This window comes from Polaromonas sp. 39-63-25 (assembly GCF_002278925.1).
GTDB lineage: Bacteria > Pseudomonadota > Gammaproteobacteria > Burkholderiales > Burkholderiaceae_C > Polaromonas.
Genome location: NZ_NCJH01000001.1, coordinates 56,387 through 112,155, shown reverse-complemented (window position 1 = coordinate 112,155; position 55,769 = coordinate 56,387). Strand labels below are relative to the sequence as shown.

At 62.0% G+C, this 55,769-nt stretch carries 53 protein-coding genes and 4 pseudogenes (2 of these 57 running past the window's edge); 34 read left to right on the top strand and 23 right to left on the bottom strand.

What is annotated here, in order from left to right; all coding sequences use genetic code 11:
* The 5 genes from B7X65_RS00575 to B7X65_RS00555 all read right to left on the bottom strand — a co-directional run.
* Positions 1–1,361, bottom strand: the 5' portion of a protein-coding gene (locus B7X65_RS00575; protein WP_293592051.1) for a monovalent cation:proton antiporter-2 (CPA2) family protein. Its footprint begins 511 nt before the window's first position; the window shows 1,361 of its 1,872 coding nt (coding positions 1–1,361); the start codon lies at positions 1,359–1,361; the stop codon falls past the left edge of the window.
* A gap of 114 nt (positions 1,362–1,475) precedes the next feature.
* Positions 1,476–2,594: a hypothetical protein gene (locus B7X65_RS00570; protein ID WP_293592050.1), complete on the bottom strand. Its 1,119-nt coding sequence runs from the start codon at positions 2,592–2,594 to the stop codon at positions 1,476–1,478.
* A gap of 19 nt (positions 2,595–2,613) precedes the next feature.
* Positions 2,614–4,326, bottom strand: a complete 1,713-nt coding sequence (locus tag B7X65_RS00565) for a DUF4384 domain-containing protein (RefSeq protein WP_293592049.1) — start codon at positions 4,324–4,326, stop codon at positions 2,614–2,616.
* A gap of 83 nt (positions 4,327–4,409) precedes the next feature.
* On the bottom strand, positions 4,410–4,838 hold the full coding sequence (locus B7X65_RS00560; protein ID WP_293592048.1) for a hypothetical protein: 429 nt from the start codon (positions 4,836–4,838) through the stop codon (positions 4,410–4,412).
* A 161-nt stretch (positions 4,839–4,999) separates the two neighbouring features.
* Entirely contained in the window at positions 5,000–5,470 is a 471-nt protein-coding gene (locus B7X65_RS00555; protein ID WP_293592047.1) for a hypothetical protein, read from the bottom strand.
* Between the two features lie 640 nt (positions 5,471–6,110).
* Here B7X65_RS00555 and B7X65_RS00550 point away from each other — a divergent pair.
* From B7X65_RS00550 to B7X65_RS00525, 6 genes are all read left to right on the top strand, one after another.
* Complete coding sequence (locus B7X65_RS00550; RefSeq protein WP_293592046.1) at positions 6,111–6,764, top strand: response regulator transcription factor; 654 nt, start codon at positions 6,111–6,113, stop codon at positions 6,762–6,764.
* Positions 6,765–6,773: 9 nt separating this feature from the next.
* Positions 6,774–8,099: an ATP-binding protein gene (locus B7X65_RS00545; RefSeq protein ID WP_293592045.1), complete on the top strand. Its 1,326-nt coding sequence runs from the start codon at positions 6,774–6,776 to the stop codon at positions 8,097–8,099.
* A gap of 138 nt (positions 8,100–8,237) precedes the next feature.
* Complete coding sequence (locus B7X65_RS00540; protein WP_293592044.1) at positions 8,238–10,613, top strand: Tex family protein; 2,376 nt, start codon at positions 8,238–8,240, stop codon at positions 10,611–10,613.
* Positions 10,614–10,725: 112 nt separating this feature from the next.
* Positions 10,726–11,853, top strand: a complete 1,128-nt coding sequence (locus B7X65_RS00535) for a patatin-like phospholipase family protein (RefSeq protein WP_293592043.1) — start codon at positions 10,726–10,728, stop codon at positions 11,851–11,853.
* An 83-nt stretch (positions 11,854–11,936) separates the two neighbouring features.
* Complete coding sequence (locus B7X65_RS00530; protein ID WP_293592042.1) at positions 11,937–12,203, top strand: hypothetical protein; 267 nt, start codon at positions 11,937–11,939, stop codon at positions 12,201–12,203.
* A 10-nt stretch (positions 12,204–12,213) separates the two neighbouring features.
* Positions 12,214–13,197, top strand: coding sequence for a DUF4238 domain-containing protein (locus tag B7X65_RS00525; RefSeq protein WP_293592041.1), 984 nt, complete (start codon positions 12,214–12,216; stop codon positions 13,195–13,197).
* A gap of 258 nt (positions 13,198–13,455) precedes the next feature.
* Here B7X65_RS00525 and B7X65_RS00520 read toward each other — a convergent pair whose 3' ends face one another.
* Entirely contained in the window at positions 13,456–14,592 is a 1,137-nt protein-coding gene (locus tag B7X65_RS00520) for an iron-containing alcohol dehydrogenase (protein ID WP_293592040.1), read from the bottom strand.
* Between the two features lie 169 nt (positions 14,593–14,761).
* Between B7X65_RS00520 and B7X65_RS00515 the strand changes: the two genes are divergently transcribed.
* Both B7X65_RS00515 and B7X65_RS00510 read left to right on the top strand, forming a co-directional pair.
* A complete protein-coding gene (locus B7X65_RS00515) occupies positions 14,762–15,727 on the top strand; it encodes an alpha/beta hydrolase (RefSeq protein WP_293592039.1) in 966 nt (321 codons plus the stop codon).
* Positions 15,724–16,581 (top strand): YbgC/FadM family acyl-CoA thioesterase, encoded by an 858-nt coding sequence (locus B7X65_RS00510; protein WP_293592038.1) that lies wholly within the window; start codon positions 15,724–15,726, stop codon positions 16,579–16,581. The genes B7X65_RS00515 and B7X65_RS00510 overlap by 4 nt, the downstream gene beginning before the upstream one ends.
* Before the next feature lie 18 nt (positions 16,582–16,599).
* On the opposite strand, the gene B7X65_RS00505 is transcribed toward B7X65_RS00510, so the two are convergent.
* Together B7X65_RS00505 and B7X65_RS00500 are read right to left on the bottom strand one after the other, a co-directional pair.
* Complete coding sequence (locus B7X65_RS00505; protein ID WP_293592037.1) at positions 16,600–17,460, bottom strand: NRDE family protein; 861 nt, start codon at positions 17,458–17,460, stop codon at positions 16,600–16,602.
* A 151-nt stretch (positions 17,461–17,611) separates the two neighbouring features.
* Entirely contained in the window at positions 17,612–18,580 is a 969-nt protein-coding gene (locus tag B7X65_RS00500; RefSeq protein ID WP_293592036.1) for a folate-binding protein, read from the bottom strand.
* A 46-nt stretch (positions 18,581–18,626) separates the two neighbouring features.
* Here B7X65_RS00500 and mltG point away from each other — a divergent pair, with 46 nt between their 5' ends.
* From mltG to B7X65_RS00470, 6 genes are all read left to right on the top strand, one after another.
* Positions 18,627–19,634: an endolytic transglycosylase MltG gene (mltG, locus tag B7X65_RS00495; protein WP_293592035.1), complete on the top strand. Its 1,008-nt coding sequence runs from the start codon at positions 18,627–18,629 to the stop codon at positions 19,632–19,634.
* Positions 19,635–19,855: 221 nt separating this feature from the next.
* Positions 19,856–20,515, top strand: coding sequence for a dTMP kinase (gene tmk / locus B7X65_RS00490; protein ID WP_293592434.1), 660 nt, complete (start codon positions 19,856–19,858; stop codon positions 20,513–20,515).
* On the top strand, positions 20,515–21,606 hold the full coding sequence (locus B7X65_RS00485) for a DNA polymerase III subunit delta' (RefSeq protein WP_293592034.1): 1,092 nt from the start codon (positions 20,515–20,517) through the stop codon (positions 21,604–21,606). Before tmk ends, B7X65_RS00485 begins: the two co-directional genes overlap by 1 nt.
* 49 nt (positions 21,607–21,655) lie before the next feature.
* On the top strand, positions 21,656–22,060 hold the full coding sequence (locus tag B7X65_RS00480; protein ID WP_293592033.1) for a PilZ domain-containing protein: 405 nt from the start codon (positions 21,656–21,658) through the stop codon (positions 22,058–22,060).
* 101 nt (positions 22,061–22,161) lie between these two features.
* Complete coding sequence (locus B7X65_RS00475) at positions 22,162–22,959, top strand: TatD family hydrolase (protein ID WP_293592032.1); 798 nt, start codon at positions 22,162–22,164, stop codon at positions 22,957–22,959.
* Positions 22,956–23,627, top strand: a complete 672-nt coding sequence (locus B7X65_RS00470) for an ankyrin repeat domain-containing protein (protein ID WP_293592031.1) — start codon at positions 22,956–22,958, stop codon at positions 23,625–23,627. Before B7X65_RS00475 ends, B7X65_RS00470 begins: the two co-directional genes overlap by 4 nt.
* A gap of 209 nt (positions 23,628–23,836) precedes the next feature.
* Here the strand turns inward: B7X65_RS00470 and B7X65_RS00465 are convergent, their stop codons facing one another.
* A complete protein-coding gene (locus tag B7X65_RS00465; protein ID WP_293592030.1) occupies positions 23,837–24,001 on the bottom strand; it encodes a hypothetical protein in 165 nt (54 codons plus the stop codon).
* 628 nt (positions 24,002–24,629) lie between these two features.
* On the opposite strand from B7X65_RS00465, the gene B7X65_RS00460 reads away from it, so the two are divergent.
* From B7X65_RS00460 to B7X65_RS00405, 12 genes and pseudogenes are all read left to right on the top strand, one after another.
* Entirely contained in the window at positions 24,630–25,409 is a 780-nt protein-coding gene (locus B7X65_RS00460; RefSeq protein ID WP_293592029.1) for a glucose 1-dehydrogenase, read from the top strand.
* Between the two features lie 26 nt (positions 25,410–25,435).
* Complete coding sequence (locus B7X65_RS00455; RefSeq protein WP_293592028.1) at positions 25,436–27,637, top strand: thiamine pyrophosphate-dependent enzyme; 2,202 nt, start codon at positions 25,436–25,438, stop codon at positions 27,635–27,637.
* Positions 27,630–28,355 carry an SDR family NAD(P)-dependent oxidoreductase gene (locus B7X65_RS00450; RefSeq protein ID WP_293592027.1) on the top strand — a complete coding sequence of 242 codons (726 nt, stop codon included), beginning with the start codon at positions 27,630–27,632 and terminating at the stop codon, positions 28,353–28,355. Before B7X65_RS00455 ends, B7X65_RS00450 begins: the two co-directional genes overlap by 8 nt.
* Positions 28,352–29,062 carry a GntR family transcriptional regulator gene (locus B7X65_RS00445; protein WP_293592026.1) on the top strand — a complete coding sequence of 237 codons (711 nt, stop codon included), beginning with the start codon at positions 28,352–28,354 and terminating at the stop codon, positions 29,060–29,062. The genes B7X65_RS00450 and B7X65_RS00445 overlap by 4 nt, the downstream gene beginning before the upstream one ends.
* A gap of 8 nt (positions 29,063–29,070) precedes the next feature.
* Positions 29,071–30,369, top strand: coding sequence for a dihydrolipoamide acetyltransferase family protein (locus B7X65_RS00440; RefSeq protein WP_293592025.1), 1,299 nt, complete (start codon positions 29,071–29,073; stop codon positions 30,367–30,369).
* 61 nt (positions 30,370–30,430) lie between these two features.
* A complete protein-coding gene (locus B7X65_RS00435; RefSeq protein ID WP_293592024.1) occupies positions 30,431–31,627 on the top strand; it encodes an ABC transporter substrate-binding protein in 1,197 nt (398 codons plus the stop codon).
* A 169-nt stretch (positions 31,628–31,796) separates the two neighbouring features.
* Positions 31,797–32,711 (top strand): branched-chain amino acid ABC transporter permease, encoded by a 915-nt coding sequence (locus B7X65_RS00430; RefSeq protein WP_293592023.1) that lies wholly within the window; start codon positions 31,797–31,799, stop codon positions 32,709–32,711.
* Positions 32,708–34,495 carry a branched-chain amino acid ABC transporter ATP-binding protein/permease gene (locus B7X65_RS00425; protein WP_293592022.1) on the top strand — a complete coding sequence of 596 codons (1,788 nt, stop codon included), beginning with the start codon at positions 32,708–32,710 and terminating at the stop codon, positions 34,493–34,495. The genes B7X65_RS00430 and B7X65_RS00425 overlap by 4 nt, the downstream gene beginning before the upstream one ends.
* Entirely contained in the window at positions 34,492–35,217 is a 726-nt protein-coding gene (locus tag B7X65_RS00420) for an ABC transporter ATP-binding protein (protein ID WP_293592021.1), read from the top strand. The genes B7X65_RS00425 and B7X65_RS00420 overlap by 4 nt, the downstream gene beginning before the upstream one ends.
* A 189-nt stretch (positions 35,218–35,406) precedes the next feature.
* A complete protein-coding gene (gene lpdA, locus B7X65_RS00415) occupies positions 35,407–36,909 on the top strand; it encodes a dihydrolipoyl dehydrogenase (RefSeq protein ID WP_293592020.1) in 1,503 nt (500 codons plus the stop codon).
* 148 nt (positions 36,910–37,057) lie between these two features.
* Positions 37,058–37,336 (top strand): annotated as a pseudogene (locus tag B7X65_RS00410) (ABC transporter ATP-binding protein); the annotation flags it as partial.
* Position 37,337: 1 nt separating this feature from the next.
* Entirely contained in the window at positions 37,338–38,993 is a 1,656-nt protein-coding gene (locus B7X65_RS00405) for a GMC family oxidoreductase N-terminal domain-containing protein (RefSeq protein ID WP_293592019.1), read from the top strand.
* Between the two features lie 91 nt (positions 38,994–39,084).
* Here the strand turns inward: B7X65_RS00405 and B7X65_RS00400 are convergent.
* Positions 39,085–39,204 (bottom strand): annotated as a pseudogene (locus B7X65_RS00400) (IS6 family transposase); the annotation flags it as partial.
* Positions 39,205–39,585: 381 nt separating this feature from the next.
* Here B7X65_RS00400 and B7X65_RS00395 point away from each other — a divergent pair.
* Entirely contained in the window at positions 39,586–39,804 is a 219-nt protein-coding gene (locus B7X65_RS00395; protein ID WP_293592018.1) for a hypothetical protein, read from the top strand.
* Positions 39,805–40,088: 284 nt separating this feature from the next.
* Here the strand turns inward: B7X65_RS00395 and B7X65_RS00390 are convergent, their stop codons facing one another.
* Together B7X65_RS00390 and B7X65_RS00385 are read right to left on the bottom strand one after the other, a co-directional pair.
* Positions 40,089–40,484, bottom strand: a complete 396-nt coding sequence (locus B7X65_RS00390) for a PIN domain-containing protein (RefSeq protein ID WP_293592017.1) — start codon at positions 40,482–40,484, stop codon at positions 40,089–40,091.
* Positions 40,481–40,723 (bottom strand): AbrB/MazE/SpoVT family DNA-binding domain-containing protein, encoded by a 243-nt coding sequence (locus B7X65_RS00385; protein WP_293592016.1) that lies wholly within the window; start codon positions 40,721–40,723, stop codon positions 40,481–40,483. Before B7X65_RS00385 ends, B7X65_RS00390 begins: the two co-directional genes overlap by 4 nt.
* Before the next feature lie 110 nt (positions 40,724–40,833).
* On the opposite strand from B7X65_RS00385, the gene B7X65_RS00380 reads away from it, so the two are divergent.
* From B7X65_RS00380 to B7X65_RS00370, 3 genes and pseudogenes are all read left to right on the top strand, one after another.
* On the top strand, positions 40,834–41,046 hold the full coding sequence (locus tag B7X65_RS00380) for a transposase (protein WP_366928900.1): 213 nt from the start codon (positions 40,834–40,836) through the stop codon (positions 41,044–41,046).
* Positions 41,001–41,138: pseudogene (locus B7X65_RS00375) on the top strand (transposase); the annotation flags it as partial. The gene B7X65_RS00380 and the pseudogene B7X65_RS00375, both read left to right, overlap by 46 nt.
* Positions 41,139–41,284: 146 nt before the next feature.
* Positions 41,285–41,521, top strand: a complete 237-nt coding sequence (locus B7X65_RS00370) for a hypothetical protein (RefSeq protein ID WP_293592455.1) — start codon at positions 41,285–41,287, stop codon at positions 41,519–41,521.
* Positions 41,522–41,531: 10 nt separating this feature from the next.
* Here B7X65_RS00370 and B7X65_RS00365 read toward each other — a convergent pair whose 3' ends face one another.
* From B7X65_RS00365 to B7X65_RS00320, 10 genes and pseudogenes are all read right to left on the bottom strand, one after another.
* Complete coding sequence (locus tag B7X65_RS00365) at positions 41,532–42,653, bottom strand: MFS transporter (RefSeq protein WP_293592015.1); 1,122 nt, start codon at positions 42,651–42,653, stop codon at positions 41,532–41,534.
* Positions 42,654–42,784: 131 nt separating this feature from the next.
* Complete coding sequence (locus B7X65_RS00360; RefSeq protein ID WP_293592014.1) at positions 42,785–44,071, bottom strand: TRAP transporter large permease; 1,287 nt, start codon at positions 44,069–44,071, stop codon at positions 42,785–42,787.
* Between the two features lie 10 nt (positions 44,072–44,081).
* The gene (locus tag B7X65_RS00355; protein WP_293592013.1) at positions 44,082–44,654 is read right to left on the bottom strand and encodes a TRAP transporter small permease; all 573 of its coding nucleotides are present in this window, start codon (positions 44,652–44,654) and stop codon (positions 44,082–44,084) included.
* A 65-nt stretch (positions 44,655–44,719) separates the two neighbouring features.
* Positions 44,720–45,733, bottom strand: a complete 1,014-nt coding sequence (locus B7X65_RS00350) for a TRAP transporter substrate-binding protein (protein ID WP_293592012.1) — start codon at positions 45,731–45,733, stop codon at positions 44,720–44,722.
* A gap of 324 nt (positions 45,734–46,057) precedes the next feature.
* Positions 46,058–46,630: pseudogene (locus tag B7X65_RS00345) on the bottom strand (transposase); the annotation flags it as partial.
* A 768-nt stretch (positions 46,631–47,398) separates the two neighbouring features.
* Complete coding sequence (locus tag B7X65_RS00340; protein ID WP_293592011.1) at positions 47,399–47,791, bottom strand: carboxymuconolactone decarboxylase family protein; 393 nt, start codon at positions 47,789–47,791, stop codon at positions 47,399–47,401.
* Positions 47,792–47,803: 12 nt separating this feature from the next.
* The gene (locus B7X65_RS00335) at positions 47,804–49,429 is read right to left on the bottom strand and encodes a GMC family oxidoreductase N-terminal domain-containing protein (protein WP_293592010.1); all 1,626 of its coding nucleotides are present in this window, start codon (positions 49,427–49,429) and stop codon (positions 47,804–47,806) included.
* A 4-nt stretch (positions 49,430–49,433) separates the two neighbouring features.
* Positions 49,434–51,131, bottom strand: coding sequence for a thiamine pyrophosphate-binding protein (locus tag B7X65_RS00330; RefSeq protein WP_293592009.1), 1,698 nt, complete (start codon positions 51,129–51,131; stop codon positions 49,434–49,436).
* Positions 51,132–51,257: 126 nt separating this feature from the next.
* Positions 51,258–51,962 carry a GntR family transcriptional regulator gene (locus B7X65_RS00325; protein WP_293592008.1) on the bottom strand — a complete coding sequence of 235 codons (705 nt, stop codon included), beginning with the start codon at positions 51,960–51,962 and terminating at the stop codon, positions 51,258–51,260.
* A gap of 15 nt (positions 51,963–51,977) precedes the next feature.
* The gene (locus B7X65_RS00320; RefSeq protein ID WP_293592007.1) at positions 51,978–52,955 is read right to left on the bottom strand and encodes a tripartite tricarboxylate transporter substrate binding protein; all 978 of its coding nucleotides are present in this window, start codon (positions 52,953–52,955) and stop codon (positions 51,978–51,980) included.
* Positions 52,956–53,141: 186 nt separating this feature from the next.
* Here B7X65_RS00320 and B7X65_RS00315 point away from each other — a divergent pair, with 186 nt between their 5' ends.
* The 3 genes from B7X65_RS00315 (at position 53,142) to B7X65_RS00305 (ending at position 54,283) form a co-directional block, all read left to right on the top strand.
* On the top strand, positions 53,142–53,273 hold the full coding sequence (locus B7X65_RS00315; protein ID WP_293592006.1) for a hypothetical protein: 132 nt from the start codon (positions 53,142–53,144) through the stop codon (positions 53,271–53,273).
* A 97-nt stretch (positions 53,274–53,370) separates the two neighbouring features.
* The gene (locus B7X65_RS00310; protein WP_293592005.1) at positions 53,371–53,538 is read left to right on the top strand and encodes a hypothetical protein; all 168 of its coding nucleotides are present in this window, start codon (positions 53,371–53,373) and stop codon (positions 53,536–53,538) included.
* A 13-nt stretch (positions 53,539–53,551) separates the two neighbouring features.
* Complete coding sequence (locus tag B7X65_RS00305) at positions 53,552–54,283, top strand: N-acyl homoserine lactonase family protein (protein WP_293592004.1); 732 nt, start codon at positions 53,552–53,554, stop codon at positions 54,281–54,283.
* A 65-nt stretch (positions 54,284–54,348) separates the two neighbouring features.
* Here B7X65_RS00305 and B7X65_RS00300 read toward each other — a convergent pair whose 3' ends face one another.
* Positions 54,349–54,696, bottom strand: a complete 348-nt coding sequence (locus B7X65_RS00300) for a hypothetical protein (RefSeq protein ID WP_293592003.1) — start codon at positions 54,694–54,696, stop codon at positions 54,349–54,351.
* A gap of 342 nt (positions 54,697–55,038) precedes the next feature.
* Here B7X65_RS00300 and B7X65_RS00295 point away from each other — a divergent pair, with 342 nt between their 5' ends.
* Positions 55,039–55,769: the 5' portion of a GntR family transcriptional regulator gene (locus B7X65_RS00295; RefSeq protein WP_293592002.1), read on the top strand. 106 nt of this gene lie beyond the right edge of the window; only the first 731 of its 837 coding nucleotides appear in the window; the start codon lies at positions 55,039–55,041; its stop codon lies off the right edge, out of view.

Sequence of the window (55,769 nt, the reverse complement as noted above, 5' to 3'; positions counted from 1 at the left end):
CCGTCGCCGTAATACACCTTGAAGCCGAACTGGGCCGCCGCGCGGATCATGTCGGTGTCGTTTTCGATGATGGCAATGTCGATGCCGCGCGCCAGCAGCGACTGGCTGGCAATCTGCCCGAAACGGCCGAAACCGATGATGAGCACGCTGCCCCGCAGGTCCTGGGCAACGTCAACACCGTCCATGTCCTGCTCCGGCTTGGCGGGCAGGAGCCAGCGAAGCGACATGACCGCCAGCGGGGTCAGCGCCATCGAGATGATGATGGCGGCCGTCAGCACGGCGTTGACACTGGCCTCCACGATGCCTGCCGCAGCCGCCGCCGAATACAACACAAAGGCAAACTCGCCGCCCTGGGCCATCATGGCGGTACGTTGCAGGGCGTCGCCATGGTTCGATTTGGTGACGCGGGCCACGGCGTAAATGCCCATGCCCTTGAACGCCATGTAGGCCAGCACACCGCCAAGAATCAGCGGCCAGTCAGCCAGCACCAGCTTGAGGTCCAGCGACATGCCCACACCCATGAAAAACAGGCCCAGCAAAATGCCGCGAAAGGGCTCGATGTCGGCTTCCAGCTGGTGGCGGAAGGTGGATTCGGACAGCATCACGCCGGCGGCAAAGGCGCCAAGCGCCATCGACAGGCCACCCCACTGCATGGCCAGGGCCGCGCCCAGCACCACCAGCAGGGCTGCGGCCGTCATGACTTCTCGTGCCTTGGCCCGCGCCAGTACGCGAAACAGTGGATTGAGCAGCCAGCGGCTGACCGCCACCAGGCCGATGATGGCCGCCAGCGCCACGCCGATGCTGACCCAGCGCGACACACCCGCGCCGTCGTTCGCAGCCGGCGCCAGAAAAGCCACGATCGCCAGCAAGGGCACGATGGCGAGGTCTTCCAGCAGCAGGATGGACACCATGCGCTGGCCGCGCGGGGTGGAGGTGTCGCCGCGTTCTTCGAGCAGCTGCATCACGATGGCGGTGGACGACAGCACAAAACCCATGGCCGCGATGAACGCCACCACCGGTTTCAACCCGGCGCCCATGCCCAGCGCCGTGAGCAGGGCGCCGCAAACCACCACCTGCGCCAAGCCCAGGCCGAAGATCTGGCGCCGCAGCGTCCAGAGCCGGGTCGGTTGCATCTCCAGCCCGATGACAAACAGGAACATCACGACGCCGAGTTCAGCCAGGTGCAAAATCGTGCCTGCTTCGCTGAACAAACCCAGGCCGAAGGGGCCGATGGCCAGCCCGGCCGCCAGATAACCGAGCACCGAACCCAGACCCAGCCGTTTGAACAGCGGCACGGCCAGCACGCCGGCAGCCAGCAACACCACCACCTTGACCAGCTCACTGCCTTGTTCGACTGCCATCACATTCCCGTGGACGCGCCCCGCCGGGGCTGATGCCCGAAATGGTAGCGGAGTTTGGCGGCACAAGGCCTGCACGCCATCGGGCCGGCGGGCCTCTTTGCTTTCCCTTCCTGGCTACTTGCGAAGGTAGGCGGGCAGCATGTCAAACAGCGGCGTCGGCTCGCGGCGCAGCGCGCGGCGGACCGTGGTGCTGTCCAGCGCAGGCACGCCGCTGACCAGGTTCAGGTAGGCCAGCTGCTGCATCCAGGCGACATCGACCTGCCCGTCGGGGCCGGGCCGGGAAAAGATCAGCTCCAGCATCCTTCTGGCCGGCTCGCTGCCCTGGCTTTGCGCCAGGCGGTAAAGGCGGATGGCCTCCACGAAATTGGCCGGCTGGCCTTCGCCGCGGTGGTTGCGCTGCGCCCGTGCAAAGGCGTCGGCGGCCGAGGCCGGACTGCGGGCGGGCGGTGTGATGCGCAGCCGTTCCGACAGCAAGGTTGCATTGGCAGAAGCCGCCTGCGACCTGGACGCGACCGCGCGAAAATGCTCCAGCGCTTCCGCGGGCCGGTTGGCAGTGATGCTTTCGAAGCCGAGTTCTATCCGGGCATGCACGTTGCCACCGCGCGCCGCGCTCAGCAGCAGTTGCCGGTCAGGCGCGGGGGGCGCGGAAGCGGGTTCGCCGCGCAAGCCCGGGGTTGCCAGGTGCAGTGGCGACAGCCGCTCGTCGACCAGCCACTGCAGGTACTGGGCACGCGGCAGGTCCACCCGGCGCAGCAGCGTGATCCAGCGCTGCGCCTCTGCAGGGTTGGGCGCCGTGCGGCAGCCATCGATCTCGCACCAGGCCAGGCCAGCGGCGGCCAGCGGCTCACCCAGCGCACGCGCGCGCTCAAACCACACGGCGGCCTCCGCCGGACTGGCTGTCACCCCGATGCCGTGCAGATACAGCAGGCCAAGCAGCCAGGAGGCGCGGGCCTGCTCCCGCGCAACGCGGCCCGGTTGCGGCTCCGCCGACAGCGCCCGTGAGCGCAGGCGCGCGACTTCCGCCTCCAGCGCCGAGGGTCGCTCCCCGGCCTGCAGCGCAGGCGGCGGCAATTCGGTGGCGCTGAGCGTTTCGGGCGTCGGATCCGCCGCGCGCAGCGGTGGCGCAGGCGGCGGTGATCCGTCGAAAGCCGGCTCCGGCGCGATGCTGCCGGCAGCTTGGACCGCTCCCAGCCACAGGCAGCAGCAGGTGACACGGATGATGAACCGCAACATGGCCGGCTTCTGCAGCGGACTAACGCGCGGCTGCAGGTGGCGCGGCGGCGCGCCTGGGCCCGACCTGCCACTGCACACCCGCAAAGGTGTAGCCATCCGGTCCCAGACTGCTGGCGAACGCCTTGTTGATGTCCTCGAGGCTGGTGGCCTGCCGCAACGGTACCAGTGCCGGGGCCTGCAGGAACTGCGGCAGTTTTCCGGCGACGTCGGCATCGGTGGCAAAACAGCCCGCGCGCTCGGTGCCCGCGCTGGTCGCATCCATGATGAAGCCGGGCGTGGGGCTCATCCAGTCGGGAATGCGGATCGCCTGGTTGGCGCTCAACAAGGCATTCGGATTCGTGGCATTGGGCAGCAGGCGCATCACCTTGCCGCCGGCTTCATGCAGGAAGCAGTACAGGTAGGACGCGCGTGACAGGCTCGCCGACAGGAAGATCTGCTCGCCCACCTCGAAAGCGGAGCGTCCCACCAGCACGTTTTCGATCTGCAGGCTGATCTTTCTGGACGGCGCTGCGCTGCCATAGGCCGAGGGGCCGTAGGGGTTCGTGCCGCCCGGGCGCTGGTAGTCAGCCGCGTTGGCCTGCGGCGAGTCGCTGGTCGCGGACCAGCCGATCTGCACGAGTTTGCCGTCCTTGCCGAGCGAGACGAAGTGGCGCAGGGCACGCTCGTAGGTCGGAAAATCCACTCTGCCGGACACCACCATGCCGGCATCGGCCTGGAAGCGTCCCAGCGCTGTCCGGAACTCCGGGCTGTTTTCATCGAGTTGCGTGCCGTTTGGCCCCAGATAGCCATGGCTGATGAGCGAGCGCTGTACCAGCTTGTTGTGCAGCAGCGGCGAGCCCTGGTCGTACCAGTCGCGCAACTGCCGCTGGAAGTCGGGATGGGTCTGTTCCAGGGTCAGGCATTGCCAGTAAGGCACCCGCGCCCATTTGCCGACCAGTTCGATGGTGGCGAGCTCCACCAGCGTACGGATGGCGGCACCGGCCCCCTGCGCATAGTCGCGACCGACATTGAACTGCACGCCGTAGCTGCCGATCCGGCCGGCCAGGTCCAGGCCCTGCCCGCCGGACGCGATGATGACTTCATTGGCGGAGTCGAGTCCAGGGATCAAGGTGCGCGAACGGAAGTCGCCGATGTGCAACTCCAGCCCGATGATGGTGGCGTTGCGGTTCTTGCTGTAGCCGGTGTCCAGCCGCGAGGCAGCGGTGCCCACCTCGAAGCGGTTGTTGATGACGTTCTGGTCGACAAACGCGATCGCGCCGGAGAAATAGAGGGCAGGGCGCTGCAGCTGGATCTGGTTGTTGTTGAGCAGGATGGTGGTCAGGTTCTGCACCGTGTCCTGGCGCGCGATGTCGACTTCGTAGTCGACATAACGGAAGGCATTGCTGAGCCGGGACATCTGCGAGAGCGCCGTGATGATCATGTCTTTCGTCGCAACCGGAACCCGGGTCGAAAAATCGGGGATCTGCTTGCTGGTGATCAGCGTGGTGGAGATCTCCGCCTCACGGAACAGGTAGTCCATGCACATCAGCGAATCGGAAAAACTCGAGACTGATCGCACGGGCCGAACCACCGGCCGGTTGGTGGCGCTGGCATAGGACTGGAATTTGGCATCGTCGCGCGGATCGGCCGGCGTCGCGCAACCCGCCAGCAGGACGGCGCCCGCGAGGCCCAGCACGAGGGCCAGCGAGCTGAGGCGGGACCTGGCAGGCGCAAGCCGGATGGATGGTTTCATGTTGTTCTCCCCGCGACGATTGTGAAAATTTTGAAATGACGGCCTGAAGGCATGCCTGGTCGGCCGCGCGGCAGTGGCGACGGCTACTTGCAGATATTCACGAGATCACCCTTGAGCACCACGATCTGCTGGTTGCTGGAAAGACCGTTTTGCCGGGCACCGGGCGCAGCACTGGCCACCGTCGTGCTGCCAACTTCCTGGATGCAGGTTTTCTTGAATCCGTCGGAACTGGCCGAGCGGGTTGCGTCCTCCTCGGTCGAGATGCCGTTGCTCTGATCGGAATTGGCCTTGGCCTCGTAACGTGCGACCTTGGCCTTCATCCATGCCGGCATGTTGTTCATGGACTCCAGCGGCGAGCTCGGACGTGCGCCGCCGATCGGGGCCATTTGCACCGAGATGCGTTTGGTCAGAATGACCGGATCCTCGCCGGGCGCATTCTGTGCCCACGCGGACCCCATCAGAAACAGGGCGGCCATGGTGGCTGCGCCCACTACCTGCGATGATGTTTTCATGACGGAATCTCCACACGTTAAGGAAAAGGAAAGTGGAAAAGTGCCGGATCAGGCGCCGCCTGACCCGGCACGCCCCACCAGGGCCTTCGCGCCGCGAAACCGTTGCATCAGCCTGGGCTGACAGCGGATTCGACGACCAAAGAGGCCCTGGAACGGCGCTCTCAGTGGCCGTGGCCGTGGCCAGAGCTGGTCGTGGTGCAGGCGAAGCAGGCATTGTTCGAGGCAATGTTCTGCACCGCTGTCGCATCACGGCCGGTCGCGCTGTTGAGCACATAGCTGGCGTCCATCAGCGTGGCCTGCAGCGAGTTGCCGTTGACAGTGACTTCACCGATGTTGGACGACAGGTTCTGCTGGGCCACCGTGTTGGCGTTCGAGGTATTGCCCACATAGCTGCTGCGTGCACCAACGATCTGCAGCGAGTTGCCATTGACCGTCACATCACCGGCATTGCTGGCCAGGTTTTGCTGGGCCAGGGAGTCTTCACCGTTGGCGGTGTTGACGACGCCGGAGCTTGATAGCACAGCGATCTGGGCGGAGTTGCCGTTGATCGTGATTTCGCTGGCAGGTGTCGGGCCGGTGGCCATCGCAGCGGTAGCAACAGCGGACAAGGCGAGGAGTACAAGTTTTTTCATGACAGTTTCCTTAAAAAGTGACTTAAGACCTTCTGGTCGCCAGGGAGTCCGGCGACCAGCCACATTGACTTCGCGGTGGAGAGCAGCTCTTTCAGGTGGAAATTGCAGCTCTTTCGGCGTTGTCGAGGTGGAGTTTGGGTATGACTCAGGGTTACGCCAATAACCAGTCGTGAGTAGTTCAATCGGGGGAGAAAAGCCGTCTCCCCTTTTCAGCAATCGATGTGGCAACGACGGCACTGCAAGGGGACAGCGCTATCAATTTGTGAAATGCCTCGACGAAGGGAAATAGTCAGTAACAAGCTGTATCCAAGGAAACACGCAGAAATAAACATCAATGGGGTCACCCATTTGCGACCTAATTGCTCCATTGCGCAAAAAAATCACGGATGTTCGATGTTTCTGCCTCGCGAACCAGGTGACCTGATGTAACGAATCAGCGAAGGTTTTCAGCAAGATTTTGGGAGTGGGCAAGCAGTCAAGGGCAAGGGTGTTCAGTGAGGCCACGGGGTGGTGCCACCGGCGCCATCCAGGATTTGTTTAATGAGAGTCATAACGCAACAGATTTCCACTCTCCACTCTCCACTCTCCACACTTGCACCGGTTCCGTTGAAGAGTAGGTAAAAAACAGTACAGGGAAGTTATGCAAAACATCATCCAGACCACGGCTGCGTTGCAGCCCACGCCCCGCGATATTCGCGGACTTCAACCAGGCCTGCAGGCAGCACACGAGGGCCCCCCCTCGCTGTGGCCCAACTTCCTCAACGGCCAGCCCGGGCAGCCGGTGCGGGTCCTGCTGATCGATGATGACCCCCACATCCGCAAGGTGATCTCGCAGGAGTTGCTGGGTGACCTGCGCACCGATGTGGTAGGGGAGGCCAGCAAGGTGATCTCCGCTCTGGAAGACGAAGAACATGCCTTGCGCGCCTTCACACTGGGCGCCACAGGCTACTTCGTGAAGAACTCCTGGTTCGGCAACTTTCCCGAAGCCGTGCTGCAGGTGGCCAATGGCGGCGCCTCCATCACGCCCCACCTCGCGCGGCGACTGTTGCACAAGCTGCAAAATGGCCAGGACCCCGGGCATTCTTCCAACGGAACGAGCAACAAGAGGCTGTCGGATCGCGAGAAGGAAGTGCTGAAAATGGTGGCTGCGGGCTACACCAGCAACGAAATTGGCGCGCGGCTTGCCGTCAGTTGCCAGACGATCAACTCCCACATCAAGAACATCTACCGCAAGCTGCATGTGCGCAGCCGGGCTCAGGCGGTCAGTTATGCGGCGCATCGCGGCCTGTTTTAGGGGACCATCATGTCCACGCGCATATTCTCCGATGGTCTGGTCCCCCCGCACGCCCAGCGTGTGCGTCCATCGCCGGCACGGTTTGAATCCCCTCACCCGGGTCCGTTGCAGCGCGGGTTTTCCAGCGCGGCCCTCGCCGGGGCTTTGCGGCTGGCTCTGCTGCTATGGCTGACCCACTTTCTGGTCAGCATGGGGCTGGGCTTCAAGGGAGAGTCGTCACATGTCGCTTACGTCGCCCACCTCGGGTTTCAGTTCCTGCTCCTCAGTGCCGCCTGTTTCCTGTTCACTGTGGTGCATGTGACCAGCGCGAGGATTTACTGGATCCTCGGGGTACAGGTCCTGGCGGGAGCGATTGCGCTGTATTACAACGGCAACGCCAACGGCGCAGAGGTGCCCGCCCCCTGGATGGTGATGAACCTGCTGTCGGCCATGCTGCTGACCATCGCCATGGCGGCCTGCGTCTACCTGCCGCGCAGCTCCCCGGGTTGGTTGGCGCTGGCCGGCGGCATGTTTGGCCTGGGCATTTGCATCCAGCAAGTGACGCTGGCAGATGCCACAGAAGACAGCGCCATCCTTTTCAGGCACTTTTATGTGCTGCTCCTGCTGGTGGTCTGGCAGTTGGTGACCCGGCGCGGGCGCCTCAGACTGCTGGGCACGGGCGACGCCTCCAGGGCCGGCAGCAGCCAGGAAACAGGGGAGACGGCCTCAGCCGTCCGCCACGAGCGTCGCCGCATTGCGCGGGACCTGCACGATGGTGTGGCCTCCCAGATTGTCAGCATCCTGTCGTCACTGGACCACCGCGCGCCCGAACAGCAAGCCCTGGGTCTGGCGCTTGAACAATGTTTGCTGGACATCAAACTGACGGTGGACGGCATCGAGTCGGAGGACCAGAACATTGTCGAAGCGCTGGGCTCCCTGCGCTACAGGGTGCAACGCCCCCTCGACAAGCTGGGCATCCACATGGTCTGGGACGTCGAGATATGCAGTGCCCTGGAAACCGTTCGCGGCGAGGAGGCGCGGCAGGTTCTTCGTATTGCGCAGGAGTGCCTGTCCAATGTGATGCGTCACGCAAAGGCCTCCAAGGTGGTCGTGTCCTGCAGCTACGCCGCGGACATGGGCTGCATGGAGTTTGAGGTGCGGGACAACGGCGCAGGCGTCGCGCATGACATGGTCTCAGAGGCTGCCGGCAAGGGCCTGGACAACATGCGCCAGCGCGCACGGCTGATTGGGGGAGAACTGACCATCTCGAGCAAGTTCGGCAGCGGGACCCGCGTGCAGCTGACCTTGCCGCTGGATCCGGAACTCTGCGCACCGGTGGGGCCTGCCGACGTCTAGGAACCTGGGAAAGCCGTCAGGACCAGGGCTTCCCGCTGTGGGACAATGCCGACCCTTGACGCCGCGGTTTGAGGCCGGCCTCTTGCCCGGCGCCAGCCCGTCCTCCCATTCACAGCCTACGACGAATCACTCCCCTCCATGCAAAAAATCATTCGCCAGATCGCGGCGGAAATCAAGGTTCAGGAACACCAGGTCAAGACCGCCGTCGAGCTGCTCGATGGCGGCGCCACCGTGCCGTTTATCGCGCGTTACCGCAAGGAAGTCACCGGCGGTCTCGACGACATCCAGCTGCGCGAGCTCGAATTCCGCCTCGGTTACCTGCGTGAGCTGCAGGAGCGGCGCGAGTCCGTGCTCAAAAGCATTGAAGAGCAGGGCAAGCTGACGCCCGAACTGGCCGCCGCGATTGCGGCTGCACCGACCAAGCAGGAGCTCGAAGACCTGTACCTGCCCTTCAAGCAGAAACGCCGCACCAAGGGCCAGATCGCACGCGAGGCCGGCATCGAACCACTGGCCGACAAGCTGTTTGCCGATCCGGCGCTGGTGCCGGCGGACGAGGCGGTGGCTTTCGTGAAAGCCGAAAAAAGCGAAAACGGCGACGACTTCACCACCGTGCAGGCCGTGCTCGACGGCGTGCGCGACATCCTGTCCGAGCGCTGGGCTGAAGACGCCGCGCTGCTGCAGTCGCTGCGCCAGTGGCTCTGGAGCGAAGGCCTGCTCTCGTCCAAGCTGGTCACCGGCAAGGATGAAAACAATCTGGAGAACAGCAAGTTCCGCGACTACTTCGACTACGACGAACCGATCGGCCGCGTGCCTTCACACAGGGCGCTGGCGGTGTTCCGCGGCCGCGGTCTCGAAATCCTCGACGCCAAGCTGCTGTTGCCCGAAATTCCCGAGCCCGGCAAACCCAGCATCGCCGAAGGAAAAATTGCCGTGCACCTGGGCTGGAGCCACAAGGGCAGGGCGGCCGATGACCTGTTGCGCAAATGTGTGGCCTGGACCTGGCGCGTCAAGCTCAGCCTGTCCATCGAGCGCGATTTGTTCAGCCGCCTGCGCGAGGAAGCCGAGAAGGTCGCCATCAAGGTGTTTGCCGACAACCTGCGCGACCTGCTGCTGGCCGCGCCGGCCGGCCCACGTGTGGTCATGGGCCTGGACCCCGGCATACGTACCGGCGTCAAGGTCGCGGTGGTCGATGCGACCGGCAAGCTGGTCGAAACCGCCACCGTCTTTCCGCACGAGCCGCGCAAGGACTGGGAGGGCTCGCTGCACACCCTGGCCAAACTCTGCGAGAAACACGACGTGAACCTGATCGCCATCGGCAACGGCACGGCCAGCCGCGAAACCGACAAGCTCGCTGCCGATTTGATCAAGGGTTTGGCCAAGGTCGGGCAGGTGATTGAAAAAGTCGTGGTCAGCGAAGCTGGCGCCTCGGTCTATTCGGCCAGCGAATTTGCCAGCCAGGAGATGCCCGACGTGGATGTCAGCCTGCGCGGTGCCGCCAGCATTGCGCGCCGCCTGCAGGACCCGCTGGCCGAACTCGTGAAGATAGACCCCAAGTCCATCGGCGTGGGCCAGTACCAGCACGACGTGAACCAGAGCGACCTGATGCGCAGCCTGGACACCGTGGTCGAAGACTGCGTGAACAGCGTGGGCGTGGACCTGAACACCGCCAGTGTGCCTCTGCTGGCGCGTGTCTCGGGCCTGTCCCAGACCGTCGCCAAGTCCGTGGTGCGCTGGCGCGACGCCAACGGCGCGTTTGCCAGCCGGGCCGATCTGCTGAAAGTCAGCGGCCTGGGCGCCAAGACCTTCGAACAGAGCGCGGGCTTCTTGCGCCTGCGCGCCAGCAGCAACCCGCTGGACATGACGGGCGTGCACCCCGAAACCTACCCCGTGGTCGAAAAAATCATGGCGCACACCGGCAAACCGGTGGCTGAACTCATGGGCCGCGCCGAAATGCTCAAAACGCTCAAGCCCGAGCTGTTTGCCAACGAGCAGTTCGGCGTGATCACCGTGAAAGACATCATTGCCGAGCTCGAAAAACCAGGCCGCGACCCGCGCCCCGACTTCAAGGTGGCGCGTTTCAACGACGGTGTGGAAGACATCAAGGACCTGAAAGAAGGCATGACGCTGGAAGGCACGGTCAGCAACGTGGCCGCCTTCGGCGCTTTCATCGACATCGGCGTGCACCAGGACGGCCTGGTGCATGTGAGCCAGCTGTCCAACAAGTTCGTGACCGACGCGCGCGAGGTGGTCAAGACCGGCGACATCGTGAAAGTGCGGGTGACCGAGGTCGATGTGGCGCGCAAACGCATCGCCCTGACGATGAAGCTGGACGCCGCCCCGGCGCGTCAGGGCAGGGAAGGAGGCACGCGCGAGAACCGCTTTGAAGGCGCGCGGCCGGGGCAGGGGCAGAACCGCAGTGGCAACTATGGTGGCGGGCAAGGCAGGGCGCCGCAGCCGGCGACATCGACAGCGATGGAATCAGCCTTCAGCAAGCTGGCCGCCCTGAAGAAATAACGTTTGTCGCCCAGACGGCTGCAGGGTGCCGGCTTTTGATGTCAAATCGGCATCTGGCCCAATCAACACGGGCGCAAGCAGCTACCAAAACCATAGCAACCGCGATTCATCCATGCAAGCCCTACGCCTTTACGCCGGCCCCCAGGCCCGGCGCCACATCGAACAACACGGCCTGCGCCCGCAGGACGTGAGCGTGGTGCCGGGCGCGGCGGGCGGGCCCAAGGGCCTGGTGCTGGGGCCGCTGGACCGTTTCATCTTCGGCGACTGGCTCGCGGGCAGCAGTCAGCAGGTGCACCTGGTCGGCGCCTCGATAGGCGCCTGGCGCATGGCGACCGCCTGCCTGGACGAGCCGGTGACGGCCTTCCAGCGCCTGGAAGACGACTACATCCGCCAGCACTTCGATTGGCAGCCTGGCCAGAAGCGGCCCAGCGCGCAGCAGGTCAGCGAGCAGTTCGGACTAAGCCTGCAGGACTTTTACGGCGGCCGCGTGTTGCAGGTGCTGCAACACCCGCGTTACCGCCTGCACATCGTCACCTCGCGCGGGCGCCACCTGCTGGGACGTGAACACCGCCTGCGCACGCCCTTGGGCTACCTCGGCGCTTTCCTGACCAACACCGTGCGCCGCAAGGCCATGGGCGCCTGGCTGGAGCGCGTGGTGTTTTCCAGCCAGGGCGCACCCTTGCCTTTTGCCACCAACGACTACCGCACGCGCCAGCTGGCACTGACCGAGGCCAACTTCAAACCCGCGCTGCAAGCCAGCTGCTCGATTCCCTTCATGCTGCAAGCCGTGCACAACATTCCCGGCGCACCACCCGGCGCCTACTGGGACGGCGGCATCACCGACTACCACCTGCACCTCAACTATGCTTCTGATTTGATAGCTGGTGACGCAGAAGGGACGGGGGCTGAAGGCCAAAATGGCTCAAAAAAACCGGGCCTGGTGCTGTACCCGCATTTCCAGAAAGCCGTGGTGCCCGGCTGGCTCGACAAGGGCCTGAAATGGCGCCACGGCGCCACGCATTTCCTCGACAACATGCTGCTGCTGGCGCCCGACCCGGCCTGGGTCCAGACCCTGCCCAACCGCAAGCTGCCCGACCGCAACGACTTTCTGCGTTATGGCGCCGACCTGCCCGGACGCATCAAGGCCTGGAGCGCAGCGGTGGCAGCGAGCCGGCAGCTGGCCGATGAGTTTCAGGAGTGGCTGGCGAAGCCGGATATGGGGCGGGTGGAGGTGCTTTGATGAGGCGGGAGATTGACTGGAAACATGGCGTTCATTTTTTGAAGATACGATATCCGTGAAGCTGCCGCCATGGAAAACCCACCATGAAAAAGAATGCTTACCCCATTCACCCGATTCGCACTGACGCCGATTACCAGGCTGCGCTGAAGTTGGTGGCGCCATATTTTGAAAACGAACCCGAGCTTGACAGCGAAGCAGGCAAGCATTTTGAGGCGATGGTCGCGCTAATCGAGGCCTATGAGGCCAAGCATTACCCGATAGATCCGCCCGATCACGTTAGCCCGCAGGTCTGTCGTCACTTTTGGAACCGCAAGTACTCCGACCTGTTAACGGGGCCAGGTGATACGTGAAAAGGTCCTGATGTCAACAGAAGCCCGCCACCACCATTTCATCCCGCAGGCGTACCTTCAAGGGTTCGCTACCCAGCGAGGAAAGGGGCAGAAGAAGCAGTGGTTTACGTTCGTAAGCGACTTCCGGGAGAAGCGCTCTTATGACACGAACGTGCGGAACGTCTGCGGCGAGCGCGATTTCATGCGGTTTGAGGTCGGCGGCCATCCGCCAACAAAACTGGAGCACGAGCTCGGCCACTTCGAGGGCAAGGCATGTGCGGCGATCCGCCGCGTGGTCGAAACGGGGAAGTTCGAAGGCGAGGACAAGATCATCGTGCTGAACCTGATGGCGCTGCTAGCGGTCCGTCACCCGGAGCGACGAGAGAACTTCCGCGACTTCGAGGAGCGCGTAGCCAAGAAGGTGATGAGCGCCGCCCTCTCGAAGAAGGAGTATTGGGAAAGCGAGATGGCGCGGCTGAGCGACAAAACAGGGAAGACGTACGACACGTCGTACGAAGAGGTGAAGGCACGTCACGATCGCGGCGGATTCCGCATCGAGGTCCCACGGGAGCGACTCATTGGCACTGAGCTCATGCTGCTCGACACAGTTCTTGAACTACTGTTCAAGCGGAAGTGGACGCTGTATACCACGACAGGCGAGCACGAGCACTTCATTACCACTAACAACCCGGTCGTACTTTCCTTCCTTGAACCAGAAAAGGTGCCGGAGCACATGCGATACAGCCCCGGACACGGGCTACCGAACACTGAGGTGTGCTTCCCGCTCACAAAGCACGGATTCTTGGTCGGGCGCTGGGACCGGGGTGGGCATACGGAAGCTGCAAAGCCGACATTCGTAGCAATCCGGAACCGGCACATGATCTGGCACGCATTCGGCCAAGCGTTCTCGGACAAAAAGAAGGTGCTGTATTACAGCCCGACACTCGACCTGTGCAAGGATGACAAACTGGTCGAAAACTTCATGACGGAGCCGACGCTGGAGAATGAGGATTGAACGATAGCTACTTTTTCGCTGTGCTCTCGGGTCGTTCTCGGGCATCCTCCAGTCCGCCCCGGTTTCTTATGTTCATGCCTGGTGTCGCCGCGCTATCCTCCTTCGCCACATCACTGAAGGATGCGCGGCTAACAGGTCGACACGGGCTCACAACAGCAGGAAGCGGCTTCGCCGCAAGTGTTGGTGGTTCGATCATTTACGCGTTAAGGCTGTATTTTTAGTCCCATCTAACTCGCACGCCTCAGACGCGCACCTTGATTAAAGCGAATCCCCCAACATCTCCGCATACTCCTGCGCCGTCGCAATCCGCGGATTCGTCTTGTGGCAATGGTCGGCCATCGCGCCCACGATGATCTGGTCGAACTGCCCGCGCTGAACGCCCATCTCGGCCAGGCCTTTGGGCAGGCCCAAGCGGGCGTTCATGTCCTTGATGGCCTCGGGGATGTCGCTGCCTGAGGCCAGGCCCATGGCCTGCGCCATGCGGTTCAGGCGGTTTTCTTTTTGAATCGACTCGGCACTCGCGTTGAAACGCACGACCGCCGGCAAAAACATCGCGTTCAGCGTGCCGTGGTGCAGGCGCGGATCGACGCCGCCCAGGCTGTGGCTCAGGCTGTGCACGCAACCCAGGCCTTTCTGGAAGGCCATCGCACCCTGCATGGAGGCGCTCATCATGTTGAGCCGGGCTTCGCGGTCGTTGCCATCCCTGGTGGCGCGTTCGATGTGGGCCCAGCCGCGCTGCAGGCCGTCCAGGCCGATGCCGTCGGCCGGCGGGTTGAAGGCGGGCGCCATGAAGGTTTCCATGCAATGCGCAATCGCGTCCATGCCGGTGGCCGCCGTCAGCTTGGCCGGCAGGCCCAGCGTCAGTTCGGGGTCGCAGATCGCCGCTTTGGGAACGATGTGCCAGGAGTGGAAGCCGACCTTGCGGTGGTCGTCCAGGATGATGATGGCACCGCGCGCCACTTCGCTGCCGGTGCCGCTGGTGGTGGGCACGGCAATCAGCGGCACCGCGCGGTCGGTGATTTTCAGCGAGCCGCCCTCGATGGTGGCGTAGGTCTTGAGCGGGCCTTCGTGGGTGGCGGCAATCGCCACCCCCTTGGCGCAGTCAATCGCCGAGCCGCCGCCGACGGCGATCAGGCCGTCGCAGCCCTGGGCCTTGTACACGGCGACTGCGGCGCGCACGGCGGCCTCGGTCGGGTTCGAGGGCGTCTGGTCGAACACCGCCACCGTCATGCCGGGCAGGGCGTCGAGCGCTTTTTGCAGGACGCCGGCCGCCTTGACGCCGGCATCGGTGATGACCAGCGGCTTGCTGATGCCCACACGTTCACATTCCTGCTTGAGGAGCTTGACCGCGCCGTAGTCGAACTGGATCTGGGTGACGTAGTAAATGAAGGCCATGGTTTGCTGTCTTTCGGCGTTGTACGATGCGGGGCGGTTGGCGTATTCCTGCCCCAACCTGAACACGCTACTTTACCGGCTGGAGACTCTCTTGACTTGCATGCATACCCGGATCATGGTCACTTTGGCGATAGCGGGCGCCCGGCCGATGTTTCTGGTTTCCCGGTAAATGCGGGGACAGGCCGCACACGCCCTGCTGACGCCCGCCATGCGCGACGTGATCAGCCGCATGGGGCGGGCCGGGCGCCCGGCGTTTCACACACTGACGGCCACCCAGGCCCGCGCGGCCTACGAAGCCGGCGCCGGCGTGCTGGAAATTCCCAAACCGGCACTGGCGCGCGTCGAGGACTTCGGCATTCCAGCGCGCGACGGCCATGCCTTGCCGGCCCGGCTGTACGCGCCCTCGACCGACAAGCTGCCTGTGCTGCTGTATTTCCACGGCGGCGGGTTCACCATAGGCAGCATCGCGACGCATGACATTTTGTGCCGCCAGCTCAGCCACCTCGCGGGTTGCGCGGTGGTGTCGGTGGACTATCGCCTCGCCCCCGAGCACAAGTTCCCGACGGCCGCCCATGACGCTGAGGATGCGCTGCAGTGGTTGGCAACCCATGCAAACGGGCTGGGTCTGGACAGTGAGCGGTTGGCTGTGGGCGGGGACAGCGCAGGCGGCACCCTGGCTGCGGTGTGTGCGGTGCTGGCCCGTGATGCCGGCCTGCCGCTGGCCCTGCAACTGCTCTTTTACCCCGGCTGTTCAGCACACCAGGACACCCCCTCACACCGCCAGTTTGCACGCGGCTTTGTGCTCGAGGAGCGCGAGATCAACTGGTTTTTCAGCCGTTATGTGCGCAGCCCGGCCGACCGCGACGACTGGCGTTTCGCGCCCCTGAACACCCCCGATGTGGACGGCGTGGCGCCGGCCTGGGTGGGGCTGGCAGAATGCGACCCGCTGGTCGACGAAGGCGTGATGTACGCCGACAAGCTGAGAGCGGCCGGCGTGGCGGTCGATCTGGAAATCTACCGCGGCGTCACCCACGAATTCATCAAGATGGGCCGCATTATTCCCGAGGCGCGGCAAGCCCATGCCGACGCGGCCGCTGCCTTGCGCCGTGCTTTTTTGAAAGAGACTGACTCATGAAACGACAGGACTTCCGCTTTTTTCACCGCCTGCGCGTGCGCTGGGCCGAAGTGGACATGCAGAAAATTGTCTTCAACGCGCACTACCTGATGTACTTCGACACGGCCGTCACCGACTACTGGCGCGCGCTGGCCCTGCCGTATGAACAGGCCATGCACCAGCTGGGAGGCGAGCTGTATGTCAAGAAAGCGACCGTCGAATTCCATGCTTCGGCGCATTGCGACGACCAGCTCGACGTTGCCATGAGGTGCTCACGCATCGGCACCTCGTCCATGGTGTTCACCGGTGCCATTTTCCGTGGCGAGCAGTTGCTGATCACCGGCGAGTTGATCTACGTGTTTGCCGACCCGGTCACGCAAACTTCCCGGCCGGTGCCCGACGGCTTGCGCCGCATTTTGACCGCCTACGAGGCCGGCGAGCCCATGGTCACGCTCAAGTTGGGCTCCTGGGCCGAACTCGGCACCCATGCGGGTGCCATCCGCTCCGAAGTGTTCATAGAAGAGCAGGGCATTCCGCTCGAGATGGAATGGGACGAAGCCGACCACAGCGCCGTGCATGCCGTGGCCTACAACGGCCTGGGCCAGCCGGTGGCCACAGGCCGGCTGCTGCAACACGTCCCCGGCACCGGAAAAATCGGGCGCATGGCGGTGAGCCGGGTGCTGCGCGGCACCCGCCTGGGACGCGACCTGCTGCACGCCCTGATGGCCCAGGCCCGGCAACGCGGCGACACCGAGGTGCTGCTGCACGCCCAGCGCAGCGCCGAAGGGTTTTACAGCCGGCTGGGTTTCACCGCGCGCGGCGAGCCCTTCGATGAGGTGGACATTGCCCACATCGAGATGGTCAAGCCCCTTTAGAAATACCGCCGCCTGAATTTACGGCGAGGTCCCGCCCTGCTGCCAGATCAGGTGGCAGCGGCTGCCCGCCCCCCGCTGCGCGCCATGCCGAGGGCCGTGTGTGTGGGTGATTTCATCGACCTCGACGGCCCATGTAACTGCAGGAGAAGCACTTTCCTCAGCACGCGCCACCAGCAGCGTGCTGCTACGCGTGCCATAACCGTGCTCGGGGAAATCGACAAACACACTCGACAGCGCGCGCTCCAGGGCCAGCGGCACACCCGTGCGCGGCAGGTGCCCGTCGCTGGGGCGCTTCCTGTCTTGCAGGGCGGACCAGAGTCCTGCCTGCAGGTCCTCTTGCCTGTCGGAATCCAGCGCCTGGTGCAACGCTTTTTTCAGCGCGCGGGTTTTGGGCCAGGGCGTGTCCAGCGCGCCGTTGGACAGGCCGTAAACACCGGGCTTGAGTGCGCACGCCTGCCAGCCCTTGACCGGGCCACCGTCGGGGTCGGACTGGTTGCTGAGCCAGTGCCAGGCGGAGGACTGGAAGTCACCGAGCACCAGGTTGAAGGCGCCATAGACCGCGCTGTCGGTTTGCGCCATGAACTGGCCGGCATCCATTTCGCCTTCGAGCCAGCGCATGACCAGCTCACCGCGGGACCGCTCACCGGCGACCGGGTGCGGCTCGCGCACATTGGTCAGCATCGCCACCCGCCCGCCGGGGCTCAGGCCCAGCCAGGTTCCGCCGGCGCGCAGGTCGCGCCCGGAGATCACTTCCTTGCCCGCATCGGTGGTCCAGCGTGCCAGCGGCGCCGTGGGCCGGTTCAGGAATTCATCGCGATTCGCGGCGATGACCAGCGGCCAGCGCGGTGAAGCACCAATGGCAAAGGCGATCAGGCACACGCCTCAGGCCCCCACGCTTGTCGCTTCGCGTACTGCGCTGCCCCCCGAGGGGGCGCTGCGCCTGCGGCCCGGCAAAGCCGGTTCCGCGGCCCCGGCTGATGAAGAGGAAGGGGAGCGGCTGGTTTTGCTTGGAGCGGCCGCGCGTTGCGCACTAGATATCTTCCAGCAGCGGGTAAGGCAAAGGCAGCAAAACCAGCGCTGGCCCGGCCGCACTGCCTAAAGTCAGCCGCCCGCCTCCGGCATCGGCCGCAGCGGCGGTCTGCAGGGAGACGATCACATCAAAACCCGCCGCCGGGTGCGCTGCGCAGGCCGCGACCAGGCCGCAGGGTTGTTCTGCGTCGGCGGCATGAAACACCTCCTGGCCCACCTGTGCCGTGCCGTCGGTGTGCGCTACGTAGGCGCGGCGCTTGAGCGTGCCGCGAAACTGGCTGCGCGCCACGATTTCCTGGCCGGGGTAACAGCCTTTCTTGAAACTCACGCCGCCGACCGATTCGTAGTTGAGCATCTGCGGCACAAAGGCTTCGAAAATCGGTTGTGTGATCATGGCGATGCCCGACTGCACCTCGAGCCAGTGCCAGTGCGCCAGCGGCAACGCCGCGCCCGCAGGCGCCGGGGTGCCGGCCGGAGCGCACCACAAGGCACGCGGCTGGCCGGCGCCAGGATAAAGAAAGACCAGGTTTGCAGCATCAAAATCAAACTTGGCCCAAACGGGATGTGCGCCGCCAGCTATGGTTTCTATAGCATCACCCGCCAGTCCGCAGAGGGTGTACTCCGCCGTGGCATCGCTCAACCTGGCTTTGGCACGCAGCACAAACATGGACAGGCGCTTGAGGGTGGCGGGCAGGATGTCGCGGCTGCAGACCAGCAGGATCTCGCCCTCGCTGCGTTTGAAAACGATGAAGCTGGCCTGCATGCGCCCCTTGGCATTGCAGAAAGCAGCCAGGCGCGCTTCGGACAGGCCCAGCAGCGCCACGTCCTGCGTGAGCTGGCCCTGAAGGAATTTGGCGGCCTCTTCACCGGCGACACGGATCACACCCAGGTGCGTCAGTTCGGCAACGCCGGACGGCACGGTGGTCAATGGCAGGGAAGTAGCAAGGGAATCGGAAGGGAAGGTCAACATGGCTGAATTATCATAGACCCATCGTTTTCCGGAAGGTAACAGGGTTGTGCGTCGTTTCTTGATGAGTTTGCTCGTGCTGGCGTTTGTCGCCGGTCTGGTGGTGTTTGGTGCCGTCGGCTGGTGGCTGCACGAACCCCTGACCCTGAAACCGCAGCCCGGCAGCCAGGTGCTGGACCTGGAGATCGAGCCCGGCACCCCCGCCCAGCGCGTGGCCGAAGCCGTGGCCGCCAGCGGCGCCGATGTGCCCCCGGTGTTGCTGTATGCCTGGTTTCGCCTCTCGGGCCAGGCGCGGCAGATCAAGGCCGGCAGTTACGAGATCACGCCGGGCACCACGCCGCGCATGCTGCTGAGCATGCTGGTACGCGGCGAGGAAAGCCTCAAAAGCGTGACCCTGGTCGAGGGCTGGAATTTCCGCCAGGTGCGCGCCGCCCTGCAAAAAGCCGAAGCCCTCAAACCCGACACCCAGGGGCTGGGCGCGGAGGCCATCATGGCGCAGCTGGGCAAGCCCGGTGTGCATCCCGAAGGCCGGTTTTTCCCCGACACCTACACCTACGCCAAGGGCTCCAGCGACCTGGCGGTCCTCAAACGCGCGGCCCGCGCCATGGACAAACGCCTGGAAGCGGCCTGGGCCCTGCGCAGCCCGGACACACCCCTGAAAACGCCCGATGAAGCCCTGATCCTGGCCAGCATTGTGGAAAAGGAAACCGGCAAACCATCGGACCGCCCGGAAATCGGTGGGGTTTTCAGCAACCGCCTGCGCATCGGCATGATGCTGCAGACCGACCCGACGGTGATTTACGGGCTGGGCGAACAGTTCGACGGCAACCTGCGCAAGCGCGACCTGCAGGCCGACACACCGTACAACACCTACACCCGCACCGGCCTGCCGCCCACGCCGATTGCCATGCCCGGCAAGGCGGCCCTGCTGGCCGCGGTGCAGCCGGCGCAGAGCAAGGCCCTGTATTTTGTGGCGCGCGGCGACGGCACCAGCCACTTCAGCAGCAGCCTGGACGAGCACAACCGTGCCGTCAACAAGTTTCAACGCGGACAGTAGGTATGGCCCCCACGCTCCGCACTGACGTGTCGTCGCTGCACCTTGCAGGCCGCCGCTCGCCTGAGGCTTCGCTTCTGTCGCCTGTCCAAACCTGCGCGGGCAGGTTTGGAGCCGCAGGCTCCAGCCCCGAGGAGGCGCTGCGCCTGCGGCCCGGCGAAGCCGGTTCCGCGGCCCCGGCTGGTGAAAAGGGCACTCCCCCGCTCGTCGCTCCTGGCCTCTTCATCAGCTTCGAAGGCATAGACGGCGCGGGCAAATCCACGCACATCAGCGCGCTGGCCGAGGCCTTCAAGGCGAAGGGCAGGGCCGTGACCCTGAGCCGCGAACCGGGCGGCACGCCGCTGGCCGAGAAACTGCGCGCCATGATCCTCAACGACGTGATGGACCCGCTGACAGAAGCCTTGCTGATTTTTGCGGCCCGGCGCGATCACCTGACCACCGTGATTGCCCCGGCATTGGCACGCGGCGATGTGGTCCTGTGCGACCGGTTCACCGACGCAACCTTTGCCTACCAGGGCGGCGGGCGCGGCTTCGACCTCGACGTGCTATCAAAACTGGAGCTGTGGGCGCAGGATGCACGGGGGCTGGGGCATGATTTTGTTCATGAACTTGGAAAAAAGGGAGAGGCTGCGGCGATTGTCCAGCCCGACCTGACGGTCTGGTTCGACCTGCCGCCCGAAGAAGCCGCCCAGCGCCTGACCGGCGCCCGCGTGCCGGACAAGTTTGAAGCCCAGCCGGTGGAATTTTTCCGCCGTGTGGCCCAGGGCTACGCCGACCGCTTGGCCGCCGACCCCGGACGTTTTGCCCGCATCGATGCCGGCCAGACACGCGAGGCCGTCTGGCAGTCGGTGCATGGTGTGTTTACCGGCAAGGGCTGGCTCTGATGGGTGGAGATTCCGTCGCACCCAGCCCACCCCTGGCACCCTGGCTGCAGACCCAGCTGCAAACCCTGCTGGCCCAGCGTGGCCATGCCTGGCTGCTCAGCGGCCCGTCCGGCCTGGGCCAGTTCGACCTGGCGCTGGCCCTGGCTCGGGCCTGGCTGTGCGAGCAGGCCACCGAGCAGGGCGCCTGCGGCGTGTGCGGCAGTTGCCATGCGGTCGACGTCCACACCCATGCCGACCTCTGCATGCTGATGCCCGAAACCCTTTCCTTGGGCCTCGGCTGGCCGCTGGACGAAAAAACCCAGGACGACCTGGACAGCAAGAAACGCAAGCCCAGCAAGGAAATCAAGGTCGACGCCGCGCGCGAGGCGGTGACCTTCACCCAGTTCACGCGTTCGCGCGGCAGTACCAAGGTGGTGCTGGTCTACCCGGCCGAACGCATGAACGCGATCACCGCCAACACCCTGCTCAAGACGCTGGAAGAGCCGCCCGGTGCGGTGCAGTTCATCCTCGCCACCGAGGCCGCGCACCAGTTGCTCCCCACCATCCGCAGCCGCTGCCAGGGTCACACCATGCACTGGCCGGATTTTGACCAGGCGCTGGCCTGGCTGGCCGAGCGCGCCGGGCCGGAAGGCAAGGCCGACAAAGCACCTGCCGCTGCCGACCTGCATACCCTGCTGGCGGCCGCCGGTGGCCGTCCCGCCGACGCGCTGGAACGCGCCCAGGCCGGACCGAGCAGCACCATAGCCCAGCACTGGCAGGCCCTGCCCAAAGCCATGGCCCGGGGCGAGGTCGGGGCGCTCAGCGACTTCGGGCCGGCCCAGGCCGTCGATGCGCTGCAAAAGCTCTGCCACGACATGCTGGCCACCCGGGCGGGTGCCGAACCGCGGTTTTTTCGCCACGCCGACTTGCCGGTGCAGGCTGCCGGCAAACCCGGTGCAACTGGCGCGGCCGCCGGCCCCGGCTTTGCCGCGCTGGGCGTCTGGGCCAAGGAGCTGGCCGCCACGGCGCGCACCGTGGAACACCCCTACAACCCCGGCCTGATGCTCGAAGCGCTAGTCAGCCGCGCGCAGCTGGCACTCAATTCAAAATAAGCGCGGTTTCTTGCTGACAGCCCGACGGTCAACCCGATAAACTAGGCTTATGAGTACAACGCCTCCTGCTGGTTCTCCCGGTGCTGCCGGTGCCACCGCCGCCAGTTCCAGCGCCGTCCGGCCCAGCGTCATCCAGCTGGCGATCCGTGAAAAAGCCGCGCTCTACGCCGCCTACATCCCGCTGTTCACCGAAGGCGGCGTTTTCATCCCCTCGGCGCGCGACTACAAGCTGGGCGACGACGTTTATGTGCTGATGACCTTGCCCGAAGACACGCAACGCTACCCGGTGGCGGGCAAGGTGGCCTGGGTTACCCCGGCGCGGGCCTCCGGCAACCGGACCCAGGGTGTGGGCGTGCGTTTTCCCGACGACGAAAAGTCCCGCCTGCTGAAGATCAAGATCGAGGAAATCCTCGGCGCCCACCTGGCCTCCGACCGTCCGACGCAGACGATCTAGGCCGTTGCAGGCCCGGCCTCGGGCTGCTTCCTTTTTGATAGCTGCCTGCGCCCGTCTGGTATGGGCTACAGCCATTTTTGATACCCAATAAAGCCTTGCCGATGTTCACCGATTCCCATTGCCACCTGAGTTTTCCTGAGCTTCAGGCCCAGTTGCCGCAAATACGCGAAGCCATGGCGCAAGCCCTGGTGGATCGCGCGCTGTGCATCTGTACCACGCTTGAGGAGTTCGAGACCGTTCACACGCTGGCCACCAGCTACGACAACTTCTGGTGCAGCGTCGGCGTTCACCCCGACAACGAAGGTGTGACCGAACCCAGCCTGGCCGACCTGGTGCAACGCGCCGCCTTGCCCAGGGTGGTGGCCATCGGTGAAACCGGCCTGGACTATTACCGCCTGGGCGAGCGCAGCATCGCCGACATGCACTGGCAGCGCGAACGCTTTCGCACCCACATCCGCGCCGCGCGCCAGACACAAAAACCGCTGGTGATCCACACCCGCAGCGCATCAAACGACACGCTGGCCATCCTGAAGGAAGAGGGCGAGACAGCAGACGGAGCAGGGCGGGCCGGCGGGGTGTTCCACTGCTTCACGGAGACGGCCGAAGTGGCCCGGGCCGCGCTCGACCTGGGGTTCTACATCTCGTTCTCCGGCATTCTGACCTTCAAGAATGCCGCCGACCTGCGGGAAGTGGCCCGGTTTGTGCCGCTGGACCGCACCCTGATCGAGACCGACAGCCCCTACTTGGCGCCCATGCCTTACCGCGGCAAAACCAACAACCCGTCCTATGTTCCGTACGTGGCCAGGCAGATCGCCGAGATCCGGCAGATGCCGGTGGAAGCCATTGCCGAGGCCACCAGCCGCAACTTCGAGCGGCTATTTTCAGGAGTTCTGGCATGAGAGTAAACCTCATCAATCACTTTAAAAAAATCGCCTATCTATTTGTTATAACTGGATTTATTTCAGTCAATGCCGGTTCTTATGAAGATTTCTTCGTGGCCATCAAGCAGGACAACCCGGGCGCCATCCGGCAACTCCTGACCCGCGGTTTTGATGCCAACACCGTCGACCCCAAAGGCCAGCACGGCCTGTACCTGGCGATCCAGGAACCGTCGCTGAAGGCCGCGCAGGCCCTGCTGGACTGGCCCAAAACCAACGTCAACGCGCTTAATGCCAACGACGAAAGCCCGCTGATGCTGGCCGCAATCAAGGGCCAGCTGGACATGGTGACCGCCCTGATCAAGCGGGATGCCGACGTCAACAAGACCGGCTGGACACCGCTGCATTACGCCGCCACCAAGGGGCACCTGGCCATCATGGACCTGCTGCTTGAAAACCACGCCTACATTGACGCCGAGTCACCCAACGGCACAACGCCGCTGATGATGGCCGCGCAATACGGCACCACGCCCGCCGTCAAACTGCTGCTGGACGCCGGCGCCGATCCCTTGCTGAAAAACCAGCAAGGCCTGACAGCCATCGGTTTTGCCCAGCGAGTCAGCCGCACAGAATCAGCAGACCTCATCGCCGCAGCCATCCGCAAGCGGCAAGCCACGGGCAAATGGTGAGTTGGGGATGGCGCTGAAACAGCGGCTGAATGTGAGAGGCTGATTCCGGGGTTTTCAAGCCTGGCGGGGCTTGGCAGCGCTTTCTGCTGTTTTGGTCTGCCTTATTTATGTTCCACGATGTATATTATGTTAAACGTCAAATGGACAGATCGGAATTGCAGATCCGTTGTCTATTAATTAAGCAAAACAGCGAGTACGTAAACCTTGATCTAAATATGACGTAATCCTTCTCTTTTATGGCTGACTGCAGCAAGTTTGACCATTACCAGCGAAGCAACGTTGACCAGGTAGCGCTTTAAAGCGGCTTTTGAGCGACTCATGGTCAACAACTCTTCCGTTTCGGCGACTCCTGACCACCGTTGCTGCGTGAACATCAGCTGGCCACCGTTACTGCCGCATCGTCAACACCTGGCCAGCGCTGCTTACGTATGTCCGACAGATGGCCAAGGTCGCTGCCTAATCAACACCACCAAAATAACAAAACCAGCAGGTTACCCGCCGGTTCTTGTTGATCACCTTGTTCTTCAAATGGAGTGGCGACTTCATCGATTCAATAGCAAGCTCTTCGCTCTTCTTCTAGGTTAGCTTGCGGGATTATGGCTGTCAATCCAGTTTGAAACCGCTGCTTGAACTAGGCCTGCGGGGTGACCCAGATGTCCCGGGTGCAGGCAATTACCACTGCCAGCTGGCGCATTTTCTGCCAAGTTGCCTTGCGAGGCGCACCGCTTTGCAACTCCAATTCAGCAGCGGCCGCAACGCGACAGAACCGCTCAGCGACGCAACTCTTTTCGGCTCAACTCCACTAATGCGACACAACCTGTCCCGATCCTACGTCTGCCGGCCAGGAAAAACCCGCAACCAGTTGGACCTCTACCCGTGTAAACCCCAATGAATTCTGACTTGCCCTAAAAAGATTCATGCAAGATAATTAACTGAGATCACAGATCTAACATCTCGGATCAGTATATTTTGAACAACCGCCTTGGAGCCAAACCTTCCGTCATGACACAACCTATTAATAATCTGTTTGATTTATCTGGAAAAGTCGCTCTCGTTACCGGTGCGAGCGGCGGTATTGGTATGGCGGTTTGCAAAGCACTGGCCGAACAGGGCACCCGACTTGCGCTGGTTGACATCAATGCCAGCGCTCTCGAAAGCCAGAAGAAAGAGCTCATGTCGGCGGGTGCATCGGTCGAAACGTACCTAGGGCACGTTGAAAAGAAAGCCGATTGCGAAAACATCGCAGCTGCAGTTGTGGGGGCCTTTGGAACGGTCGACATCCTCGTGAATCTGGCGGGCATCAACACCCGGATGCGGCCCGAACTCTATGACGACGAACTCTGGAGTCGCATCATCGATGTCAACCTGAAGGGCACATTCAATATGTGCCAGGCAGTGTTCCCCGTCATGCAAAAGAGCGGGCGAGGAAAGATCGTCAACATTGGCTCTATCCTGGCCCTCTCATCCAACGCCGTCACTGCGGCCTATTCAGCCAGCAAGGGCGGTGTTCTTCAGCTCACTCGCTCCCTCGCCTGCGCATGGGCAACCGACGGCATCAATGTCAACGTTCTGCAGCCCGGCTGGATCGACACAAAACTGTCTCGCCAAGCCCGCATTGACATCCCGGGGCACGCCGAGCGGGTGGTCAACACCACGCCGCTCGGCCGCTGGGGAGAGCCTGCAGACCTGATCGGCCCCGTCATATTTCTGGCTTCGCCCGCTTCCGACTTCATGACAGGCGCGAGCGTCGTCGTAGACGGTGGCGTGCTTGCCCACGTCTGAAGAAACCTCGAACTAACGAAATCACCATGAAACTCACTGACATCAGGCCCAAGGCTTCAGGTCGCACTTACGAATTTGGCGAAGACGACTGGTCCAGCCTCACCAAGAGCGACCTAGTTCGAATCGTCACGCTTTTTCTGGTCGCACGCCGCTTTGAAGAAAAAATCCTTCAACTCGACAAGCTGGACTTGGTGCATGGCCCTGCCCATTCCAGTATCGGCCAAGAAGGTGGCGCGGCGGGCTGCATTGCGGCGCTGCCGACGGGCACGCTCATCAATGGCACCCACAGGGCGCATCATCAATGTGTCGCGAAGGCGGTTAACGCCCTGTATCACGACCAGTTTGATCCGCTGACCGATGGCCTCGACGAAGCGATGCAAAGAGAAATCAAGGCCATGATGCATGAGATCCTTGGACTCAAGGACGGCTGGACGGGTGGACGCGGTGGCTCGATGCACCTGCGCAAGGCCGAGCTCGGAATCATGGGGACGAATGCCATTGTTGCCGGTGGTATTCCGATCGCATGCGGTCATGCATTTGCGGAGAAGCGCCGCGAATCAGGGCAATTGACGGTCACCTTCTTTGGCGACGGCGCTGTGCACCAGGGGGCAACCCACGAGTCGCTCAATCTTGCGGCACTCTACCGCTTGCCGATGATCTTCTTTCTCGAGAACAACCAGTATGCCGTGTCGATGAGCGTCGAGCAATCGACGTATGAGACAGAGCTTCTGACGCGCCCTGTCGCACACGGAATCGATGCGATCAGGGTCGATGGGATGAATCCAGTCGCGGTATGGCATGCGACCCGTTGGGCTCGCGACTACATCAAAAGAGAAGGACGCCCGGTCTTCATCCTGGCGGATGTTTACCGCTACTACCACCAGAGTTCATCGATTCCCGGCAGCGCATTCGGATACAGGACCAAGGACGAGGAAAAATCGTGGTTAAAGCGTGACCCTTGGTCGTTTCTGCAGACTGAGCTCGTCAAGAGAAACCAGCTCACGCCGGACGAACTGGACCGGCTGGACAAGGCAGCGACAAGCGCCGTAGAAGCAGCCTATGAAAGCTGCGTCGAGGGCGACGGTTCTGCAACAAAAATTCGCGCCAACCTCTGGCCTGATATCTCCACGGTGGACGACCATCTTTCTTCCGACATGCGCGAGTTCGAGGGCGTCGAGTTCAGGGAGCATGAAGACTTCAAGGACTCCGAGATGGTGCCCATGTCGTTCATCGAGGCCATATCGAAGTCGGTGGGCGCCCGCATGGAAAAGGACGAAACCATTCACGTTTTTGGCGAAGATGTCGCCAACATGCGAGGCGGCACGGTGGGCGCAACCAAAGACCTTGCCGCGAAATTCCCTGGCCGCCTGATCAACACACCGATCACCGAGAGCGGATTCTGTGGACTTGCGACTGGGGCGGCGCTGTCGGGCTTGAAGCCGATCATTGAGCTGATGTACAGCGACTTCTTCCTCGTCGCGGGGGACCAGTTATTGAATCAGGCTGGGAAGATACGCCACCTGTTCAATGGGACGGCCAATGTCCCTCTCGTGTTGCGCAGCCGGATTCCCGGCGCGGAAGGTTATGGGTCGCAACATTCAATGGACCCGGCGGCCATCTTTGCCATGTACCCCGGGTGGAAGGTGCTTGCACCATCGAATGCCTTCGATTATGTGGGCCTCATGAACTCTGCGCTGCGCTGCACAGACCCCGTCCTGGTGATTGAGCCGCAGGACTTGCACCGCAAGAAGACCCTGGTTCCTGTCGACCTAGACTACTACGTCGAAATCGGAAAAGCCAAACGATTGCGGCTTGGCGACCAGATAACGATCATCACGACCCAGACCATGGTCGATCCCTGCTGCCAACTGGTGGACAAGCTAGGCGTCAGCGCCGACGTGCTGGATCTGCGCACACTCTCCCAGCGCGACATCGATTACGCGGCGATCGAGGAATCAGTCAAAAAAACCGGTCGTGTCGTGATCGTCGAACAGACCACGCGAGGGACCAGCCTCGGATCATTGATCGCGGATGAAATCCAGCGCAGATTTTTTGACTACCTAGATCAGCCCGTGAAGCGCGTCACTGGTAAATGGGCGCCACCCGTCGTCTCGCAGGTACTTGAAATGGCAGCCTTGGCTGGAAGCAAGGACGTTGAAGTGATGCTGCGCGAGATGTTCGCAGACAGCGGGCTTGAGTTTCCACAGGGAGAGCTTCAAAGTGCTTGACGACCTCCGGGAAAAAACGATTCTGATCACGGGGGCTGCCGGTGGAATCGGCAGCGAGACCGCGCGGGTCTGTGCGGCCATGGGCGCCCACCTGGTTCTTCTCGATAGGGATGAACCCCTCGCATTCGCAGAGGAACTGCGGAAGTCCTGCGGCGTTACGGTCATCACCCGAGCGCTCGACGTCAGGGACCGGCCTGCGACTGAAAAACTGCTCAACGAACTTGAGCGGCTGGATGCCGTGGTGGCCAATGCGGGCTTTTGTCCGTGGGATGACTGGAACGATGCGGACTGGGACGATGTCTTTCGTCAGGTTGTCGACATCAACTTGTTAGGGGTCATCAATCTGGTTCGGCCGGCCATGGCCAAGATGGCCTATACAGGCAAGGGAAAAATCGTTCTTGTTTCGTCGGTGGCAGCGCGCATGGGCGGCCTCAAGGCTAGTCCGCATTACGTCGCCGCAAAAGGCGGTGTCAGCGCGCTCGTCAAGTGGCTGGCAAGAAAGGGCGCGCAGGCAGGCATCAACGTCAACTGCGTCGCTCCAGGCGCGTCCGTCACAGCCATGACCGCATCTACTTCGATCGACACCTCCGGAATTCCAATGGGCCGGATGTCCTCGGCACGCGAGATCGCCCTGCCCATCGCCTTCCTCTGCACAAACGGAGCAAACTACATGTGCGGGGCGACGATCGACGTGAACGGCGGCGTGTACATGCCATGAACCTGTTTGATTGGAAAAAAATGACGTCGTATGACACATTGACCGCTGTCGGAGCCCGGCAGACCGTTGCAGACAATGTCTACCAGCAGTTGAAGCTTCTGCTGCTTGACGGTGAAGTCCAGCCAGGCGAGCGTATGACATTGCGGACACTGGCGCAAACTTTGAATACCAGCCCGATGCCGGTGCGGGAAGCAGCCAGCCGGCTGGTCTCGGAAGGGGCGTGGCTGTCGGCGCCCAACAAGGGGTTCTTTGTACCGGAGCCCAGCATTGCGCAGCTGAGGGAGATCGTCACCATTCGGTGCCATGTCGAAGGACTGGCCGCGTCGCACGCTGCCACCAATATGACCGCTGAAGAACTCGCGACACTGGAGAACCATGTCCTGGAATTTGATCGTCTCGGTTCGGCGGAAAAGACGGATGTCAGGCGCATTATCCAGGCCAATAGGAAGCTGCACTTTCTTGTCTACAACGCGTCGCGGATGCCGATGCTGGTGAAGATCATCGAATCCATATGGCTCAAGGTGGCTCCGATCTTTGCGAAAACGATGCACAAACAGGGTCGGGAGCTCCAAGCCTGGAGTTCTTTTTCTCATCATCGCGACCTCCTCCACGCGCTCCAACACCAGGACGCCATTCGTGCCCAGCAAGCAATCGTGGCCGATATCTCCGATGCCGCTGCGTACATCGAAACTGTCTCCTACCACTGACCAACACCATGTCTATCAGCATCATGATGCCGAATATCGGCGCCGGCACCAACCAGGGCAAGATCATCCAGTGGCTGAAAGCTCCGGGCGACAACATCAAGGTCGGGGAAATCATCGCGGAAATTGAAACCGACAAGGCGATCGTCGAACTGGAAGCCCTCGATGGTGGCACGCTCGAGACAATCCTAGTCGCCGCCGGTGGGGACGATGTCGCGGTTGGAAGCGTGATTGCGACGCTGCTTGGCACCGCGGAAAATCGCAGTGCACCGCAGCCACACTCTTCATCCGTGGTCCCCGTGAAAGCGGCCCCCACTGCGGACCAGCCCATCCTGAAAGAGGATTCGGGCGGTCAGGTCAGAAGTTCTACGCAGAACCTTCCGCCCCACAGGCCTACCGAATCACTGGCCTCGGTGAGCCCGCATCGGTTCTTTGCCAGCCCGTCAGCCAGGAGGATCGCCCGGGAGCTCCGCGTGGATATTTCAACGGTGACAGGGAGCGGGCCCAACGGACGAATTGTGCGAGCCGACATTGATCGGTCAACGCGAGGAGGCGTCGCACCCGCTGCGACAGGACATTTCGAGGCGAAAGCACCGGAAGTCGGTGTATCGAAGCCAGCATCACGGACGAAACCGCATACCGCCATGCGCAAGGCCATTGCGCGGAGATTGGTTGAATCCAAGCAATCCATTCCGCATTTCTATCTCAAGACAACCTGTGACGTCTCGGCGCTGACCGAGGCCAGACACACGCTTAACGCCAGACTGGCAGGAGCGGGAAAGGGAGAAAAGATATCGGTCAACGACTTGATCGTGCTTGGCGTTTCGCGCGCCCTCTCGAACGTTCCGGAAATGAATGTCCGATGGAGCGATGACGGGATCGAACAACTCGACACCGTCGACATTAGCGTCGCCGTCTCGGTCGATGCCGGCCTGATTACTCCTATCGTGCAAAACGCGAACCTCAAGGGTCTGAGAGAAATCTCCAGAGAAATCCGTTCCCTGGCCGAAGCCGCAAAGAAGGGAAAATTGCAACCGGCTCAATTCACGGGGGGCAGCTTCACGATATCGAATCTCGGAATGTACGGTATCGACGAGTTCGCCGGAATCATCAACCCGCCTCAGTGCGCCATTCTGGCTGTCGGCAGAGTCATGGACCAGATCACCCTTAGCGGAACCACGGTCCAGTCCAGGCCGTCGATGACGATGACCTTGTCCGCTGATCACCGGGTAATCGACGGAGCACTCGGTGCGCGGTTTTTACAGGAGTTGAAACAGCTGATCGAATCGCCCACCACCATGCTGCTATGACCGCCAAAGGGCAACTAGCTACCGAATCCGGGTATTTTCCCGTTAAATGAAGGAGACATTAATGCAAACGAAGAAAACACTACGCGTGGCCATTGCCACCCTCGCAGCCGCACTCATCACCCCAATGGCACTCGCCCAAGGGGAGATCAAGATCGGCTACAACAGCGATATGTCCGCCACCGGCTCGGCCGACTTCGGCGTCTCGGCACTGGCGGGCGCACGCTATGCGGCCAATGAAATCAACGCAGCCGGAGGCGTCCTGGGCAAGAAGCTGGTCATCGTGCCACGGGATGACACAGGAAGCCCGCCCAAGTCCATCCAGAACACCAACGAACTGGTGAATAACGAAGGTGTCGCAGCCATGCTAGGCGGCGTCAACTCCGGCAACATGCTGGCGTGGATGCATATCTCGCAGCAGAAAAAGATACCGACGATCTCCCCTTCGGCAACCGCCAGCGAGATTACCAACCGATATGCGACCGAGCCGGCCAACTACATCTTCCGCGTCTCCATGCGAGACCGTGACCAGATCACGCTGCTGGCCGCCTATGCCGTGAAGGCCAGCAAGGCGAAGAAGGTGGCGATCATTGCTGACACGACCGGGTACGGCCAGCAGGGCGCCAAGGATGCGCTTGAAATTCTTGCAAAGCATGGCGTAGAGCCTGTGGCCTCCGAAAAATTCGGGCCCAAGGACACGGACATGACGTCCCAGCTGAACAAGATCAAGGCTTCGGGGGCGGACACCCTGATCGTCTATGCGCTGGCCGATTCCAATGCACATGTAATGCGCAGCATGGAAAAGCTCAACTACTTCCCGGTGACATTGGCGTCGTGGGCAAACTTGAGCTCGCCTTTCGTGCGGATAGCCGGCCCCGATCTTGCCCAGAAGATGGTCTTTACCGCGTCCATTACCGAGAGTTCGTCCGCCAAGGCGAAAGCACTCTATGACGGAATTCTCGCGAAGGACGGCAAGCTGCCCACATTCGTCTTCGCAGCGCACGCCTACGACTCGGTGAAGATGCTGGCGGCTGCCATGGAGCAGGCGAAAACCACCGACGGCGACAAAGTCCAGGCGGCCCTTGAGAAGTTGCAAAACATTGACGGTGTGGTCAAGACCTATTCGCAGCCCTTCAGCAAGTCGAATCACGAGGCTCTGTCTTATAAGGACTTCCGGCTTGTGCGCTGGGTGAATGGCAAGGTAGTTTCCGTTGACGATGAGATCACGAAGTCCCTGACTCCCGCAGATCTTCGCAATTGAGCAATCCATTTAGCGGTTCCCTGAATCGCCCTCGGCGATGCGCGAGGCTGTGCTGTACCGGTCTTGGCGCAGCACAGCGTCGCTTCATTGCCGACGGGCGCTTTTTTTCGAGGCGAGCAATATTCGCCGATTGATGTAGTGGCGAAAAGTAACAACGGACGGAATCGATATGGTAATTTTGCAGGCGATCCTAAGCGGACTTGCATTGGGCAGCGTGTACGCGCTGGTGGCGTTCGGCTTTAGCCTGACTTACACGACAACCAAGACATTCAATTTTGGCCAGGGTGCGTTTTTGTCGCTGGCGGGCTTGATCGGGGTGAGTGCGATCCTGCTCGTCAGCCAGGGAAAGCTGCTAGGTTTTCCAACCCCAGAAGACGTCACTGCGGGCTCTTATCTCTTTGCCCTTCTTGCCAGCGCGGCAGTGCTTGCCGTGCTGGGCTTCCTGCTTTATCTAGTTGCCATCAAACACTTCGTGGGCGATGGAGGCCTGTCTTGGGTGATGAGTACTATCGGCTTCGGCATCATCATCCAGAACATCGCCCTGATGATCTGGGGCCCTGCACCTATTGCGCTCGGCTCACCGTTCGGCAGTTCGGTCATCAGGGTCTTCGGCGCGGGAATCCGACCGCAGGAAATCCTGGTCTTTGCGGCCACGCTTTCCCTGATGGTTGTCTTTGACTGGATCCTTCATAAAACCCGCATCGGCAAAGCCGTCATGGCCGTTGCATTCAGCAAGAACACGGCCTGCCTGATGGGAATCAACGCCGACGCCATCGCGATTTCCGTCTTCGTCGTCAGTTCCGCATTGGCGGCAATCGCCGGCGTGCTGATCGCCCCTATCGCTACCGCTTCTGTGTTCGTCGGCTCGTCCATTGCCTTGATGGCTTTTTCCGCAGCGATTCTCGGTGGTCTCGAGAATCCGCGTGGTTGCATTCTTGGAGGATTCCTTATCGGGATCCTGGAATTCATGGTCGGCCTTTGGTACTCCAACCTGCGTGAAATCGCAGTGTTTTCACTGATCATCGTCATCCTCTACTTTAAGCCTGCCGGTCTGCTCGGCCGGGTGCATGCGGAGAAAGTATGAGCACCCGTTCAACGATTTCCGCATTGCTGATCACGGGTCTCGTCATCGCCGTAGCCTACTCCGGCGCCAACGAGTTCTACCTGTCGGTTCTCTTCAACATCGGTGTGTACTACATTGCCGCCACGGGTTTCAACATCCTCGTCGGCCAGACCGGCCAGAAGTCCCTCGGGCACGCGGGCCTCTTTGGCGTCGGCGCCTACACGGCTGCGATCCTGACCGTCAACTACCAAGTCGACCCCTGGCTTGCACTGGGGGCCGCCATGTTGTTGTCAGCACTGTTTGGCATATTGATTGCCATCCCCGCCCTTAAAGTCAAGGGGCCGAGTCTGGCCATGGTGACCATCGCCTGTGGGCTACTCATCGAGAAAGTCGCCTCCGAATGGACAGAGGTTTTCCGTGGTCAGGAAGGCTTCAACGGAATCGGCAGCCTTTACATCGGCTCTACAACCTTCGACATCCGCATGTGGGTGGTTATGGCCGCAATTCTTGGGCTCGCCTTGCACATCTCCACAACGCTGCTGCTGAACGGCAGGTTCGGCCGTGGGTTCGCTGCAGTGCGAACCTCCGAAATCGCGGCTGAAAGCGTTGGCATCAGCGTTTACCGGTTCAAGATCCTTGCCTTTGTCCTGAGCGCGGTGACATGCGGCCTGGCTGGCGCCCTGATGGCGCAACAGAACCAGTATTTCAATTCGGACTTCGTCAATTTCAACCTGTCAGTATTCTTCCTCGTCGTCGTTCTTTTCGGCGGAAAGACACCGTTGGGTTCATTCCTAGGCGCCGTGGTCCTGACGCTCGTGGATGCAATGCTGGCGCGATGGCCAGAGGTCCAGCATTTCGCCTATGGCCTATTGCTGCTGTTTGCGCTGTATGCCATGCCCAATGGTTTGGCTGGCTGGCTGGAAAGCCGGTTCCCTAGGCTCTTTGGTCGCCGGACACCACCATCTGACATGCGCGGTGGGGACGAGTCCACCATCCATCTTGAGCCCCGTCAAGCAGCCGGCGGATTGGGTGGGATTCTTCTCGATACAAAGGATTTGCACAAGAGCTTTGGCGGGGTCGTGCCAACCAACAAGGTTTCCATTCAAACACGGCAAGGTTCGATCGTTTCACTGATCGGTCCAAATGGTGCGGGCAAAACCACCACGTTGAATCTCTTGTCCGGACTGATTGCGCCTGATTCCGGAAGCATTGTCTTCGACGGTAAGGAACTCGTCGGCAAGTCGGCCAATGAGATCGCTCGCGCCGGAATAGGCAGGACCTTCCAGAACCTCAAGCTATTCCATGGTCTGTCCGCATTGGAGAACGTCATGGTCGGGTTTTATTCCGTCCAGAAGACAGGCTTTTTTTCCTATGTATTCGGCCTTCCCGGCAGCCTCGCGGAGGAGCGCGCAATCCGGGGGAAGGCCATGCATATCCTCAAGTTTTTCGGCATGAACGAACTTGCAGATTCAGAGGCATCCAGCCTGCCATACGGGTTGCAGCGCCGACTCGAGATCGCTCGAGCGTTTGCAACCAATCCGCAACTGTTGCTGCTGGACGAACCGGCAGCGGGGCTTAACCCTGCGGAGACGGTCGAACTGACGGCGGTTATCAAGAAGTTGAAAGAGCTTGGCCTGTCGATCCTGCTGATTGAGCATCACATGGATTTGGTCATGTCGATCTCCGACCATGTCTTCGTGCTGGACTATGGCGTGCTTATTGCCGAGGGCAGGCCAGCAGATATTCAGGAGAATCCGAAAGTGATTGAAGCCTACCTCGGCCTCCCCTCGGAGCACTCAAAATGACTCGTGTTCTGGACATTCGCAACCTCTCCGTATCCTATGGAACGATTCAGGCCTTGAAGTCCGTCTCGCTGCATGTCGATCAGGGTGAAATCGTCACCATGATCGGCGGCAACGGCGCAGGGAAAAGCACGATGATGCGGGCCATCTCAGGGATTCAGGTATCGAACAGCGGATCCATCGTGTTCGATGGCGCGTCGCTTGACGGCGTCATGCCACACAACCGGGTTAAGATGGGCCTCTGCCATGTGCCGGAAGGACGCCAGGTTTTTCCGAATCAAACGGTTCTGGACAATCTCATGCTGGGTGCCTATGCCCGAAAGCAGTCCGCGGCGGAGCTGGCCCCTGAAATTGAACGCTGCTTCACCATGTTCCCCCTCCTGCAGGAGCGGCGCGAGCAGTATGCAGGCACACTTTCCGGCGGCGAGCAGCAGATGCTGGCGATTTCCCGCGCCCTGATGAGCAAACCGAAGATCCTGATGCTGGACGAGCCGTCGCTGGGCCTTGCCCCACGTATCGTGGCCGACATCTTCAAGATCATTAAAGGATTAAGAGATGGGGGCATGACCATCCTGCTGGTAGAACAGATGGCGAACCAGGCGCTGGCAGTCTCCGACCGTGCATACGTTCTCGAAGTGGGCTCGGTGGTGATGGAAGGTACGGGCAGAGAGCTGCTTGAGGACGACCGCGTGCGGGACATCTATCTGGGCAAGCACAAGAACTAGTCTGCACACGATTCCGGTAGGGCCGGCGTCCCACCCATCCTGGCTGTGCGGCGGTAGCCTGCAGTTGACGTAGAGCGAACAAAACAACGGAGACCCACGGCTTCATGAGTGCCCATCCCCATCGTTTATTTACGCCGAGCTGCCTGGCAAGGTACGACATCGCTTTCCACTTTCCTCGAAGGATTTTTCATGTCTTCCACTAACGTCAAAGAGCAGGATGGGGGTCATACCTGCGACCTGCTTGTGCTCGGCTCAGGCCCAGGCGGTTACAGCGCCGCCTTCCGCGGGGCCGACTTGGGTCTCAAGGTCATTCTGGTGGAGCGCTACGCAACTCTTGGCGGGGTTTGCCTGAATGTGGGCTGCATCCCGTCCAAGGCGCTGCTGCATGTGGCCGGCGTCATGGACGAAGTCCGGCAACTGGCCGATGCGGGGGTAGAGTTCAATGCGCCTAATGTAAACATCGGCAAGCTGCGCAGCCACAAGGACAAAGTCATCGGCAAGCTCACTGGCGGTCTGGCAGCCATGGCTAAATTGCGCAAAGTGACTGTCATTCGCGGACGCGGTTCGTTTGTGGGGCCAAAACAAATTGAAGTGCATGAAACCACCGGCACGGGCCAGGGGGAAACCGGCGTCAAAAAAGTCATAGTCTTCAGGACAGCCATCATTGCTGCCGGCAGCGAGGCTGCGCGCCTTCCTTTCTTGCCCGACGACCCCCGGATAGTGGACTCTACCGGCGCCCTTGCCCTCCAGACGGTTCCCAAGCGGTTGCTTATTCTGGGCGGCGGCATCATCGGCCTAGAGATGGGAACGGTTTATAGCACCCTGGGCGCGCGTCTGGATGTGGTCGAGATGTCTGACAGCCTGATGCTAGGCGCCGACACGGACCTCGTGAAGGTTTGGCAGAAGAAAAATGCGTACCGGTTCGACAACATAAAGCTCAAGACCAAAGCGGTGGGCGCCAGCGCTACGGCCGAAGGCATCAAAGTGAGATTTGAGGACCCAAAAGGTGCCGAATCCGAAGGTATTTACGACCTGGTGTTGCAAGCGGTGGGACGGACACCGAACGGCAAGAAGATCGCTGCTGACAAGGCAGGCGTCACGGTGACAGAGCACGGCTTCATCAATGTTGACATCCAGATGCGCACCAACGTCCCGCATATCTTTGCCATCGGCGATATCGTTGGTCAGCCCATGCTTGCACACAAAGCAGTTCACGAGGCGCACGTGGCGGCTGAGGTCATCGCCGGTGAGCTACAGGGCAACAAGGAACTGGCAGGCAGCGCGTTTAATGCCCGGGTGATCCCGAGCGTGGCCTACACCGATCCCGAAGTAGCCTGGGTAGGCCTGACCGAAGACCAGGCCAGGGCACGGGGGATCAAGGTTAGGAAGGGGCTGTTCCCCTGGGCCGCCTCGGGTCGCGCCATTGCCAACAGCCGCGACGAAGGCGTCACCAAGCTGCTTTTTGACGACAGCCCTGAAGCGCACGGGCACGGCAGGATTTTGGGCGGCGGCATAGTCGGTACAAACGCCGGAGACATCATTGGAGAAGTGGCGCTGGCCATCGAGATGGGAGCCAATGCTGTGGACATCGGCAAAACCATTCACCCTCACCCGACACTGGGCGAGTCGATTGGCATGGCCGCGGAAGTCGCGCATAGCTCATGCACTGACTTGCCACCTACCCGCCGTTAAGACATTCCCGGTGAAGAAGATGATCGCCACACTTGAGAGGGAACCACGCATCTTCAAGCGAAAAGTGAGCTTTGATGGAAAACTTGCTGGAGTTCGAGCGCTACGCGTCGGTGTCTGGCTTCGGGGACACCGGGCCGTATCGCCTGCGGCGATCGCCCGTGCGCTGATGGCGCGCCCCAAGCTGCTGCTGCTAGACGAGCCGTCGCTAGGACTCGCGCCCTTGGTGGTGAAGGAGATCTTCGGCGTCATCCGCAGCCTGACGGCGCGCGGCGTCACGATTCTCCTCGTGGAGCAGATGGCCAACCAAGCCCTGGCGGTGGCCGAGCGTGGGTACGTACTGGAAACAGGGCGCATCACGATGCAAGGTCGCTGCGCCGACCTTCGCCGCGATCCGAGGATCCGCGCGGCCTACTTGGGGGAGCATTGAAATGCAGACACGCTACAAGGGCGAATCTGAGACCTTCGACTACGTCATCGTCGGCGGAGGCGCGGCAGGTGCCATCTTGGCCAACCGTCTCACCGAGGACGGCCAAACGACGGTGTGCCTGCTCGAGGCTGGCTCCGCCGACTGGCATCCATTTCTCCACATTCCCGCCGGCTTCATTAAGGTCCTTTTCGACCCGGCCTGGACTTGGCAGTTTTCCTCCGAACCCACTGCGTTGACAAATGGACGCCGTGTTCCGCTGCCGCAGGGACGCACGCTTGGCGGCTCGACCTCAATCAACGGCTTGGTCTACAACCGCGGCCAACGCGAGGACTTCGACGACTGGGCGGCACTCGGCAACCGCGGCTGGAGCTACGCAGAGGTGCTGCCCTACTTCAAACGCAACGAACGTCGATTTGGTTCCGGCGACGACCGCTATCGTGGCCGCGCGGGTCCCCTGCCGATCAGCGACATCGATTGGATCCATCCCCTTTGCGAACAATTTATCGCCGGTGCGCAAAGCCTCGGTATGCCGCGCAATCCCGACTACAACGGGGAGACGCAGGAAGGTGTCGGCTACTACCAGCGCACGATCGCCGGACGCTGGCGCATGAGCACCTCGCGCACTTATCTGTGGCCGGCGCGCAGCCGCGGCAACCTGAGCATTCGCACCAACGCGCGCGCGATCTCGGTGGAGTTCGACGGCAAGCGTGCGAGCGGCGTTAGGTATGTCCGCGGCACGCAGCTTGAAAGCGCGAAAGTGGTGTCGGCCCGTCGCGAGGTGCTGCTGTGCGGTGGCGCCATCAACACGCCGAAACTGCTGCAGCAGTCGGGCGTTGGCCCGGCTGAACTTTTGCGCCGCATCGGCGTCCCCGTGCTCCACGATCTGGGCGGCGTCGGCGCAAACTTGCGCGATCACTTCTCCGTGCGGCTTGTCGCCGGCGTGAAAGGCGCGACGACGATGAACGAGTTGTCGCGCGCCCCGCGGTTATGGGCGCAGATTGCCCGTTGGATGGTCGGGCGGCCGAACATCCTTGCGTTGAGCCCGTCGTTGGTCCATTGGTTCTGGCACTCTCGGCCGGGACTGGTGCGTCCCGACCTGCAAGGCGTATTTGCGCCGGCGAGCTATCGGGAGGGCTACGTCGGCATGCTCGACGTGTACCCGGGCATGACCTGCGGCGTCTGGCAACATCGGCCGCACAGCGCCGGCTATGTTGAGGCGCGATCCGCCGACCCGTTCACCGACCCGCTCATCCAGCCCAACTACCTTGAGGACGAGCGCGATCGCGAAGTGCTGCTCGGTGGCATGCGGATCGCCCGCCGTCTGCTGCAGACGCCCGAGCTGGAGCGCTTCGCGCTCGCCGAATCGCTGCCCGGCGCCGAAGTTCGCAGCGACGATGAACTGCTGGACTTCGCGCGTCGATTTGGCGTGTCCTCCTATCACCTCAACGGCACAGCGCGCATGGGGCCAGCCAACGATGCCGGGGCTGTCGTCGACGACCAATTGCGAGTACACGGCATGCAAGGCCTTCGCGTTGTCGATGCCTCCGTGATGCCGACCATCCCGTCGGCCAATACCTGCGCAGCCGCCATGATGATCGGCGAAAAGGCGGCCGACATGATCCGCGCGTGGACTCCGCTTCCCCCCGCTGCCCTCTAACCCGACTCGATCGCCGCAGCACACTGCGGCAAACCGGTTTTGTCGCGATAGTGGCGCCAGGCCGAAAGAAGTGGCGTCGCCGGCCTAGTGATCAAACAGCGAGGCTGTAGAACAGCTGTGCTGCGGACATAGTTGATCCCTCGGGACAGTTCATCTGCCCCTTGCGGATCATGTGCATGGTTTCGATACCTCCAATGATGATTCGCGCACTCACATGATCCGTAAAGGTCAGCTCCTGCTGCAAGGCTGCATCAAGCTGTCTTTTGCTGACCAGTTTTATGCATTGGCAGGACAAATCCGTCCCGTTTGAGGAGCTGGCATCCGTTCCTACTCAAAACACGTTCATCAGCCGGCAACGCGACAGAACCTTGGCGAGTCGGGCCAGCCCAAGACGGCGGCCCACGCCAGCAGCCGGCGCAGTCTGCGGCAAAGCACCGCGGATACGGCCGAAGCCGCGGTCCGCGCGCAGCGCTACGGTTACGGCAGTCCGTTTTGGAAGGCCATCCAGTCGGCGCACCGGCCCCACCAGCCGCACTTTGGCGTACTGATCGCGACCTGCGAAAAGGCCGATGCCCGGCCTTCGGCCGATGGTGTGCTGCTTTACACCCACGACGGCGTGCAGGAAGTGGCGCTGCCTGCCGGACAGAGCGTGCCCGGCTACGGCGACGTCCTCGATGAAATGGTCGCCGCAGTCCAAGGCCAGGCCGCGGCCGTGCATGATGGGCGCTGGGGGCGCGACACCCTGGCGGTCTGCCTGGCGATCCTGCAATCGGCAAGGGAAGGCCGCGAAATTTTCCTGCCTGCCGCGTAGCGTGGCGCTGCCGGGGCGCGGAGATCAAGGCCTTCCCACTCGAGTAGGGGCATGATGTGTATCATTTTGACCCGTATCCCGGCACGGCCCCCTAAACGGCGGTCGCGGGCTGCTGCTCCATAAACTCAAAAAGACTATGCCCTTTTGAAGTCAGGTATTCGACAACCATGAAAGCAGCGTGTGGCTTGCTCCAACCCTTTTTTGCGCACACGCCTTGCATATACAGGCTGTCTACAGTCCGTCTAATTATTTGGGCTTTGCGTTTTCATGGTGCTTTTTTCCTTTCAGGCAATTAAAGTCATGCCAGCGTGCTTTGATGCGCCAACATCAAAAGTCATGGTTTGGGCGCAACCAGCACCCGTTGCAGACCTTTCGATCAAACAGTCTGCAAAGTCGGCCTTACCTTCACCAAAGACTCGCAGGGCACGCATTACCTGATCCGCACGCTCTACCAAAAATTGTTTGGTCCGAAGAATCGCCTCCAACGCTTGGCCAACTTGCTCCCCTGTCAACTCGTAGCAGGAGGTCAACACCCAGTACAACTCGATCACGGACACCATGGTGATGTATCCGGGGTTGTCACCGTCCAGAGACTCAATCAACTTGGTCGCCTTGGGCGAATTCTTGGGGTCGTCCTGCATGATGTAGCGAACGAGGACATTCGTATCGAGGCCGATCATCGTGCCGCCGCCCCGCGCTGTGCGATGGCCGCGTTCATGGCTTCAATGGAAACGGTCTTCTTGGCTGGGCCAAACATCCCCTTGAGCGCCGTTACTTCGCTGGTAGCCGCCACGAACTCGTAGCGGCCGGGCGCGATTTGAACAAACTCAACGCGATCACCAGCATCAACCTTGAGGTCATTGCGGACCTCTACTGGGATTGTGATCTGGCCTTTGGATGTGAGGGTTGCGGTTGACATGATTAAATCCTTTTTCCTTACTTTACTGTAAGGCGCTCGAATTGTCAAGGGTGAATTGACTCAAATCGCCCGAGCAACTATGTCAGCCAGCCTTACAGATAGTGTGCACGATGAAGATCATGCACACCATGGCGAGCGAAGCTCACGCCAATCGGCCCAAGAGACGCGTTTACAGCACAGAGATCAAGACCCGGATCGCGCAGGAGTGCCGCCAACCCGGAGCGTCCGTGGCCGGCGTGGCCCTGGCCCACGGCATCAACGCCAACATCGTGCACCGTTGGGCGTGTGCGGGGTGCAGTTGCAGCCGCTGGTCGATGCCTTGAAGGACGAGATTCTCAGCCACGCGGTGCTTCATGCTGACGAGACGCCGGTGGCCATGCTTCAGCCCGGCCATAAGAAAACACATAGGGCCTATGGGACGCCGGGCTGGTTGTTCGCAGGCAGTGAACTGGCCGGCCAACGTGCTGCCGTCGTGATGAGCTTGCTGCAGTCAGCAAAGCTGCGGGATCACACGAAAGCCGCTCGGGCGCGGATGAGATCCGCAGGCGCGCGTTTCTGGCCATGGCCAACGAAGCGGCGTTGCTGCTCGCCGAAGGCGTTGCCCGGCGGGCCAGCGATGTCGACGTGGTGCTCGTGCAGAGTTACGGATTTCCGCGCTGGGAAGGATGCCCCATGTTCTGGGCGCGAAATCAGAATCGCGACCGGATGAACGCTGACTTGAAGCAGATCGCCGCAGAAGCTGGGCACGGCTTTGTCATGGCCGATTTGGATGCGATATTGGACGCGCCCAACCATTGAACAATCAGGCTTACACTCGCCGCCAACTCCCAAGAAGCACGCAAGCGGTTGAGGACAGCATCGCCATTGCGAAAAACGAGATATCGAACGAGCCGCCGCGCAGGTCGCGCAATGCGCCGACGATCCACGTACCGCAGCCAGCGCCGAGGAAGCCAAGCAGGTAGAACTCGGCGAGCCTGCGGCCGGCCTCTTGCGCGGGAAACATGGAGCGCACGAGCGAACCATAGGCGGGCAAGTACCCGCCGAACCCCAGCCCTACACAAAGCAGCCCGACAACGAGTTGCCATGGAGCCGAGGAGCACACCACAACCCAGATCCCGACGGCATGCAACAGCGAGGTGGCCATCATCACCTTGTAGGTACCGCCACGCGCCAGCTTGAGCCCCACCCCCAGCCTTGAAAAGAGCGTGATGCCAAATAGCGCCGCCATCAGGGATCCCGCCGCTGCCGGGCCGAAGCCGACATGCTCCCCATAACTCACCATGTGCCCCGCAACGCCGAAGTTGGCGGTGTTCGAGCAGAACAGGGCAGCAGCGAGCAAGGACGTTTTTCGGTTGGCGCCTCGCGCGGATGTCGACGACGGCTCGAGCCGCGGCCCCCCCTCGTGCGACGGTTGCCGGGCCGCATAGAGGCAAGCCGCCGCGAGCATGCCCACGGAGCAGATCACCCCGTAGCCCTGCAACGCGCTTCGCCACCCATAGGTTTCAGCCGCCACCCGAAGCAGAGGCGGCACAAGCAGGCCGCCCACGCTCTGCCCGCTGAGTGCGATCGCCACTGCCAGCGCTCGATGCCGATCGAACCAATGCGTTACAGCAGCGGCCAGGGGGCTGAAGAAAGCCCCCTGCCCCACCCCGCCCACAAGGAGCGCGAACGGAATGATCATCTGCCACAGCGTCTCAGCCTTGCTGACGAGAACTAGGCCCGAGCCGGTCGCCAGCGATCCAGCTACTGCGATGAGGAAGAAGCCGCGGCGATCCAGCAACCGGCCAAGGACGACAGAGCCTAGACCTGCCCCGACCATCGAAAATGCATGGACAAGGGCCACACGGCTATGGCTCCAACCGAAGTCCCGGGCAATAGGCTCGAACAGGATGGGGATCGATGTCACGGCTCCGAAGCTGAGAGACGCCATGACGAGAGTTGCCGCGGCCACGGCCCAGCTGTAGGCGGAGTCGGAACTCCGGGAGCGGACTGGTAAAGGCAGCGCTCTTGTCATCGATTACTGACCGCGTGCAGGTTCGTCCCTGGACTCGACATCCAGGCTTAATACGTCAACCCCATCGCCTGCGGCAAGGCGGTCGAGATCGAGGGGATGAAGATGATCAGCGCCAGCCCGACCAGCAACAGCAGCAGGAACGGCAACAAGGGCCTGATCATCTGCTCCATCTTGACCTTGCCCACGCTGCACGCGACCATCACCGCCAATCCCGTAGGGGGCACGAACAGCCCGATGCCCGATGCCAGCACGACGACCGTGAGCCAATGCACCATGTCGATTCCCAGAGAGCGCACCACAGGCAGCAAGATGGGAACGAAGATGAGAACGGCCGGCGCGCCTTCGAGTACCGCGCCGATGAACACGAAAATCAGCGCGGTGATGACAAGCACACCCCAGGCCGGGATCTCGTTAACTCTGATCCACGACGCGATGGCCCCCGGTACGCCCTGCGTGGCTAGCAGGTATCCGAAGATCATCGCGAATCCGATCAGCATCGTGATCACTCCGGTGGCGACGCAAGTCTCCACGAGCGCGGTGTAGATACGCTTCCAGCTGAGTCGCCGGTAGATCAGTCCGCCGACGGCCATCGAATAGAGCACTGCGATCGCGGCCATCTCCGTGACCGTCGCCACGCCCGCGCGAATGCCCCCGAAGATGAGCACGGGCACGCCCAGCGCGAGCAGCGCATCGACTAAGCCCTTGAGAACTTCCCGCAGGGACGACTTTCGGCCGGCGGGCATATCGGCCCGGCGCGCCTGGATGTGGACGAACGAGAGCATCATGACGCCGAGCACGACGGCGGGCAGGATGCCTCCCGCGAACACCGCCACGACGGAAGTGTTGGCCACCGCGGCGACGATAACCATCAGGATGCAGGGCGGGATGAGAATAGCGAACGCGCATGAAGCACCGATGACCGAGAGGCTGTACGGCCGCGGGTAACCTTCCTCCTCCAGCGGCCTCAGCATCATGGCGGACATCGCCGAAACGTCGGCGACCGTGGAGCCGGAGATGCCGGATTGCAGCATGGTGGAGCCGACCACAACCATGGGCAGGCCGCCACGGAAGCGCCCGAGCAAGGTGTACGCGAAGCGAACGAGCTTCTCGGAAATACCCCCCTGCTCCATCACTGTCCCCGCAAAAATGAAGAGCGGGATCGAGAGAAGGACGAAGGAGTCGACGCCCATCATGGTTCGGTGCACGATGAGATTGAAGGGAAGTTCCGATTGATAGAGAAGTGCCCCCAGGGAAGAGATCCCCATGGCGAAGCTGATCGGGAGGCCTAACATCACGAGGGCGACGAAGGCGGCAGAGAGGATGAGGATGGTCATGATACGCGCCTCACTCGATCAGCATGGTTTCGTTGGAGATTGCATGGGACGGCGGCATACGGGCCTGTAGCGAGTCGATGAGGTTGGCGACGCTGTAAATGACCATCAGCACGCCCGCTGCCAGGGCACTGGCGTAGAGCCACGCGATGGTGACGTCAAGCGCAGGCAGACGCTGCATGAGCGAGAAGCCCACCGTCACCCAGCTTTGCCACGTGAAGAAAACCGAGAACGCGAGGATCAGGATGTCCTGCGCGATGGCGACGGCCCGCTGGCCCTTCGCATTGAGCTTGCACACCAGCCAGTCCACACCGACGTTGGCCCGATGGCGCACCGCGATCGCGAAACCCACGAGAACCATCCAGGCGAACAGCAGCCGCGCAAACTCGTCCGACCATGTGAGGCCCAGGTCCATCGCATAGCGGCTGAAAACCGAGATCACCAGGAAAATCACCAGCAGTGCCAGCACCGCGGCGCACAGGGCTTCGGGGATCAGCAGCGCCAGCTTCCAGAACGAGTACCTGTTGGGCCTCGCGGAAACCACCGGGTCGGGCATCTGGACGTTGTCGGGATGGGGCATTTCCATGTCGCATTTCTATTGGTGAGCGGGACCGCGTGTGCGGTCCCGCAGGAGTCATACGAATTCGCGAATCAGCCTTTGGATTGGCTATCCAGCACCATCTTGAGCAGGTCCTTGTCCACCTTGCCGTCGAAGTCCTTCCAGATCGAGCGGCCGGTGGAGCGCCATTGCTGCATCTCCTGCTCCGTCGGCGTGTACGTCTGCACCCCCAGGGATGCGGCATAGGCACGCGCCTTTTCGGACATGCCCTCATCGAGCTGGTTGCCGTAGGCCTCGGCCTCCGTCGCCGCTTCCAGCACCGCTTTCTGGATGTTGGCCGGTAGCTTGTCGAAACGGTCCTTGCGCATGGCGAGCGTCTGCACGCCGATGACCGCGCGGTTACGGGTCGAATGCTTGAGGACTTCGTAGTGCTTTGCCGTGGCCAGCCAGGTCGGCATCACGAATTCGCCGTCCACGACGCCGGAGCTCAGCGCGTTGTAGACCTCGGCCCAGTCGATGGCGGTCGGAATCGCGCCCCAGGTGCGGAACATGGCGATTTCCACCGGCGATGCCGTGGTGCGGAACTTCAACCCATTCAGGTCCGCAGGCGTACGAATGGGCCGCTTCGTGTTGACGACGTCCCGGAAGCCGCCGTTGTCGAGGATCATGAGCAGCTTGAACCCGTCCTTATCGAACCGTTTGCGGATTTCCTGTCCGATCTGACCATGCATCATGCGCTTAAAGGCCTGCTCGTCATTGATGACGTAAGGCAGGTCCATGAACATGAGCGTGCGCGTGAACGCCGCCCAGTTCGCGTTGGAGGCTCCGCCGAAATCGACCGCGCCATTGACAATCGCCTCCAGCGATGTGCGTTCGTTGTAGAGCGAACCAGCAAGGTGGACCTCTACCTTGGCGGCCTTGCCGCTCTTCTGCTCGACGAGCTGGCCGAATTTCTGCAGGGCCTGGCCGATGGCTTGGTCGGCCGTGGCACCGTGCGCGAGCTTGAGCGTGGTGACGTTCTGGGCCAGGGCGCCGGCAGTCCCACCCATGGCAAACCCGGCCGCGGTCGCGACCGTCAAGAGAAATTTCAGGAGTTGAGCTTTCATGTTTCGCCTTTAATCTACAAGAATTGAAGAATTTCGACTGAGGCCGACCAGAGTCACGTCACCAGGACGTTGGATGAATAATATATATGTTTAACCCGCTTGTGATTAGTGGAAACCCCAGCTTCAATTTCGGCTTTTTGACCTGCACGAGGCTTGGCCGTCACTAATGAACTACATCTAGCAGGCTGCTGAAATACTCCCCGCGCCAGCGCGCCGCCGCTCTGACGGCAAGGGGTTTTTCACATGCCGGTGGCTTTTGATATTTCTCGTCGTTTTTAATCAATTGCGCCGATTTTTTAGACCGTTTTCCGCATTTCCTGCCCCTCATGCCGTCTGCGCACGGATTTGCCCCAAGGTGCGCATGCGCGTCAAGTTGTAGGCCGCCATCGTCAGTACAAACATCTGGTCGACGCGCTTCAAGCTGCGCACCATCACTTGGCGCATGCGCCCCACCGTCTTGGCCCAGCCAAAGCCTTGTTCAATAAGCTTGCGCTTGTTCTGCGAGATCGCGTAGCCTGCGGTGGCGGCAATCGCATCGGGCACCGCCGAGCGCCGCCCCGACGTGTTCTGCGCCACGTGCGGCGTGACGCCCATCTCCAGGCAGGCGTCAATGAATTCTTTGGCGTCTTAGCCCTTGTCCGCGCCCAGCGTAATGTTGATGGTCTCGTCGGCGGCGGCCTCGCACGCCGCCTGGATCATGACCTTGGCCGCTTCGCGCTCGGCGTAGCCATCCGCTTGAGTGACCATCGCATTGGCGATCAGCCCATGGCGGTTGTCGCTCAGGGTGTGGCCCATGAAGCGCAGCTCGCTGGCGGTCTTGCCTTTACGGTAGAGCCGCGCATCCGCATCGGTGCTGGATTCGTGCGTGGCGTTGCTACGGGTCTGGCCTTTGAAATCGGCGCCGACGTTGTTGCTGCTGGTGTCTTTGGCGTCCTTGGTGTCGCCTTCGCTCTTGCCGCCTTCACTCTTGTCGTCTTTGTTGTCGTTGCTTTCGACATCCTCGTCCTTGCCGCTCTTGAGTACAAAGCTCTTGTGAGCATACCCGCCAGGCTAGCACCGGCGATGCTTTGGAGACTTATCCAGGTACCTCGGCATCGGGGTCGAGGATGCACTCGATCTGGCTGAGCAGTTGGAAGTCTAGGGACTCGGCGGTCGGACAACGGACAAGCGGTCGCTGCCCGACCGACCAGATAATTTAGCCATACGCCCAGAAACTTACTATTGATCCGGCCCTATGAAATATGAACCGTTCGCCCTGAGCTTGTCGAAGGGTTTCGACAAGCTCAACCCGAACGGAAATTAATACATCATCGGGCCGGATCAATAATGAGGAGCCGATAGCGATCATTTGCCTAGCGGCGCGTGATGGCACTACTCCCGTTCGACCTCGAGGTAGATCCAAATGGTGTTGCCGAGGTTCTGTCGCATTAAGCAATTAATGTCACAGAAGATCGTTGATTTTATTGATGAATTTCTATTGAAAATTGCTTAATGCGACAAAACCGTTTTATGCACTGGCAGCATAAGTGCGCCCGGGGCCAGCGCGCGCTTGAAGAATTCGCCCAAATTTTTTCCTTGACTGGCTAATGCGACAAAACCCGAGCCTGCAGGTAGCCGCCGTGCAGGAAGGCGCCTGGCTGCCGGCGCGCCGTCGTGGCCATGCCTCTACTTGCCAGCCGACCGCGCATGCACTGCAGCCGCCTCTTCCATCAGGATGGGGACGGCCAGGTTGCACGAGTGGATGCCCATGACGGTAGTCAACTGAATCACCTCCAACAGTTCGTCCACCGTGGCGCCCGCCTGAAACGCGTTGCGCATGTGGCGGCGAACCCCGGGTGCATATAGGTGCGTAGTAGCCGCGTTGATGGCAACGAGCACCATTTCTTTGTACTTCTGAGGCAGGGGGCCATTGCGTTGTGGAACGCTGCGGAATGCAAGGTAGGCCTCCATGAACTCGGGATCGAGCTCGCGCAGCTGGTCCCACAACGGGTTCCAGTCACCGCGGGCGATGTGTTCCTCGCACAGCGGCGTGGCCACCACGTTTCTTGGTCGGTTCATGTAATTCTCCTGCTAGTGAATGCTGGCGTCCGATAGGATCAGGTCGGCGGCCCGTTCGCCGATCATCATGGCGGGCGCGTTGGTGTTCGACGATGCGATCGTCGGCATGATCGAGGCGTCCGCGACACGTAAGCCATGGATGCCGTGCACCTTGAGCGCGCTGTCCACGACCGAGTCACCTGCCGAGGCACCCATGCGACAGGAACCCACGGTATGCCAGGCGGTCTGGCCGGTTTCCCGGGCATAGTCCAGCAGGCCCTCGGACGCGTCCACCGCCGACCCGGGACGCTCTTCGCAGGTGATGACGCCGCTCAGCGCAGGCTGTCCGGCTATCTTTCGGATCAGGCGCAGTAGATTCACGGTGGTCTCCTGATCCTGCTCCTTCTCCAGGTAGTTGGGCTGGATCTGCGGCGGCGCGGCGGGGTCCGCCGAGACGCAGTGGATGCTGCCGCGCGACTTCGGATACAGCATGAAGCCGCCGATCGAGAAGCCGGACCATGGATCGATTCCCGCGCCAGGGCTGCGCGAGTAACGGTCCTTGCCGCTGATGTGGTAGATGCGGACCATCACGTCCGGCCGCTGCAGCGCCGGGAGGCTGCGCGTGATCGCATGCGCGGTCGACGAGGTACTCGCCAGCAGCCCGCGTCGGGTGAAGATGTACTGCAGGCCGGCGCGCATCTTGAACATCGGGCTGCGCATCAGGTCATTGATGGTTTCTGGCACGCTGCTGCGATAGGCGCAGCGCACCTGCAAGTGATCGCTCATGTGCTCGCCCACTGCCGGCAGGTTGTGCAGGGGCTGGATGCCTGCCTGCAGCAGCCGCCTCGCGTCACCGATGCCGGACAGCTCGAGCAGTTGGGGCGACTGGATCGCGCCCGCGCTTAACACCACCTCCCGACCGGCGCCGGATTGGCGCACCTGGCCCTGCCAGTCATATTCGACGCCGGTGCAGCGGGTGCCGTCCAGCAGAACGCGGCGCACCAGCGCGCCGGTGCGCACGACGAGATTCGCGCGGCTGCGCACCGGATGCAGGTACGCCACGGCGGCGCTCCAGCGGCGGCCTCGCCAGGCGGTCTGCTCGAGGTATCGCACGCCTTCGTAGCTGCCCGCGTTGTAGTCCGGAGTGTCGGGGATACCCTCCTCGCGGCAGGCGGCCACGTAGGCGTCGGAGATCCTGTCCGTATCGGTGGCGCCGCGGTCGGAGATGCGCACCGGCCCGTCCCGCCCGCGTAGCGGGTTCTTGCTGTGGAGGTTGGATTCCAGCCGCTTGAAGTAAGGTAGCAGATCGCGAAAGCTCCAGCCGGTCACGCCCTGCTGCTGCCAGCTGTCGTACTCCGCCGGATCGCCCCAGACATACGCCATGCCGTTCAGCGCACTTGAGCCGCCCAGCACCTTGCCGCGTGGCCAGTAGATCCGCTGGCCCTTCAGGGTCTCCTGCGGCTCGGTCTCGAAACGCCACGCATACTTGTCGTTGGTCAGCAGCTTGCCCACGCCAAGCGGGACATGGATCCAGACGTTGCGGTCGGGCCCCCCGCCTTCGAGCAGCAGCACGCGGAACCGGCCGCAACTGGTGAGGCGGTTGGCGAGCGCGCAGCCCGCGGAACCGGCCCCGACGACGATGTAGTCGAACTGTTCCACTTGCTCAGCCCTGTGACGTTGCGCGATGCTTGAAGGAGTCGCGCCGGAAGCTGTACAGGGCGTTCGGGTCTACCTGTACGTCGACGATGGCGGGGCGGCCGCAGGCGATGGCGCGCTCCACGGTCTTCGCCAGGTCGGCGGCGCGTTCCACGCGGAAGCCGGCGGCGCCCCATAGCTCTGCCAGCTTGTCGTACGGCGGGTTGGGCACGTCGGCGCCGATGTAGCGCTGACCGAAGAAGTCGCGTTGGTAGGCCTTCTCTGCTCCCCAGCAACCGTTGTTCATCACGATGCAGACGGTGTTGATGCCGTTCTCCACCGCCGTGCCAATCTCGCTGTGGGCCATGCCGAAACCGCCGTCGCCCATCAGGCTCACCACGGTGCGGTCCGGGCACGCCAGTTTCACGCCCAGGCCGCAGGCATAGGAAAACCCGACCAGGCCGAAGTCCAGCGGCGTGAATAGCGCCGGCGGCTGGCAATAGCGCAGGTTGTCCGTCGCCTGCAGGCACAGCGTGCCCGCATCCATGGTGTACATGGTGTCGTCCGGCAGCACATCGCGCAGCGTCTTGAACAGGAAGGCTGGTTGCAGGGGGTCGGCGCCGCCGCCCGCGTCGTCATCGCGCTTGACCAGCATGGCTGTTCGCGCTTCCATGAATGCGTCCGTCCACGCTCGCGCGTCAGCACCGGCCGTGTGCCCTTGCAGCAATGTGCCCAGATCCGATGCGATCTCGCGCGCAGAGCCAACCAGGCCCAGCTTCACCGGGAAGAAGCGGCCGATCGCGGCGGGATCCGCCTCCACCTGGATGATCTGGGCTTCGCGGTTGATGTTGTCGTAGGAATAGAAGGTGGTGTTGAAGCCGATGCGTGTGCCCAGTGCAAGGATCACGTCGGCGCGGCGCGCCAGGTCCGACGCGACTAGGTTGCCGCGCGGCCCCATTTGGCCGCCATACAGGCGATGGCTGCAGGGGATGGCGTCGCCGTGACCAGGGGACATGACCACCGGTGCTTGAAGGCGCTCTGCCAAGGCCAGCACCTCCTCGTAGCATCGGCTGTTCTTCACCCCGCCGCCGGCCAGGATCAGCGGCTGCTTGGCGCCGCGCAGCAAGTCGGCGGCCTTGGCTAGCAGTTCGCGCGAGGCGGTGAAGCCGCCTTCAAACTGCCGCCCCTCCGGGCCATGGAAGTCGGGAAATTCGGCGGCCTCGGCGAGCAGATCGCGCGGTAAGTTCAGCAACACGGGGCCGCGGCGGGGACTGAGGGCGGTGCGGAAGGCCTCGCGCATCATCTCAGGAATGCGGGAGGTCTGGGTCAACGTCCAGGTCTTCTTTGTGATGGGCTTGAATAGCGACTGCTGGTCCACTTCCTGGAAGGCATCGCGATAGATGTGCGCCGAGGACAAGGACCCGGCGAGAGCCACCACCGGCGAGTAGGCGGCGTGCGCCTGTGCAAGGCCGGTCACGAGGTTGGTGGCACCTGGCCCATTCTGGCCGGCCAAGAAGACACCGGCCTTGCCGGATGCACGGGCGTAGCCGTCCGCCATGTGAACGCCGGTGCGCTCGTCGCGCACACCGATGAAGCGCACCATGGGCGCATCGAACAGGGCATCGAAGATTTCCATGCCGGCCGATCCGATTAGGCCGAATACGTGCGACACGCCTTCGGCGCGCAGCGCCTCCACGACGGCTTGTCCGCCGGTGATCTTGGTCATTGTTAAGTCTCCACTATTGAAATTTGCCCGCGGGGGTCAGCTATGCGGCGCGCAACATCACACGCCTCGTATGCTATTTTAAATGTCGACATTTTGTTTGTCAACCCTACTTCCTCGAAACCGTTCTCAAGAAATTCTGGGGATTGGGGCTGCCGGCACGGCGCCCCCTGTCAGCTGATTGCGGAGTTCCTCGAGCGCGGCACTGCGGTTGTTTAGCGCCAGTGTGCGGTGGTGAAAGGCGGCGGCCTCGCCGTCGCCCTGCACCACCGCCTGCACGACAAAAGCCCAAGTCGCAAGCGACCGCTTACGGCGCGCCTCAGACGCCAAGCTCAGGCGCACATAACGGCCGATGCGCTGTGCGAAGTCGTTGATGTAAGAAGCCAACACTTCATTGCCCGACATTCGCACCAGCGTGTCCACCATACCGTTGCTGGCGTGCGTGTAGGCATCAAGGTCACCGACGCTTTCGTGGAGTTTCTCCAACTGCGCGCGCAACACTTTGGCGTGCTCCTCGGTACACCGGTCGGCCGCCAGCCGTGACCCTGTCGCGAGCAGTGATGCGCGAACCTCGAAAAGATCGTCGAGCTCCTTCGCGGAAAGCTGGGTCACGTGTGCGCCGCGCTGTGGCTGGATCCGGACCAGCCCCCTCTGCTCAAGAACGCGAAGGGCCTCGCGGATCGTTGCGCGGCTCACATTGAAGGAGTCCGCCAGTTCGATCTCACGCAGGCGGCTTCCGGGCTCATATTGTCCTTCGATGATCCGCGCCCCGAGGTGCTGCGCGACCTGCAGCGGCAGCGTGTGCAGCAGCGGCATTACGTTCGAGAAGGCCATGGACGGTGCCGGCCCTTACTCGGGCGTGATGCCGCTGTCGCGGACCAGCTTGCCCAGCGTGAGTATCTCGTCGGCAATGAAGCGATCGAACCCGGCGAGCGTGAGCTTCTCCTGCACTAGGCCCTGCCTGCGCAGCTTGTCGGCGACATCGGGCATCGCGGAAACCCGGTTGACCTGCTGCACGAGCGACTCCATCACCGGCCGGGGCGTGTTGCCGTGCATGACGAGCGCATACCAGATGCTGGAATCGAACCCGGGGTAGCCCGTTTCAGCGACGGTCGGCGTGTCGGCCATCATGGGGATGCGTTGCGGGCTGGTCACGGCAAGCGCGCGGGTGCGCCCGCCCTTAATGAGAGGCAGTGCTAGCGCGATCGGGGGGAAGGCCAGGTCGAGCTGCTTGCCAGCGACGGCGCTCACCGCCTCCTGCACGCCCTTGTAGGGGACGTGTACCATCTGCAGGCCGGCCACGGTACGGAAGTATTCGCCGGCCAGGTGAGTGGCCGATCCCACGCCGGCGCTACCGTACGTGAGCGAACCCGGCTTCTGCTTGCCCATGCGGATCAACTCTTCGAGTGTCTTGGCCGGGTGATCGTTCGGGACGACGACGACGCTCGGCGACTTGGTGAGCAACGCCAGCCCTGAGAAGTCCTTTTTGGTGTCATAGGGCAGCTTGCTGCGAAGCGCAGGGTTCACCGCATGCGCGGAAGACACGAAGAGCAGGGTCTGCCCGTCTGCGGGCTGCGACAGTAGGTACTGGGAGGCCGTCATGCCCCCGGCGCCGGGCTTGTTGTCCACGATCACGGGCTGGTCAAGCAGGCCCGTGAGCTTTTCGGCATAGATGCGGGCAATGATGTCCGTCAGTGCGCCAGCCGAAAACGGCACGACGATGCGAACGGTTTTGCCCGACGTCTGGGCGTGGAGCAAGGCGGCGGGAAATGCGCCGGCGGCACCTGCGGCGCCGAGAATCTTCAGGGTTGTCCGACGGCTGGTCATGGAGGTGCGTCCTTCAGGTTTTGTCAAATTGACAGAATGTCGACAAATTTTAGTGAGCTTGTATCCATGCGTCAAGTCCTAGCCTTGTCCAATGAGGTGTGAGCCTGACCGGGACACGTATTTCCACCCAAGAATGAGCCTGAGCCAGCGGATTTGCGGTTGAACTGGTGGCTTGATCATCCAAAGATGGTGATCAACATGGACGAGGCCAAGCTGCGCACCATTGCGCAATTGCAGGAGTTGTACCTGCTGGGATTCTTCGGCGCGGGCACGGGATCATGGCTGGTCGGCGCGCTGCGCGACGTGCGCGGCGGATAATGGGATGCTAGGAGCCTGTCGGGCTTGGGGCGTCGAAAGCGAAAATAGGCCCCGGCGAGGACAGTTTTTGCCGGATTTGCAGGCCCATAGCCCAACTATGGGACAAAAAGACGGTGAAAAATGGACCGCTGCGGTCGATTTGCAGCCGACGATTCCCAAGTCCGACAGGCTCCTAGGCTTCTTGGCGATGGCTTCGCTTGCCACCATCGGCCCGGCCATCCTGCTCGCGCGGCGCCGCAAGCTCGATGAACCGAATTCCACCTAATGAGGACCTCCCCATGACCGACACAGCGGCCGCGCACTGGCGCATCTACCCTCTCGAACTCGGTCGCCGGACCGCGCACCGCGCATGGTTTTTCTATCTTTCCGAGGACAGCGGCCCCCAGGAGATCGCCTATCGCGCATGGCTCGTGCGCCGGGGCGACGATTGCATCCTGGTGGACACCGGCCCACCGCTGGATGAAGCGCAAAGGCGCGGCCTGCGCGACACGGTGCGTGTCGACGTCGCGCTGCGCCAGCTCGGCGTGGAGGTGGAGCAGGTGACCGACGTGGTCCTGAGCCACCTCCACTGGGACCACGCGGCGTCCGCGGACCTGTTCCCGCATGCGCGCTTCCACGTGCAACGGGGTGAAATCGAATTCTTCCGCGGGCGGGCTCACGAGCATCCCGCGACCTCACGCTTCTTCAGCCATCAGCAGATGCTGACCGCGCTGCTCGACTCCGGCAGCGTCGATGCCGTGGACGGCGAGCGCGAGTTGCGTGACGGCGTACGGCTGTTGCACGTTGGCGGCCACACGCCGGGCTCGCAGATTGTCACCGTGCAGCGCGAGGATGGGCTCGCCGTGATCGCCGCCGATGCGATCCCGCTGAACCGAAACTTCACGGACTTCGTCCCGAACGGCATCCTCGTGAACGTCGTCGACGCGATAGCGGCCCTCAAGGCCGTGCGCGCCCTGCGTCCCGTCGAGATATATACCGGCCACGACCTCGAGCCCAGCCTTCGTCCATGAAAGTGGGCGTGATCGGCGTGGGCGTGTAGGTTGCGTCACCGCCTCCAATGACCGCGCCCACCCTCTCAGTCGGCGCCGGCTGAGAACTTCGCGCGGTGCGCCTCGACCGTACGCAATGTCGCCAGGCCGCGTGCGGCTTGGGCGAGCTCGTCGAACACCGGCACGCCGCTGGCCACCGCCTGCATCCGGTATTCGCGCTTGCGCTCGTCCGTTTCGGGATCGCTGTCGGACCGCAGCACAAGGGCGACATGGAGGCCAGACTCGTCCGACTCGCGCACCCGCAGCACGGCGCGAATGATGTTGCCCAGCATGTCGACGTGGCGAAAGCCAAGGATCACCGTCATGTTGACGTGGATCACCAGCACGTCAGCGCTGCCGCTCGCCGCGACGGCAGAGATGATTCGTTCTGCCACCCGGCCTTCGTCCTGCTGGAGCGCACCCGCCGGGGTTTTGTCGCATTAAGCAATTTTCAATAGAAATTCATCAATAAAATCAACGATCTTCTGTGACATTAATTGCTTAATGCGACAGAACCCCGAAACCCACCCTCTGAAGCTCGCGGCTTGAACAATACGTGTGTGAACTTCCGAAGTGGACTACTAAGGAAGAACACACGTGGAACAGCAGTTTCGGTTCAAAGAGGACTGCTCGGTGTCAAGCTTCGAGCAAGTGAGCGAAAATGACCAGTGTTTCCGAACGCCGGGCATGCTCGCACCGGTGCGTCGGATCTTCCCAATTCTGCAAGGTCTCATCGCATGCCCAATTCAAAACTGACGTCCACCGAATCCAGAGTCGATCCAGACCCATTGCTCGCTGGCCGCGTCGCCTCCGGGACTAAACGGGACGTTCTGGTCAACATGGGAAACGGTGCCCTTCCCCTGTACAAAAGCATCAAGCTCGAATTGATACGCGCGATTGGTGGGGGAAACATCCAGGACGGCATGGCGTTGCCCACCGAAAAAGAGCTTGCCGAGCAGTATGGGGTGAGTGTGGGGACCGTGCGCCGCGCGATGGCGGACCTGGTTGCGGACAAGGTGCTGGTGCGCCAGCAGGGCCGGGGTACGTTCCTCGCCCCATTCGACTCGTCGCGTATGCTCAACTCGTTCTGGCACATCGTGCGCAAGGATGGCGCGCGCGAAGTCCCGATCGTACAGACGCTCAGGTTCGAAGAAGCCAGTGCGAATGAAAACACCGCCAAGCTCCTCAAGATCGAGCAGGGTGATCCCATTTTCTGGATTGTCAATCTGATGATGATGGGCGGGACGCCGATGCTGCTCGACGGATTGCACATTCCGCAAGCCCTGTTCCGCGGCCTCACGAGGTCGCAGTTCGTCGGTCGCGACTCGACGATCTACGACTTGTATCGCAATGCTTTCGGCGTCACTGTTGTCAAGACGGTCGATCAGGTCAGCGCCGTTGCTGCAGATCCAGAAACGGCAAAAAAACTAGACCTTGCACTGGGGACGCCTCTTCTGGAGATCCTGCG

Excerpts from the sequence above, each read along its gene's own strand:
- B7X65_RS00570 (WP_293592050.1), bottom strand. The coding sequence starts at position 2,594 with ATGTTGCGGTTCATCATCCGTGTCACCTGCTGCTGCCTGTGGCTGGGA.
- B7X65_RS00565 (WP_293592049.1), bottom strand. The coding sequence starts at position 4,326 with ATGAAACCATCCATCCGGCTTGCGCCTGCCAGGTCCCGCCTCAGCTCG.
- B7X65_RS00560 (WP_293592048.1), bottom strand. The coding sequence starts at position 4,838 with ATGAAAACATCATCGCAGGTAGTGGGCGCAGCCACCATGGCCGCCCTG.
- B7X65_RS00555 (WP_293592047.1), bottom strand. The coding sequence starts at position 5,470 with ATGAAAAAACTTGTACTCCTCGCCTTGTCCGCTGTTGCTACCGCTGCG.
- B7X65_RS00550 (WP_293592046.1), top strand. The coding sequence starts at position 6,111 with ATGCAAAACATCATCCAGACCACGGCTGCGTTGCAGCCCACGCCCCGC.
- B7X65_RS00545 (WP_293592045.1), top strand. The coding sequence starts at position 6,774 with ATGTCCACGCGCATATTCTCCGATGGTCTGGTCCCCCCGCACGCCCAG.
- B7X65_RS00540 (WP_293592044.1), top strand. The coding sequence starts at position 8,238 with ATGCAAAAAATCATTCGCCAGATCGCGGCGGAAATCAAGGTTCAGGAA.
- B7X65_RS00535 (WP_293592043.1), top strand. The coding sequence starts at position 10,726 with ATGCAAGCCCTACGCCTTTACGCCGGCCCCCAGGCCCGGCGCCACATC.
- B7X65_RS00530 (WP_293592042.1), top strand. The coding sequence starts at position 11,937 with ATGAAAAAGAATGCTTACCCCATTCACCCGATTCGCACTGACGCCGAT.
- B7X65_RS00525 (WP_293592041.1), top strand. The coding sequence starts at position 12,214 with ATGTCAACAGAAGCCCGCCACCACCATTTCATCCCGCAGGCGTACCTT.
- B7X65_RS00520 (WP_293592040.1), bottom strand. The coding sequence starts at position 14,592 with ATGGCCTTCATTTACTACGTCACCCAGATCCAGTTCGACTACGGCGCG.
- B7X65_RS00515 (WP_293592039.1), top strand. The coding sequence starts at position 14,762 with ATGCGGGGACAGGCCGCACACGCCCTGCTGACGCCCGCCATGCGCGAC.
- B7X65_RS00510 (WP_293592038.1), top strand. The coding sequence starts at position 15,724 with ATGAAACGACAGGACTTCCGCTTTTTTCACCGCCTGCGCGTGCGCTGG.
- B7X65_RS00500 (WP_293592036.1), bottom strand. The coding sequence starts at position 18,580 with ATGTTGACCTTCCCTTCCGATTCCCTTGCTACTTCCCTGCCATTGACC.
- B7X65_RS00485 (WP_293592034.1), top strand. The coding sequence starts at position 20,515 with ATGGGTGGAGATTCCGTCGCACCCAGCCCACCCCTGGCACCCTGGCTG.
- B7X65_RS00480 (WP_293592033.1), top strand. The coding sequence starts at position 21,656 with ATGAGTACAACGCCTCCTGCTGGTTCTCCCGGTGCTGCCGGTGCCACC.
- B7X65_RS00475 (WP_293592032.1), top strand. The coding sequence starts at position 22,162 with ATGTTCACCGATTCCCATTGCCACCTGAGTTTTCCTGAGCTTCAGGCC.
- B7X65_RS00470 (WP_293592031.1), top strand. The coding sequence starts at position 22,956 with ATGAGAGTAAACCTCATCAATCACTTTAAAAAAATCGCCTATCTATTT.
- B7X65_RS00465 (WP_293592030.1), bottom strand. The coding sequence starts at position 24,001 with ATGTTCACGCAGCAACGGTGGTCAGGAGTCGCCGAAACGGAAGAGTTG.
- B7X65_RS00460 (WP_293592029.1), top strand. The coding sequence starts at position 24,630 with ATGACACAACCTATTAATAATCTGTTTGATTTATCTGGAAAAGTCGCT.
- B7X65_RS00455 (WP_293592028.1), top strand. The coding sequence starts at position 25,436 with ATGAAACTCACTGACATCAGGCCCAAGGCTTCAGGTCGCACTTACGAA.
- B7X65_RS00445 (WP_293592026.1), top strand. The coding sequence starts at position 28,352 with ATGAACCTGTTTGATTGGAAAAAAATGACGTCGTATGACACATTGACC.
- B7X65_RS00440 (WP_293592025.1), top strand. The coding sequence starts at position 29,071 with ATGTCTATCAGCATCATGATGCCGAATATCGGCGCCGGCACCAACCAG.
- B7X65_RS00435 (WP_293592024.1), top strand. The coding sequence starts at position 30,431 with ATGCAAACGAAGAAAACACTACGCGTGGCCATTGCCACCCTCGCAGCC.
- B7X65_RS00430 (WP_293592023.1), top strand. The coding sequence starts at position 31,797 with ATGGTAATTTTGCAGGCGATCCTAAGCGGACTTGCATTGGGCAGCGTG.
- B7X65_RS00425 (WP_293592022.1), top strand. The coding sequence starts at position 32,708 with ATGAGCACCCGTTCAACGATTTCCGCATTGCTGATCACGGGTCTCGTC.
- B7X65_RS00420 (WP_293592021.1), top strand. The coding sequence starts at position 34,492 with ATGACTCGTGTTCTGGACATTCGCAACCTCTCCGTATCCTATGGAACG.
- lpdA (WP_293592020.1), top strand. The coding sequence starts at position 35,407 with ATGTCTTCCACTAACGTCAAAGAGCAGGATGGGGGTCATACCTGCGAC.
- B7X65_RS00405 (WP_293592019.1), top strand. The coding sequence starts at position 37,338 with ATGCAGACACGCTACAAGGGCGAATCTGAGACCTTCGACTACGTCATC.
- B7X65_RS00390 (WP_293592017.1), bottom strand. The coding sequence starts at position 40,484 with ATGATCGGCCTCGATACGAATGTCCTCGTTCGCTACATCATGCAGGAC.
- B7X65_RS00385 (WP_293592016.1), bottom strand. The coding sequence starts at position 40,723 with ATGTCAACCGCAACCCTCACATCCAAAGGCCAGATCACAATCCCAGTA.
- B7X65_RS00380 (WP_366928900.1), top strand. The coding sequence starts at position 40,834 with ATGAAGATCATGCACACCATGGCGAGCGAAGCTCACGCCAATCGGCCC.
- B7X65_RS00370 (WP_293592455.1), top strand. The coding sequence starts at position 41,285 with ATGGCCAACGAAGCGGCGTTGCTGCTCGCCGAAGGCGTTGCCCGGCGG.
- B7X65_RS00365 (WP_293592015.1), bottom strand. The coding sequence starts at position 42,653 with ATGGCGTCTCTCAGCTTCGGAGCCGTGACATCGATCCCCATCCTGTTC.
- B7X65_RS00360 (WP_293592014.1), bottom strand. The coding sequence starts at position 44,071 with ATGACCATCCTCATCCTCTCTGCCGCCTTCGTCGCCCTCGTGATGTTA.
- B7X65_RS00355 (WP_293592013.1), bottom strand. The coding sequence starts at position 44,654 with ATGGAAATGCCCCATCCCGACAACGTCCAGATGCCCGACCCGGTGGTT.
- B7X65_RS00350 (WP_293592012.1), bottom strand. The coding sequence starts at position 45,733 with ATGAAAGCTCAACTCCTGAAATTTCTCTTGACGGTCGCGACCGCGGCC.
- B7X65_RS00340 (WP_293592011.1), bottom strand. The coding sequence starts at position 47,791 with ATGAACCGACCAAGAAACGTGGTGGCCACGCCGCTGTGCGAGGAACAC.
- B7X65_RS00330 (WP_293592009.1), bottom strand. The coding sequence starts at position 51,131 with ATGACCAAGATCACCGGCGGACAAGCCGTCGTGGAGGCGCTGCGCGCC.
- B7X65_RS00325 (WP_293592008.1), bottom strand. The coding sequence starts at position 51,962 with ATGGCCTTCTCGAACGTAATGCCGCTGCTGCACACGCTGCCGCTGCAG.
- B7X65_RS00320 (WP_293592007.1), bottom strand. The coding sequence starts at position 52,955 with ATGACCAGCCGTCGGACAACCCTGAAGATTCTCGGCGCCGCAGGTGCC.
- B7X65_RS00315 (WP_293592006.1), top strand. The coding sequence starts at position 53,142 with ATGGTGATCAACATGGACGAGGCCAAGCTGCGCACCATTGCGCAATTG.
- B7X65_RS00310 (WP_293592005.1), top strand. The coding sequence starts at position 53,371 with ATGGGACAAAAAGACGGTGAAAAATGGACCGCTGCGGTCGATTTGCAG.
- B7X65_RS00305 (WP_293592004.1), top strand. The coding sequence starts at position 53,552 with ATGACCGACACAGCGGCCGCGCACTGGCGCATCTACCCTCTCGAACTC.